At 68.2% G+C, this 53,861-nt stretch carries 58 protein-coding genes (1 of these 58 only partly in view); 21 read left to right on the forward strand and 37 right to left on the reverse strand.

Translation table 11 applies throughout. The annotated features are described in order from the left end of the window. Nucleotides 1-108: 108 nt before the first annotated feature. The 8 genes from ACXIZN_RS34205 to ACXIZN_RS34240 all read right to left on the reverse strand — a co-directional run bounded on the left by ACXIZN_RS34205 (nt 109) and on the right by ACXIZN_RS34240 (nt 6,011). Complete coding sequence (locus ACXIZN_RS34205) at nt 109-1,326, reverse strand: RNA polymerase sigma factor (RefSeq protein WP_457959084.1); 1,218 nt, start codon at nt 1,324-1,326, stop codon at nt 109-111. Then, a complete protein-coding gene (locus tag ACXIZN_RS34210; RefSeq protein WP_457959085.1) occupies nt 1,323-1,673 on the reverse strand; it encodes a YciI family protein in 351 nt (116 codons plus the stop codon). The genes ACXIZN_RS34205 and ACXIZN_RS34210 overlap by 4 nt, the downstream gene beginning before the upstream one ends. Nucleotides 1,674-1,693: 20 nt before the next feature. Continuing rightward, nucleotides 1,694-2,050, reverse strand: coding sequence for a YciI family protein (locus ACXIZN_RS34215; RefSeq protein ID WP_457959086.1), 357 nt, complete (start codon nt 2,048-2,050; stop codon nt 1,694-1,696). Between the two features lie 57 nt (nt 2,051-2,107). Beyond that, entirely contained in the window at nt 2,108-2,383 is a 276-nt protein-coding gene (locus ACXIZN_RS34220; protein ID WP_257483464.1) for a hypothetical protein, read from the reverse strand. Between the two features lies 1 nt (nt 2,384). After that, on the reverse strand, nt 2,385-3,308 hold the full coding sequence (locus tag ACXIZN_RS34225; protein WP_457959087.1) for a bifunctional helix-turn-helix transcriptional regulator/GNAT family N-acetyltransferase: 924 nt from the start codon (nt 3,306-3,308) through the stop codon (nt 2,385-2,387). Nucleotides 3,309-3,543: 235 nt separating this feature from the next. Next, complete coding sequence (locus ACXIZN_RS34230) at nt 3,544-3,693, reverse strand: hypothetical protein (protein ID WP_007032374.1); 150 nt, start codon at nt 3,691-3,693, stop codon at nt 3,544-3,546. Between the two features lie 254 nt (nt 3,694-3,947). Beyond that, nucleotides 3,948-5,138, reverse strand: coding sequence for an ATP-binding protein (locus ACXIZN_RS34235; RefSeq protein WP_007032375.1), 1,191 nt, complete (start codon nt 5,136-5,138; stop codon nt 3,948-3,950). Between the two features lie 111 nt (nt 5,139-5,249). After that, on the reverse strand, nt 5,250-6,011 hold the full coding sequence (locus ACXIZN_RS34240) for a MerR family transcriptional regulator (protein WP_192747209.1): 762 nt from the start codon (nt 6,009-6,011) through the stop codon (nt 5,250-5,252). 71 nt (nt 6,012-6,082) lie between these two features. On the opposite strand from ACXIZN_RS34240, the gene ACXIZN_RS34245 reads away from it, so the two are divergent. Both ACXIZN_RS34245 and ACXIZN_RS34250 read left to right on the forward strand, forming a co-directional pair. Continuing rightward, nucleotides 6,083-7,114 (forward strand): glycerophosphodiester phosphodiesterase family protein, encoded by a 1,032-nt coding sequence (locus ACXIZN_RS34245; protein ID WP_457959088.1) that lies wholly within the window; start codon nt 6,083-6,085, stop codon nt 7,112-7,114. A gap of 129 nt (nt 7,115-7,243) precedes the next feature. Beyond that, a complete protein-coding gene (locus ACXIZN_RS34250; protein WP_457959089.1) occupies nt 7,244-7,750 on the forward strand; it encodes a DoxX family membrane protein in 507 nt (168 codons plus the stop codon). Between the two features lie 57 nt (nt 7,751-7,807). Here ACXIZN_RS34250 and ACXIZN_RS34255 read toward each other — a convergent pair whose 3' ends face one another. The 4 genes from ACXIZN_RS34255 to ACXIZN_RS34270 all read right to left on the reverse strand — a co-directional run bounded on the left by ACXIZN_RS34255 (nt 7,808) and on the right by ACXIZN_RS34270 (nt 11,389). After that, nucleotides 7,808-8,179, reverse strand: coding sequence for a YciI family protein (locus ACXIZN_RS34255; RefSeq protein WP_457959091.1), 372 nt, complete (start codon nt 8,177-8,179; stop codon nt 7,808-7,810). Nucleotides 8,180-8,275: 96 nt separating this feature from the next. Continuing rightward, nucleotides 8,276-9,079, reverse strand: coding sequence for an ABC transporter permease (locus ACXIZN_RS34260; RefSeq protein ID WP_125779924.1), 804 nt, complete (start codon nt 9,077-9,079; stop codon nt 8,276-8,278). After that, nucleotides 9,076-10,029: an ATP-binding cassette domain-containing protein gene (locus ACXIZN_RS34265; RefSeq protein ID WP_457959092.1), complete on the reverse strand. Its 954-nt coding sequence runs from the start codon at nt 10,027-10,029 to the stop codon at nt 9,076-9,078. Before ACXIZN_RS34265 ends, ACXIZN_RS34260 begins: the two co-directional genes overlap by 4 nt. Nucleotides 10,030-10,099: 70 nt before the next feature. After that, nucleotides 10,100-11,389: an acetyl-CoA C-acetyltransferase gene (locus ACXIZN_RS34270; RefSeq protein WP_192747204.1), complete on the reverse strand. Its 1,290-nt coding sequence runs from the start codon at nt 11,387-11,389 to the stop codon at nt 10,100-10,102. A gap of 92 nt (nt 11,390-11,481) precedes the next feature. Here ACXIZN_RS34270 and ACXIZN_RS34275 point away from each other — a divergent pair, with 92 nt between their 5' ends. Together ACXIZN_RS34275 and ACXIZN_RS34280 are read left to right on the forward strand one after the other, a co-directional pair. Further along, on the forward strand, nt 11,482-12,816 hold the full coding sequence (locus ACXIZN_RS34275) for a 3-oxoacyl-ACP reductase (RefSeq protein WP_457959093.1): 1,335 nt from the start codon (nt 11,482-11,484) through the stop codon (nt 12,814-12,816). Between the two features lie 2 nt (nt 12,817-12,818). Next, complete coding sequence (locus ACXIZN_RS34280) at nt 12,819-13,664, forward strand: MaoC family dehydratase (RefSeq protein WP_457959094.1); 846 nt, start codon at nt 12,819-12,821, stop codon at nt 13,662-13,664. On the opposite strand, the gene ACXIZN_RS34285 is transcribed toward ACXIZN_RS34280, so the two are convergent. Then, entirely contained in the window at nt 13,647-14,312 is a 666-nt protein-coding gene (locus ACXIZN_RS34285; RefSeq protein WP_007032385.1) for a TetR/AcrR family transcriptional regulator, read from the reverse strand. The genes ACXIZN_RS34280 and ACXIZN_RS34285 overlap by 18 nt on opposite strands. Nucleotides 14,313-14,439: 127 nt before the next feature. On the opposite strand from ACXIZN_RS34285, the gene ACXIZN_RS34290 reads away from it, so the two are divergent. Together ACXIZN_RS34290 and ACXIZN_RS34295 are read left to right on the forward strand one after the other, a co-directional pair. Continuing rightward, on the forward strand, nt 14,440-15,075 hold the full coding sequence (locus ACXIZN_RS34290) for an SCP2 sterol-binding domain-containing protein (RefSeq protein WP_457959095.1): 636 nt from the start codon (nt 14,440-14,442) through the stop codon (nt 15,073-15,075). A 29-nt stretch (nt 15,076-15,104) separates the two neighbouring features. Beyond that, complete coding sequence (locus tag ACXIZN_RS34295) at nt 15,105-15,752, forward strand: SCP2 sterol-binding domain-containing protein (RefSeq protein WP_457959096.1); 648 nt, start codon at nt 15,105-15,107, stop codon at nt 15,750-15,752. Nucleotides 15,753-15,761: 9 nt separating this feature from the next. Here ACXIZN_RS34295 and ACXIZN_RS34300 read toward each other — a convergent pair whose 3' ends face one another. From ACXIZN_RS34300 to pdhA, 7 genes are all read right to left on the reverse strand, one after another. Beyond that, entirely contained in the window at nt 15,762-16,244 is a 483-nt protein-coding gene (locus ACXIZN_RS34300) for an FxsA family protein (protein WP_340687195.1), read from the reverse strand. A 44-nt stretch (nt 16,245-16,288) separates the two neighbouring features. Next, nucleotides 16,289-16,789 (reverse strand): DNA topology modulation protein FlaR, encoded by a 501-nt coding sequence (locus ACXIZN_RS34305; protein ID WP_457959097.1) that lies wholly within the window; start codon nt 16,787-16,789, stop codon nt 16,289-16,291. 2 nt (nt 16,790-16,791) lie between these two features. Next, nucleotides 16,792-18,735, reverse strand: coding sequence for an ABC transporter ATP-binding protein (locus ACXIZN_RS34310; protein WP_457960674.1), 1,944 nt, complete (start codon nt 18,733-18,735; stop codon nt 16,792-16,794). A 26-nt stretch (nt 18,736-18,761) separates the two neighbouring features. Next, nucleotides 18,762-19,319 carry a TetR/AcrR family transcriptional regulator gene (locus ACXIZN_RS34315; protein ID WP_457960675.1) on the reverse strand — a complete coding sequence of 186 codons (558 nt, stop codon included), beginning with the start codon at nt 19,317-19,319 and terminating at the stop codon, nt 18,762-18,764. 149 nt (nt 19,320-19,468) lie between these two features. Then, nucleotides 19,469-20,791 carry a dihydrolipoamide acetyltransferase family protein gene (locus ACXIZN_RS34320; protein ID WP_457959098.1) on the reverse strand — a complete coding sequence of 441 codons (1,323 nt, stop codon included), beginning with the start codon at nt 20,789-20,791 and terminating at the stop codon, nt 19,469-19,471. Nucleotides 20,792-20,807: 16 nt separating this feature from the next. Beyond that, the gene (locus ACXIZN_RS34325) at nt 20,808-21,800 is read right to left on the reverse strand and encodes an alpha-ketoacid dehydrogenase subunit beta (protein ID WP_457959099.1); all 993 of its coding nucleotides are present in this window, start codon (nt 21,798-21,800) and stop codon (nt 20,808-20,810) included. A 1-nt stretch (nt 21,801) separates the two neighbouring features. Continuing rightward, entirely contained in the window at nt 21,802-23,007 is a 1,206-nt protein-coding gene (gene pdhA, locus ACXIZN_RS34330; protein ID WP_457959100.1) for a pyruvate dehydrogenase (acetyl-transferring) E1 component subunit alpha, read from the reverse strand. Nucleotides 23,008-23,380: 373 nt separating this feature from the next. On the opposite strand from pdhA, the gene ACXIZN_RS34335 reads away from it, so the two are divergent. After that, complete coding sequence (locus ACXIZN_RS34335) at nt 23,381-24,793, forward strand: M20/M25/M40 family metallo-hydrolase (protein WP_457959101.1); 1,413 nt, start codon at nt 23,381-23,383, stop codon at nt 24,791-24,793. 83 nt (nt 24,794-24,876) lie between these two features. Further along, a complete protein-coding gene (locus ACXIZN_RS34340) occupies nt 24,877-25,734 on the forward strand; it encodes an alpha/beta fold hydrolase (RefSeq protein ID WP_457959102.1) in 858 nt (285 codons plus the stop codon). Here ACXIZN_RS34340 and ACXIZN_RS34345 read toward each other — a convergent pair. Beyond that, nucleotides 25,731-26,729 carry an ABC transporter substrate-binding protein gene (locus ACXIZN_RS34345; RefSeq protein WP_457959103.1) on the reverse strand — a complete coding sequence of 333 codons (999 nt, stop codon included), beginning with the start codon at nt 26,727-26,729 and terminating at the stop codon, nt 25,731-25,733. The two genes, ACXIZN_RS34340 and ACXIZN_RS34345, sit on opposite strands and share 4 nt — an antisense overlap. A 113-nt stretch (nt 26,730-26,842) precedes the next feature. Here ACXIZN_RS34345 and ACXIZN_RS34350 point away from each other — a divergent pair, with 113 nt between their 5' ends. Both ACXIZN_RS34350 and ACXIZN_RS34355 read left to right on the forward strand, forming a co-directional pair. Then, on the forward strand, nt 26,843-27,826 hold the full coding sequence (locus tag ACXIZN_RS34350; protein WP_457960676.1) for a FecCD family ABC transporter permease: 984 nt from the start codon (nt 26,843-26,845) through the stop codon (nt 27,824-27,826). Next, the gene (locus ACXIZN_RS34355) at nt 27,823-28,827 is read left to right on the forward strand and encodes a FecCD family ABC transporter permease (protein WP_457959104.1); all 1,005 of its coding nucleotides are present in this window, start codon (nt 27,823-27,825) and stop codon (nt 28,825-28,827) included. The genes ACXIZN_RS34350 and ACXIZN_RS34355 overlap by 4 nt, the downstream gene beginning before the upstream one ends. On the opposite strand, the gene ACXIZN_RS34360 is transcribed toward ACXIZN_RS34355, so the two are convergent. From ACXIZN_RS34360 to ACXIZN_RS34370, 3 genes are read right to left on the reverse strand one after another with little or no spacing between them, the layout of a single operon-like run. Continuing rightward, the gene (locus tag ACXIZN_RS34360) at nt 28,824-29,666 is read right to left on the reverse strand and encodes a transglutaminase family protein (RefSeq protein ID WP_257483451.1); all 843 of its coding nucleotides are present in this window, start codon (nt 29,664-29,666) and stop codon (nt 28,824-28,826) included. The genes ACXIZN_RS34355 and ACXIZN_RS34360 overlap by 4 nt on opposite strands. After that, entirely contained in the window at nt 29,663-30,610 is a 948-nt protein-coding gene (locus tag ACXIZN_RS34365; RefSeq protein ID WP_034314142.1) for an alpha-E domain-containing protein, read from the reverse strand. Before ACXIZN_RS34365 ends, ACXIZN_RS34360 begins: the two co-directional genes overlap by 4 nt. 11 nt (nt 30,611-30,621) lie before the next feature. After that, nucleotides 30,622-32,283 (reverse strand): circularly permuted type 2 ATP-grasp protein, encoded by a 1,662-nt coding sequence (locus ACXIZN_RS34370; protein WP_457959105.1) that lies wholly within the window; start codon nt 32,281-32,283, stop codon nt 30,622-30,624. 208 nt (nt 32,284-32,491) lie between these two features. Between ACXIZN_RS34370 and ACXIZN_RS34375 the strand changes: the two genes are divergently transcribed. The 4 genes from ACXIZN_RS34375 (at nt 32,492) to ACXIZN_RS34390 (ending at nt 35,435) form a co-directional block, all read left to right on the forward strand. Beyond that, nucleotides 32,492-32,779, forward strand: a complete 288-nt coding sequence (locus tag ACXIZN_RS34375; protein ID WP_457959106.1) for a hypothetical protein — start codon at nt 32,492-32,494, stop codon at nt 32,777-32,779. A gap of 216 nt (nt 32,780-32,995) precedes the next feature. Continuing rightward, entirely contained in the window at nt 32,996-33,808 is an 813-nt protein-coding gene (locus ACXIZN_RS34380) for a basic amino acid ABC transporter substrate-binding protein (protein WP_457959107.1), read from the forward strand. Between the two features lie 71 nt (nt 33,809-33,879). Beyond that, nucleotides 33,880-34,683: an amino acid ABC transporter permease gene (locus ACXIZN_RS34385; protein ID WP_063275315.1), complete on the forward strand. Its 804-nt coding sequence runs from the start codon at nt 33,880-33,882 to the stop codon at nt 34,681-34,683. Further along, nucleotides 34,680-35,435 carry an amino acid ABC transporter ATP-binding protein gene (locus tag ACXIZN_RS34390; RefSeq protein ID WP_457959108.1) on the forward strand — a complete coding sequence of 252 codons (756 nt, stop codon included), beginning with the start codon at nt 34,680-34,682 and terminating at the stop codon, nt 35,433-35,435. The genes ACXIZN_RS34385 and ACXIZN_RS34390 overlap by 4 nt, the downstream gene beginning before the upstream one ends. Here ACXIZN_RS34390 and ACXIZN_RS34395 read toward each other — a convergent pair. The 5 genes from ACXIZN_RS34395 to ACXIZN_RS34415 all read right to left on the reverse strand — a co-directional run bounded on the left by ACXIZN_RS34395 (nt 35,432) and on the right by ACXIZN_RS34415 (nt 39,288). After that, nucleotides 35,432-36,175, reverse strand: coding sequence for an ESX secretion-associated protein EspG (locus ACXIZN_RS34395; protein WP_457959109.1), 744 nt, complete (start codon nt 36,173-36,175; stop codon nt 35,432-35,434). The two genes, ACXIZN_RS34390 and ACXIZN_RS34395, sit on opposite strands and share 4 nt — an antisense overlap. A gap of 2 nt (nt 36,176-36,177) precedes the next feature. Further along, nucleotides 36,178-37,389: a hypothetical protein gene (locus tag ACXIZN_RS34400; protein WP_457959110.1), complete on the reverse strand. Its 1,212-nt coding sequence runs from the start codon at nt 37,387-37,389 to the stop codon at nt 36,178-36,180. A 3-nt stretch (nt 37,390-37,392) separates the two neighbouring features. After that, entirely contained in the window at nt 37,393-37,998 is a 606-nt protein-coding gene (locus tag ACXIZN_RS34405) for a DUF3558 domain-containing protein (protein WP_457959111.1), read from the reverse strand. Beyond that, nucleotides 37,998-38,504, reverse strand: coding sequence for a hypothetical protein (locus ACXIZN_RS34410; protein ID WP_126736165.1), 507 nt, complete (start codon nt 38,502-38,504; stop codon nt 37,998-38,000). The genes ACXIZN_RS34405 and ACXIZN_RS34410 overlap by 1 nt, the downstream gene beginning before the upstream one ends. 244 nt (nt 38,505-38,748) lie before the next feature. Further along, on the reverse strand, nt 38,749-39,288 hold the full coding sequence (locus ACXIZN_RS34415; protein WP_457959112.1) for a DUF3558 domain-containing protein: 540 nt from the start codon (nt 39,286-39,288) through the stop codon (nt 38,749-38,751). A gap of 326 nt (nt 39,289-39,614) precedes the next feature. Between ACXIZN_RS34415 and ACXIZN_RS34420 the strand changes: the two genes are divergently transcribed. Continuing rightward, the gene (locus tag ACXIZN_RS34420; RefSeq protein ID WP_457959113.1) at nt 39,615-41,960 is read left to right on the forward strand and encodes an oxidoreductase; all 2,346 of its coding nucleotides are present in this window, start codon (nt 39,615-39,617) and stop codon (nt 41,958-41,960) included. Between the two features lie 35 nt (nt 41,961-41,995). Then, the gene (locus tag ACXIZN_RS34425) at nt 41,996-42,493 is read left to right on the forward strand and encodes an SRPBCC family protein (protein ID WP_457959114.1); all 498 of its coding nucleotides are present in this window, start codon (nt 41,996-41,998) and stop codon (nt 42,491-42,493) included. Here the strand turns inward: ACXIZN_RS34425 and ACXIZN_RS34430 are convergent. After that, nucleotides 42,460-43,029, reverse strand: coding sequence for a hypothetical protein (locus tag ACXIZN_RS34430; protein ID WP_457959115.1), 570 nt, complete (start codon nt 43,027-43,029; stop codon nt 42,460-42,462). The genes ACXIZN_RS34425 and ACXIZN_RS34430 overlap by 34 nt on opposite strands. A gap of 179 nt (nt 43,030-43,208) precedes the next feature. Here ACXIZN_RS34430 and ACXIZN_RS34435 point away from each other — a divergent pair, with 179 nt between their 5' ends. The 3 genes from ACXIZN_RS34435 to ACXIZN_RS34445 are packed head-to-tail and all read left to right on the forward strand — an operon-like array spanning nt 43,209 to nt 47,207. Continuing rightward, entirely contained in the window at nt 43,209-45,017 is a 1,809-nt protein-coding gene (locus tag ACXIZN_RS34435) for an NHL domain-containing thioredoxin family protein (RefSeq protein WP_457960677.1), read from the forward strand. Between the two features lie 40 nt (nt 45,018-45,057). Continuing rightward, a complete protein-coding gene (locus ACXIZN_RS34440; protein ID WP_007032412.1) occupies nt 45,058-45,351 on the forward strand; it encodes a GroES family chaperonin in 294 nt (97 codons plus the stop codon). 26 nt (nt 45,352-45,377) lie between these two features. Continuing rightward, nucleotides 45,378-47,207 (forward strand): VanW family protein, encoded by a 1,830-nt coding sequence (locus tag ACXIZN_RS34445; RefSeq protein ID WP_457959116.1) that lies wholly within the window; start codon nt 45,378-45,380, stop codon nt 47,205-47,207. Nucleotides 47,208-47,210: 3 nt separating this feature from the next. Here the strand turns inward: ACXIZN_RS34445 and ACXIZN_RS34450 are convergent, their stop codons facing one another. The 6 genes from ACXIZN_RS34450 to mug form a co-directional block, all read right to left on the reverse strand. After that, nucleotides 47,211-47,927, reverse strand: a complete 717-nt coding sequence (locus tag ACXIZN_RS34450) for a leucine-rich repeat domain-containing protein (protein WP_457959117.1) — start codon at nt 47,925-47,927, stop codon at nt 47,211-47,213. Between the two features lie 33 nt (nt 47,928-47,960). Next, nucleotides 47,961-48,257 (reverse strand): GlsB/YeaQ/YmgE family stress response membrane protein, encoded by a 297-nt coding sequence (locus ACXIZN_RS34455; protein ID WP_034314108.1) that lies wholly within the window; start codon nt 48,255-48,257, stop codon nt 47,961-47,963. 71 nt (nt 48,258-48,328) lie between these two features. Then, a complete protein-coding gene (locus ACXIZN_RS34460) occupies nt 48,329-48,604 on the reverse strand; it encodes a GlsB/YeaQ/YmgE family stress response membrane protein (protein WP_457959118.1) in 276 nt (91 codons plus the stop codon). Nucleotides 48,605-48,728: 124 nt separating this feature from the next. Continuing rightward, nucleotides 48,729-50,573, reverse strand: a complete 1,845-nt coding sequence (locus ACXIZN_RS34465; protein WP_360957068.1) for an acyl-CoA dehydrogenase — start codon at nt 50,571-50,573, stop codon at nt 48,729-48,731. 139 nt (nt 50,574-50,712) lie between these two features. After that, nucleotides 50,713-51,513 carry a response regulator transcription factor gene (locus ACXIZN_RS34470; RefSeq protein WP_457959119.1) on the reverse strand — a complete coding sequence of 267 codons (801 nt, stop codon included), beginning with the start codon at nt 51,511-51,513 and terminating at the stop codon, nt 50,713-50,715. 281 nt (nt 51,514-51,794) lie between these two features. Continuing rightward, the gene (gene mug / locus ACXIZN_RS34475; RefSeq protein WP_457959120.1) at nt 51,795-52,346 is read right to left on the reverse strand and encodes a G/U mismatch-specific DNA glycosylase; all 552 of its coding nucleotides are present in this window, start codon (nt 52,344-52,346) and stop codon (nt 51,795-51,797) included. A gap of 28 nt (nt 52,347-52,374) precedes the next feature. Between mug and ACXIZN_RS34480 the strand changes: the two genes are divergently transcribed. Then, complete coding sequence (locus ACXIZN_RS34480) at nt 52,375-53,028, forward strand: class I SAM-dependent methyltransferase (protein WP_457959121.1); 654 nt, start codon at nt 52,375-52,377, stop codon at nt 53,026-53,028. A gap of 96 nt (nt 53,029-53,124) precedes the next feature. After that, nucleotides 53,125-53,301: a hypothetical protein gene (locus ACXIZN_RS34485; protein WP_185927304.1), complete on the forward strand. Its 177-nt coding sequence runs from the start codon at nt 53,125-53,127 to the stop codon at nt 53,299-53,301. Here ACXIZN_RS34485 and ACXIZN_RS34490 read toward each other — a convergent pair. Beyond that, nucleotides 53,242-53,861 carry the 3' portion of a VanZ family protein gene (locus tag ACXIZN_RS34490; protein ID WP_457959122.1) on the reverse strand. It continues 28 nt past the right edge of the window, so 620 of the gene's 648 nt are visible here — the last part of the coding sequence; its start codon lies off the right edge, out of view; its stop codon occupies nt 53,242-53,244. The two genes, ACXIZN_RS34485 and ACXIZN_RS34490, sit on opposite strands and share 60 nt — an antisense overlap.

A 53,861-nucleotide genomic window follows, 5' to 3' on the forward strand; every position in this document is an offset into this window, starting at 1 on the left:
CTCGGATCCGCCTCCCGCGACACCCCCTCCCGATACGCTGGTGCGGGGCGCGCCCCCCTGGGAGTGGTGGGGGGTGGGGTAACGCGCGAGGCAAAACAAAAGCGCTGGTCAGGGAGTCGCGGAGCAGCCCGTCAGGCGTCGGGTGAGGAAGCGGCGTTGCGGTTCCGAGCAGGGCAGCGCGAGCGCTCGCCGGTAGTGTTCCGCGGCTCGCGCCGGGTCGCCGGCCCGCAGCCACAGGGCGCCGAGCACGGCGGGCAGCAGGGTGTAGTCCGGCAGGTCGGCCTCGATGGCTTCGAGTTCCGCGATCCCGGCAGCGGCGCCGTCCACCATCGAAAGCGCGATCGCCCGGTTCAGCCGCGCCACCGGCGACGGCCGCAGCGCCAGCAGATCGTCGTACAGGCCGACGATCCGCCGCCAGTCCGGCGGCGAAGCGGTGCCGTGGCACAGCGCGATCGCCGCCTCGACGTGGTACGCCGACATCTCCGGCCCGGTGCACGCCCGCTCGAACAGCCGCGTCCCCTCGGCGATCATCGCGTGATCCCAGCGGTCCCGGTCCTGCTCGTCGAGCAGCAGCAGGTCCCCCTCCCGGTCGACCCGCGCGGGCAGCCTGCTCCCCTGCAACAGCATCAGCGCGACCAGCGCCCGCACCCTCGGCAGATCCGTCTTCGGCTCGGCCAGCAGCAGCCGACCGAGCCGGATCGCCTCCCCGCACAGTTCGCCGCGCACCGCGACCTCGCCGGTCGTCGCGTCATAACCTTCGTTGAAGAGCAGGTAGAGCACGGCCAGCACACTGTCCACTCTGGACTCAAGTGCGTCCGGACCCGGCAGTGACAGCGGCTTTCCCGACTCCCGCAACCACTTCTTCGCCCGCACGAGCCGCTGCGCCACCGTCGCCGGTTTCGTCAGCAAGGCCGCCGCGATTTCGTTCACCCCGAGCCCGCCGACCGTCTTCAACGTCAGTGCCACCTGCGAGACCGTCGGCAGCGCGGGATGGCAACACAGCAACATCAGCACGAGCTCATCGTCCGCACCTCGGCCGTCCTCGTGACCGTCGAGCTCCACGAGCCGCGGCAGCAGCGTGCGCAAGGTCCGCTCGCGCCGGACGACGTCCATCGCCCGGTTCCGTGCGGCGCGGAACAACCAGCCCCGCGGGTTGTCCGGCACCCCGCACTGCGGCCAGGTGCGCAGTGCCTGTTCCAGCGCGTCGGCGACGGCCTCTTCGGCAAGGTCCAGCCGTTCGGGGCCGAGCGCCCTGGCCAGCGTGGCGACGATCCGCCCGGCACTGTGCCGGAACAGATGCTCCACCACGCCGGCCGGGCGGGTCATGACAGCCCGGAACGGCTCAGGTGTTCCTCCCGTGGCGTGTCGAGGTCGAGTGCGATCTCACTGACCACGAACATCCCGGCGCCGTCCACCGCGATCGGATGCGTTTCGAACAGCTTCGCCGCTTCGCCGAGATCGGCGGCCTCGACCACGAGATACCCGGCGACGATCTCGCTGGCCTCGGTGAACGGGCCATCGGTGATCGTCCCGGCACGCACCACCCGCGATTCCGGGGCCAGCCCGGCGGCCGCGACCAGTTTGCCGGACGAACGCAGCTCCTCCTGCCAGGCGAAGTATCGGTCGATGCCGTTTTCGGCCGGTCCGCCACCGGCGTCCTGGGTGAAGGTCATCAGACCGACGAACCTCGGCATCAGTCCTCGCAACCGCGTTCGCCGACCTTGCGCACCTCGATCGGCCCGAACGCCAGATGCGGATGCGTCGCGAAGATCTTCTCCGCCTGATCGAGGTCCGCGGCCTCGATCACCTGGTAGCCGCCGACGATCTCGGTGGCCTCGGTGTGCGGGCCGTCGGTCGCGCCGACCGCACCGCCGGAACCGCGCAGCACCCGGCCGCCCTTCGACAGCCCGCCACCGCCGACGAAGCGGCCTTCCTTGGTGCGTTCGTCCGCCCAGGCGATGTAGTTCTCGAGCACGCGCTGTGCTTCACCGGGGCCGAGGTGATCATGCGAATCCGACTGGGACCGCAGGAAACCGACGTAATGGGGCATGGTGTCCTCCTTGGGAATCGATGGCCCCTAGACGAACGAGCCCCCGGCGAATCGACATCAGTAGCGGAAGAGCCGGTCGTGCAGTTCACGCTGCCGCGCGAACCAGGCACTCAGCCTGGTCCGGCGGCGCCGCCGTTTCAACACCTGCCGGACTTCGCGCACACACGGTTCGTGGGGCGCGAAGGCCTTCCCGGTCAGGAGGACGGCGTAGTGGCCATCCGGGCAGCGACCGGAAACGGAGATCATGCCCGGGGTCAGGTCGTCGACGAAATCGATCGAGCCGACCCCGACCACGGACCGGCGGTCGCAGGTGGGGCAGTAGACGACGAACACCTCACAGCTCCAGCCGCCAGGTCTGCCCGGTCAGCTCGTAACCGAAGCCCGTGATCGTCTCCTCGCTCACCAGCTGGAAGCCGGCCTTCCGGTAGATCGCCCGCGCCGCCTCCAGCAACGAGACCGTCCAGAGTTCCATGGCCTGGTAGCCGGAGGCCCTCGCGAACTCGACGCATTCGGCGACCAGGCGTTTCCCGACGCCACGTCCCCGCGCGGCCGGTTCCAGGAGCAGCATCCGCAGCTTCGCGGTGGTGCCGTCTTCGGCGGGCATGCAGAAGACGCTGCCGACCCGTTCGCCGTCGAGTTCGGCGATCCAGCCCGCTTGGCGCGGGTCTCCGCGCCGGTCGACGTACTCCGCGACGACACGGGCGACGAGCGCTTCGAAGCGTTCGTCCCAGCCGTACTCGCGCGAGTAGAGGGCGCCGTGGCGGTGGACCACCCAGCCGAAGTCACCCGGCCGGGGCGGGCGCAGGACCAGCGCGGGATCCGAGGCGCGCTCGCCGACCAAAGAGGTGATCGTGTCCATGGCGCCGAGCAGCCGCTCCTGCTCGTCGTCGCCGAACCGCCCGAGCAGCGAGCCGATCCGGCCCACCGACCGTTCGTCGAGGACGGCGAACGCCTTACGGCCGTTCTCGGTCAGCCGGACGATCTGACGGCGCGCGTCCTCGTCGCTGCGTTCGCGGGTGAGAAGACCTCGCCCTTCGAGCCTCGCGAGCAGCCTGCTCGCGTAACCGGCGTCGAGATCGAGACGTTTGCGCAGGTCGGTGACCTGGGTCGAATCCTGCTGCGCGAGTTCGAAGATGACCCTGGCTTCGCTCAGTGAGTACTCGGCGTCGGCCGGTCCTTCGTCGAGGACGCCGATCACGCCGGTGTACAGGCGGTTGAAGGCCCGGACGGTCGCCACCCGGTCCGCGGATCGATTCATTTGACCACCTCAACAGATTCGTTGACTGGGTCAAGTGTTACCTCACGAAGCGGTGAAGGCAAGAAATCTTTCCGGGGGTGGACATATGGAAACCCCGTGATGCTGCCAGGTCGGGGGTCCGCCAGCATCACGGGGTCGTAGTGGGTATCGACGCCGCGATCCGCGGCGTTACACCTCGCGCACTATGTGTCGTAGGTCACTCGAACGGGCGACACCTACAACGGTTGTTGTCGGGTCAGCGCATGTGCGTGTGACGCGCCTGGGAGATAGCGATGAGCTCCTGACGAACGGTCGCGGTGGCCGCGGTGTCGATCGCCCGGTTCAGGGCCCGGCGAGTACGAGCCTCGGCGCGACGGGCACGGAGCTTGGCGGCGATGTTGTTCATCGGTTTTGTCATCCCCTTGGGAGTAGATCTTGCGTCTTCGTGGCTGTGCTTCTAGTATGCACCCTTTTTCGCAAGGAAGCCAACGATTATCCGGTGACTTGGCACACCTGCCGATGAATCATCGGCAACAGGAGTATAAAACCGGAGAGATTTGGTGGCGCCGGTCACTTCTTGGTAACGCCGAGGACAGGGCAAAGCCTCGGTAGAGGTCTCTACCGCTTTCTAGGATTTACGCGATAAAGCCTGAGAGAGGCTTAGTCCCGACCGAGCAGGTAGTGGCCGAAGTGCGGGACGGTGAAGGCGATGTGCCCGCGTTCGGCGGAGTACACCAGGCCCTTCTTCATCAGGCTGTCCCGCGCCGGAGACAGCGAGGAAGGCTTCCGTCCCAGGTAGACGGCCACATCGGCGGTACCGGCGGACTCGTCCCGGCCCTGGGTCAGCTCGGCCATCGCGAGCAGGTACTCGCGTTCGGCCGGCGTCGCGCGCTCGTAGCGGGAGCCGAAGAACCCGACCGCGAGCTCCGATTCGGCCTCCGGCGCCGCGACCTGGACGTCCTTCACGGTGATCGGATCCGCCGGCGCGGCATCCCAGGCGGCCTTGCCGTAGGCCTGGATGAAGTACGGATATCCGCCCGACGCGTCGAACAGGGCGTCCAGCGCCTCCGGTTCGATGCCCGCGTCCTCGCGTTCGATGGGCGCCATCACCGCGAGGTCGGCGTCCTCGCGCTCCAGCCGGTCGATACGCGCGTAGCGGAAGAGGCGTTCCGAGTACGACTTCGACGCCGAAAGGACAGCGGGCACGTGCGGCAGCCCCGCGCCGACCACGACCAGCGGGGCCCCGGACTGCGAGAGTTCGTGGCAGGCGGCGCAGAGCGCGGAAACGTCCTCCGGCAGCAGATCCTGGATCTCGTCGATGAGCAGCGCGACCCCGGTGCCGACGTCGGCCGCCAGCTCCGCGACCTCGGTGAACAGCTCGACCAGGTCGATCTCGATGTCGCCCGAATCGGCGCGGCCCTGAGCGGCGGGCACGTCGATGCCCGGTTGCCAGCGGTCGCGGAGTTTCGCGTCCGGTTTGTTGGCGCGCAGCGCGAACGCCTTGAGGACGCCGAGCACCTGCTCGACCCGGTCCGGCGCGCGATGGCGCACGGCGAGGTCGCGGATCGCGCGATGTAGCGCGGCCGACAGCGGCCGCCTGAGTTCGGTGTCCGGGCGGGCTTCGATCTTGCCCGCGCCCCAACCGTGCTTGATGGCCCGCGAGCGCAGCTCGCCCAGCAGCACGGTCTTCCCCACGCCACGCAGGCCGGTCAGCATCAGGCTGCGTTCGGGTCTCCCGCGGGCGACCCGTTCGAGCACGACCTCGAAGGCCTGGAGCTCGCGCACGCGGCCTGCCAGCTCGGGCGGCCGTTGACCGGCGCCCGGGGCGAAGGGGTTGCGGATGGGATCCACTCTCACACGCTATCGGCGTTTCTAGCTCTCGGCCGATATTCCGCCATAGAGGGATAGGCGTGTCGCGACGGGTTACTCCGAGTGGACGGGTCTGCAGCCCCGTCCCTCGTTTTAGTCGCGCAAGTTGCGCTCGGCGTAGACCGCCATCGCGTCACGGATGTACTCCGCGGTCCCCTCGCCATGCTTCTCGTCGTACTGCCCGTAGCGCGGGTCGTCGACGTACAGCTGCCCGAGACCGGCGAAGTAGCCCTTCGAGACGGCACGCACGGCCGGCCGAAGCCACTCGTACAGCCGCTGCGTGATCGCCTGGGCCTCGTCGCCGTCGGCGGGCAGACCCTTGGCGCGGGCCTCGCCGAAAGCGGCGGCGATGTCCTTCTGCTCCTGCTGGTGCGCCTTCTTGTCCTCGGCGCTCAGCGACTTCCACCACCGGTCACCCTGCTTGTAGGCGTCGGCGCCCCAGCGTTCGGTGACCTCCTTCTCGTACTTCGTGTGGTCGAAGCCGTCGAACACTTCCGTTGCCATCAGCTGTTCACCTCTTTCTGTCTTCTTCAAGGTCGTCCTGACCGATTCGATCTGCCGTCCGAGCCGCTGTCGCTCCTGCTCCAGCCACTTCAGGTGCGTGCGCAGCGCCGCTGTCGTGTCCTGCTCCCCTTCGAGGACTTCGCCGATCGCGGGCAGGCTCAGCCCGAGTTCGCGAAGCAGCAGGATCCGTTGCAGCCGCACCAGCGCGTCCTGGTCGTAGTAGCGGTATCCGTTGCTCCCCACCCGGCTTGGTTCGAGCAGCCCGATGTCGCCGTAGTGGCGCAGCGTGCGGCTCGTGGTCCCGGCCGAGCGGGCGATGTCCTGGATCGACCACTCCTTCTCGTTCGGCATGTCCACGAAGGTAGAGGTTGACGTTGCGTCAAAGTCAATCGAAGTTCACCCGTCCGTGGCATGGTTCACGAATGAAGACATTCGCGCTGGTCATCGCCGCTGCGCTGACCTTGACGACGGCCGGGGTCGCCGACGCGCATCCGCGTCGCGCCTTCGACATCCAGGCTCACCGCGGCGGGCTCGGCCTCACGGTCGAGAGCACGCTCGCGTCCTTCGGCAAGGCGATGGAGCTGGGGGTGACCACGCTCGAACTCGACATCCAGATCACCAAGGACGGTCGCGAGGTGATCACCCACGACCGCAAGACCACCCCCGCGAAGTGCCGCGACACCGCGCCCGCGACGCCCGGCGACCCGGCGTACCCGTACGTCGGCAAGTACGTGAAAGATCTGACGTTCGCGCAGGTCCGCACGCTGGACTGCGGTTCGATCCGGCAGCCCGCGCATCCCGGCCAGACGCTCTCCCCCGGCGCCAAGATGCCGACGCTCGCCGAGCTCTTCCAGCTCGCCCGCGACCACCGCGCCTGGGGCATCAAGTTCAACATCGAGACGAAGGTCGAGGCCGCCGCGCCGCACGAGACGGCGCCGCGTGAGCAGTTCGTCCAGCGGGCGGTGCGCGAGATCGTGCGCGGCGGGTTCGCGCACAACGTCTCGATCCAGAGCTTCGACTGGGGCGCGCTGATGCGCTTCCGCGAGGTCGCCCCGTGGCTCCCGACGGTCGCGCTGACCCAGCCCGAGTTCCTGCAGGTCGGGCAGCCGGGCAAATCGCCGTGGCTGGGCGGACTCGACATCGACGACTTCGGCGGCAGCCCCGTCCGCGCGGTGAAGTCGTTCGGCGCGAAGGCGCTCTCGCCGGTGCACGGCAACCCGCAGGGTGGCAAGGTCGGCGACCCCGACTACCGGCCGTTCACGACGAAGGCCCTGGTCACCGAGGCGCACCGGGCCGGGATCAAGGTCGTGCCCTGGACGATCAACGACCCGGCCACGATGCACAAGCTCATCGACGACGGCGTCGACGGCATCATCACCGACTACCCGGACCGGCTGCGGGAAGTCGCGGCGGACCGCGGGTTCAAGCTGCCCAAGGCGTATCGCGCCCGCTAGCGGAATCTAGCTCTATCTAGCGTCAGAGAAATATTCCGGGATACACCGTTAGCGCGGTTCGGCGACGTGGCGGGCGGGAAGACTGGGGTTAGGTTTGTTTCCCGGGTCCGGATCAGAAAGGTTACGACCGTGATTCTCCGTCGCGTCGCACGTCCGCTTCTCGCCGCGATCTTCATCTCCGGTGGGATCGGCGCGCTGAGGGACACCCAGGGGCACGCCAAAGCCGCGGAGCCGTTCCTCACCCAGTCCTTCGACAAGCTGGAGGGCGTGGTGCCGGAGTCGGTGCCGCGCGACCCCGCCACCCTCGTCCGGATCGACGCCGCGGTGAAGGTCGGCGCCGGGGTCGCGCTCGCCGCGGGCAAGGCGCCGCGTCTGGCCTCGCTGCTGCTGCTCGGCAGCCTCGTCCCGACGACGCTGGCCACGCACCGGTTCTGGGAGATCAACGAACCGGCCGAACGTCAGCAGCAGCAGATCCAGTTCATCAAGAACGCCGGCCTGGCCGGTGGCCTGCTGCTCGCCGCCGCCGACACCGCCGGCAAGCCGTCGCTCGGCTGGCGCGCGAAGCGGGCCGCCTCCAAGACGGAGAAGCGCGCCGAGAAGCTGGCGAAGAAGGCCGAGAAGGCCATCACGAAGTAAACGCCCGCATTCAGTCCTCTGGATGCGTCTCGCATCCAGAGGACTGAATGCGCGGGGTCACGAGGTGAAGGCCTCGATGTCCTCCGCCTCGACGACGGTGCGCACCTCGACCTCGATCTCGTCGAACAGCGCGGCGTAGGACTCGGCGAACGAGACGGCCTCGGCCAGGTCCTTGGCGTTGATCAGCGCGAACCCGCCGATGACCTCTTTGGCCTCGGTGAACGGGCCGTCGGTCGCGGTGATCTTGCCGCCGCGGCCCTTGCGGACCTTCGCGCCCTTCTCCGACGGGTGCACGCCCTCCGCCGTGATCAAGATGCCCTTCTCGAACGAGTCCTCGATGAAGGCGCCCATCTTCTCGATGAACTCCTTGCTCGGGTTCCAGGCTTCCGGGGCGCTCTCGTCGAGCCGGTGCATCATCAGAAACCGCATCGCTGCTCCTCAGTGTCTTGGCGGGGCTGGTTCTACCCCGCCTTCACCGACGCGTCGAGCGGCTCGACGGCGGTTCGACATTTCGTTCAGAAATTCTCAGCGGCTCGCGACCTTCTTGTACTGAGCCGTCGCCAGCGGCGCGAAGATCGCGATGATGGCGACGCAGCACAGGATCGCGTACAGCGAAGCGTTCTCGGCGGGCCAGCCCGTCGGTGCCGCGCCGAAGCGGTTCCCGAACAGGTCACGGGCCGAGTTGATCACCGCGGTGAACGGATTCCAGTCCGCGATCGCCTTCAGCACGCCCGGCAGCTTGTCCGCCGGGACGAACGCCGTCGAGATGAAGCTCAGCGGGAACATCCACATCAGCCCGGCACTCTGCGCCACCTCGACGCTGCGCGCGACGAGCCCGATCCACGCGCCGACCCAGGACAGCGCCCACGCGAACATCAGCATCACCAGGTAGCCGAGTACCGCGTCGAGGAAACTGCCGCGGATCCGCCAGCCGACGAGCAGCCCGCACAGCGACATGACGACCAGCGCGACCACGCTGATCACCAGGTCGGACGTCGTCCGGCCGAAGATCACCGCGAGGCGGGAGATCGGCAGCGAACGGAACCTGTCGATGATGCCCTTCTGCAGGTCGTTCGCGAAGCCGATCACGGTGAACGCCGAGTTGAACGCGACCGTCTGCGCGAAGATGCCCGCGATCAGGAACTCGCGATACGCGAGGCCGCCCGCTTCGCCGCCGATCGCGTCGCCGAAGACGTACGCGAACAGCAGCACGAACATGATCGGCTGCAGGGTCGCCGCCATCAGCCAGTCCGGGTTGCGCTGGACGTTCTTCAGGTTCCGCCAGGTGATCACGCCACCGTCGGAAAAGGCCTTCGCGACCGCGCTCACTTTTTCTCCCCCTCGTCCGTGGCGTGTCCTGTCAGCGAAAGGAAGACGTCGTCGAGCGTCGGCCGGTGCAGCGCGACGTCCTGGACGGCGACGCCGTGGCCGTCCAGCCGGCGCAGCGCCTCGATCAACGCCTTCGGCCCGCCCTCGACCAGGACGTCGACCTTGCGGGTGTGCTCGTCGACCGACGGCGTGCCCGAGCCGACCTCGGTCAGCACCTGGGTGGTCATGGCGAGGTCGCTCGCGTTCGCCACGACGAGCTCCAGCCGCTCGCCCCCGATCTCCTGCTTGAGCTCGTCGGCGGTGCCGCGCGCGATGACCTTCCCCTTGTCGATCACGACGATCGAGTCGGCGAGCTGATCGGCCTCCTCCAGGTACTGCGTGGTCAGCAGCACGGTGGTGCCGTCGGCGACGAGCTCCTTGATGACCTCCCAGGTGTCGATCCGGCCGCGCGGATCGAGCCCGGTGGTCGGCTCGTCGAGGATCACCACGGTCGGCTCGGCGACCAGCGCGCCCGCGAGGTCGAGCCGCCGCCGCATACCGCCGGAGTACGTCTTGGCGGGACGATCCGCCGCGTCCTCCAGCCGGAACCGGGCGAGCAGCTCACGTGCCCGCGACTTCGCCGCGGCCTTCTTGCTTCCGTACAGCCTGCCGACCATGTACAGGTTCTCGAACCCGGTGAGGTTCTCGTCCACGGCGGCGTACTGCCCGGAGAGCCCGATCGACCGCCGGACGGCGTCGGGATGGGCCAGCACGTCGTGCCCGGCCACCTCCGCCTCGCCCGAATCCGGGCGGAGCAGCGTGGTCAGGATGCGGACCGTCGTCGTCTTCCCGGCACCGTTCGGCCCCAGCAGGCCGAGCACCTTGCCTTCGGGGATCGACAGATCGACCCCGTCGAGCGCGCGTGTGGACCCGTAGGTTTTGACCAGCGCTTTCGCCTGAACTGCGAACATGCGGCCAACCTAGACCCCGGCACCGACAAAGGCACCGGGGTTTTTCCCCGATCCGCTCCAGGCGAACGGCTTACTTCTCGAGGATCGCCGTGACGCCCTGGCCGCCCGCGGCGCAGATCGAGATGAGCCCACGGCCGGAACCCTTCTCGTTCAACAGCTTCGCGAGGGTGGCGACGATACGGCCACCGGTCGCGGCGAACGGGTGCCCGGCCGCCAGCGAGGAGCCGTTGACGTTCAGCTTCGCCCGATCGATGGAGCCGAGGGGTTCGTCGAGGCCCAGCTTCGACTTCGCGAACTGCGGGTCCTCCCACGCCTTGAGGGTGGCGAGCACCTGCGACGCGAAGGCCTCGTGGATCTCGTAGAAGTCGAAGTCCTGCAAGGTGAGCCCGGCCCGCGTGAGCATCTGCGGGACGGCGTACGCGGGCGCCATCAGCAGGCCCTCGTCGCCGTGGACGTAGTCGACGGCCGCGGTCTGCGAGAACGTCAGGTACGCCAGCACCGGCAGCTTCCGCGCCTTGGCCCACTGCTCGGTCGCGAGCAGCACGGTCGACGCGCCGTCGGACAGCGGCGTCGAGTTGCCCGCGGTCATCGTGCCCTCGGGGCCACCGAAGGCGGGCTTCAGCTTCGCGAGCTTCTCGACGCTGGAGTCCGGCCGCAGGTTCTGGTCACGCGCCAGCTTCAGGTACGGCGTGACGAGGTCGTCGAAGAAACCCTTGTCGTACGCCGCGCCGAGCCGCTGGTGGCTGGTCGCGGCGAGTTCGTCCTGCGCCTCTCGGGTGATCTCCCAGACCTTCGCGGTCAGCGCCGCGTGCTCGCCCATGGAGAGGCCGGTGCGCGGCTCGGAGTTACGCGGGATCTCGGGGACGATGTGCCCGGGGCGCAGCTTCGCGGCGAGCTTCAACCGTTCGGGCAGCGTCTTCGCGGCGTTGAGCTGCACCAGGATCTGGCGCAGATCGTCGTTGACCGCCAGCGGCGCGTCGGACGTGGTGTCGACGCCGCCCGCGATGGCCGAGTCGATCTGGCCGAGGGCGATCTTGTTGGCGACGTTGATGATCGCCTGGAGGCCGGTGCCGCAGGCCATCTGCACGTCGGAGGCCGGGGTGGCGGGGTTCAGCCTGCTGCCGAGGACGCTTTCGCGGGCGAGGTTGAAGTCGCGGGCGTGCTTGAGCACGGCGCCGGCGGCGACCTCGCCGATCACCTCGTCCTGCAGGGAGAAGCGGCTGACCAGGCCGTCGAGGGCGGCCGTGAACATGTCCTGGTTCGACGCTTTCGCGTACGGGCCGTTCGAGCGGGCGAAGGGGATCCGGTTACCGCCGATGATCGCGACCTTGCGCACGGGTGCCGTCCTTTTCGTGGCCATTTTTTCCACTCCTCCGTAGGCTCTCTCACACTGTAACCTACTAGCGAGTAGGTTAGACTGCGACGTGACGCAAACTGCACGGGAGGCACGTAATGGCTGACAGGTACCAGCAGTTCACGAAATCCCCGGTGGGGAAGTTCGTGGTGCCGAAGCTCGGCCTGCCGAACCCCGCGACGCTCCGCCGGTACAAGCCCGGCCAGCCCGCTCTCGAGGGTCCCGCACTTCTGGGCGCCGCGCCGGGCGGCCGTCTCGAAAAGGTGATCGAGGCCCAGCTGCACCGCGCGGGTGTCGAGGTCCTCTCGACGGAGGCCGACAAGCACGCCGCGCTCGTCTTCGACGCGACAGGCGTGAAGGACCCGAAGCAGCTTCGCGAGGTCTACAACTTCTTCCACCCGGTGATCCGGAGCGTCGGGCCTTCGGGCCGCGTCGTCGTCCTCGGGACGCCGCCGGAGCTGGCCGAAGGACACGAGCGGATCGCCCAGCGCGCTCTGGAAGGCTTCATCCGTTCCGTCGGTAAGGAGCTGAAGCGCGGCGCGACCGCCCAGCTCGTGTACGTCGCCGAAGGAGCCGAAGAGGCCACTGAGTCCACGCTCCGGTTCCTGCTTTCGGCGAAGTCCGCCTTCGTGGACGCCCAGGTCATCCGCGTGGGCACCGAGACCAAGACCGCCTCCGCCCCGGCCGACTGGACGAAGCCCCTCGACGGCAAGGTCGCCCTGGTCACCGGCGCCTCTCGCGGTATCGGCGCCGCCATCGCCGAGGTGCTGGGCCGGGACGGCGCCCACGTCGTCGCGCTCGACATCCCCGCGCAGGGCGCGGACCTGTCCAAGGTGGCCAACAAGGTCGGCGGCTCGTCGCTGCAGCTGGACATCACCGCCGCCGACGCGCCGGAGAAGCTCGCCGAGTACCTGACCACGCGCCACGGCGGCGTCGACATCGTCGTGCACAACGCGGGCATCACGCGGGACAAGACGCTCGGTAACATGACCGAAGGCGGCTGGGACTCGGTCATCGCGGTCAACCTCGCCTCGCAGCTCGCGGTGAACGAGAAGCTCGTGGCCGACAAGGTGCTGCACGAGAACGGCCGCATCATCGGCGTCTCCTCGATCGCCGGTATCGCGGGCAACGTCGGCCAGACCAACTACGCCACCAGCAAGGCGGGCGTCATCGGCATGGTGAACGACGGCGCGCCGAAGCTCGCCGAGTACGGCGCCACGATCAACGCCGTCGCGCCCGGCTTCATCGAGACGAAGATGACCGCCGCCGTCCCGCTGTTCATCCGCGAGGCCGGGCGCAGGTTGTCCAGCCTCGGCCAGGGCGGGCTCCCGGTCGACGTCGCCGAGACGATCGCCTGGTACGCGAACCCGGCGTCGGCCGCGGTCAACGGCAACGTGGTCCGCGTCTGCGGCCAGGCACTGCTGGGGGCGTGAGCATGGCCGTCAAGGAACTCCACGAGTCGCCGAGCCTGTCTTCGCTGTACCCCAAGGCGTTGCTCGGCTCGCTGCGCAAGAGCGGCGGGGACACGCTGCCGGGCACCGAGTTCGTCCGGGAGGGCGTCGTCGTCGATCCGGCACACCTCGCCGCGTACAACCAGGTGTGCGGATTCCGGCTGGACGACGTGCTCCCGGCGACGTACCCGCATATCCTCGCGTTCCCCTTGCAGATGGCGCTGATGACCGAGGCGGACTTCCCGTTCCCGTTGCTGGGCATGGTGCACGTCGCGAACCGGATCACCCAGCACCGGCAGCTGCGGCTCGACGAGTCGTTCACCCTGCGCGTGCGCGCCGAGGACCTGCGCCCGCACGAGAAGGGCAAGCAGTTCGACGTCGTCAGCGAGCTGCTGGTCAACGACAGTCCTGTGTGGACGGACGTCAGCACTTACCTGCGCCGCGGTGGCGGCAGCGGCGAGAAGACCGCGCGCGGTCAGCTCTCCCAGCCGACGGCCAACGCGATCTGGCACGTGCCCGGCGACATCGGCCGCCGCTACGCCGAGGTCTCCGGCGACCGCAACCCGATCCATCTGCACCCGATCACCGCGAAGGCGTTCGGCTTCCCGGCGGCGATCGCGCACGGCATGTGGACGAAGGCGCACGCGCTCGCGGCGTTCGAGGGCAGGCTCCCGGAGGCGTTCACCGTCGACGTCAAGTTCAAGCAGCCGGTCCTGCTGCCCGCCAAGGCGGCCTTCACCACTTGGAGTGAAGGCGACGGCTGGGCGTTCGAACTGTGGAACGCGCGCAAGCCGAAGCCGCACCTGGAAGGCTCAGTCGTCGCTCTCTGACGGTTTCCAGATCTCGCCTTCGACCAGGTCGTTGAACCCGAGCCAGACCAGGTTCATCAGCCACGAGGCGAGCACGCCGTCGGAGACGTCGGGGTGGTCGAGCGCCCAGTCGGCCAGCGACTCGGCCGCCCCGACCAGCGCGGCGGACAGCCCGGCGCCGGAGAACTCGGCCTGTTCGCCGAGGCCCTTGCGGGTGCCGGCGGAGACGACCAGCGCTGCGACCAGCTCGATCGCGCGGGTGCGCATGTCGGTGATCTCCGCGGCGAAGGCGCCGCCGACGGTCATGGCCTGGCGGTGCAGCACCGTCCAGGACTCGCGGTAGTCGGCGACGAACCGGTAGAACGCGCGCAGGCCGTGCCAAAGCTGCATGTCGGGCGGCAGGTCGGGTTTGATCCCGTCCTGCACCGCCTCCAGCAGGCGGGTGGCTTCGCGGCGGATGCACGCGCCGAAAAGATCTTCCTTCGACCCGAGGTAGGTGTAGATCATCGGCTTGGACACGCCGGCGACCTCGGAGATCTCGTCCATCGACGCGGAGTGGTAGCCGTAGCGCGAGAACACCGAGACCGCAGCGTCCAGGATCTGGCGTTCCCGCACCGCTCTCGGCAGCCTTTTGGCGCGTTCGGCGGGACGCGGCACTTCCTCGGACACTCAGGACCTCCCATTAGTTCGCGTGAGACGCTACCGGGCCACCACCGGCAAGGGTGATTTCGGCACGCTTGCCCGCCTACCTACTCGCGGGTAGCCTTACGCTCGGGTAGGCGGGACTGGAGGGAAGATGACCGAGATCGTGGGGCTGACCGGCCGCGCGCTGGTCGACGTGCTGGAACGGATCGAGCCGGATTCCGCCGAAGCGCACTCTCTCGACGTCAACGAGGTCGCGGGCGCCATCGACCCGAAGGATCTCGGCAAGGACGACGTCCGGCGGCTGCTGGCCGCACTGGGACGGCTGGCCGAATCCGCGCCGGCGTTCGACCTCCGCAAGGTGGACCCGGCCCGCTTCGCGAACCTCGTCGCGCGCGCCTCGCGTGCCCAACTCGAGAGCGTCGTCGCCGAACGGCCGCTCCGGGAACGCGTGCTGTGCGAGATCTTCGACCGCATGGGCGCCCACATCCGGCAGGACCGCGCGAAGAGCCTGCACGCCGTGGTGCACTGGCGGCTGTCCGGCGGCACCGGCGACGGCGGGTACGACCGCTACGAGACGGTGATCTCGCACGGCGAGTGCACGGTCGACCGGGACATGCGGGAGAAGCCGAGGGTGACGATCACGATCGCGCCCGTCGATTTCTTCCGGCTCATCACCCACCAGGCGACGCCGGCTGTGCTATTCGTCACCGGAAAGATCAAAGTAAAAGGTGACCTGGCGTTCGCGGCAGGCCTGATCGGTTTCTTCGACCTTCCGAAACCATCCTGAACCCGGCCGAGCAGATACACTTCCGTGCCGTGCCCCGAAATTCTCCGAACCGGCGCTGGCGGGACAAGGTACGCCTTTCCCGTCCGTCGAGGCCGCACAAAACGCGCACCGGCGGCGAACACGTCGTCAACGCCTTCGCGGAGAAGCTCGAGCTCGCCAAACTGAGCCCCGAGCAGTTCATCCAGGTGCTGGAAACCCTGCACATGCTCGGCGAAACCGGTGCGGGCATCGAGCTGAGCTCACTGGAGACGGAGGTGCTCGTCGACGTCGTGCAACGCGCGTCGCGGGAGCAGCTCAAGGCCATCGCCGATCACCCGGAACTGCGTGCCGCGTTCCTCGACGAGATTTTCCGCAGAATGTCGGACCATTTCGTTCCGGAACGCGCACGGCACGTCGACTTCGTCGTCGCGTGGCGTTTCACCGACGGTGACGGAGAAGACGGTTTCGATCGATTTCAAACGGTCATCGAAGACGGCGTCTGCGTTTCCAGCACCGATCTCGCGCGCACTCCGGACACCACCATCACGCTGTCCGTCGACGACTTCATCCGGATGGCCACCGGCAACGCGGCGGTGGCGGCGATGTTCGTGACGGGCAAGGTGAAGGTCAAGGGCGAGTACGCGCCGGCCGTGCGGTTCAGCGGGTATTTCGACATCCCGAAGCCGAGCGTGGGCTGAAAGTGTCCTTCAGCCCTCGACGATCCGGCCCTCGATCACCGGCGGCTGCTTCTTGGCGGCCTCCGCGGGCGGCGTGTCCACGACGACCTCGCTGTCCACGACCATCACCGGCCCGCGCGTGCGGTTGGCGAACTTGACCGCCCGGCGCGCCATGCGCTTCTGCCAGACCTTCCGCGCCACACTCCGCGTCGGCGGCAGGATGAACAGCAGGCCGATGACGTCGCTGACGAAACCGGGCAGCAGGATCAGCAGGCCGCCGAGCCCGATCAGCATCCCATCGGTGAGTTCCTTCTCCGCGTCGGCGGGGCGGCCGAGCCGCGCGGACTCGGCGAAAGCGCGGAAGGCGCGGCCGCCTTCACGGCGTGCGAGCCAGGAGCCGACGAACGCGCCGGCGAAGAGCAGCGCGATCGTGCCGAGGACGCCAACGGCCGAGCCCACCGCCCACACGGCGGCGATCTCGGCGACGACATAGAGCAGGAACGCGACAGCCATACTTGGACAACGTACGGCTTGCCCGTTTTGCTCCCGACCCCCGGTCAGCCGATCCGGCTAAGGAAATCCTCCGTCTCGCGTGGCCTGGTCAGCACGACCCGTCGCGCGTGCGCCCCCTGCTCCGCCAGCCGCCGCACCGTCCGCTCCCGGTGGTGCTTCGGCCAGCGCCAGACGTAGGAGTAGAACTCCAGATCCAGTCTTTCAGGGCAGCCGGGCGCCTGCTTGTCCTGCCCGTATTCGCGCAGGCATCGCGTCAGCACCCGCCGGAGGCAGACGCGGCGCGGGTAGTCGAGGAAGACGATCGTGTCCGCTCGCGGGAGCCGGAGATGCATCGACGCCCCGTAGTTGCCGTCGATCACCCAGGCGTCGGACGCGATGACCTCCTGTTGCGCGGCGTGGAACTCGGCGTCCGGCGCCGGTGTCCAGCCCGGCCGCCAGTAGAGCCGGTCGAGGTGGGTGACCGGCAGGCCGAGTGCGGCGCCGAGCCGTCGCGCGAACGTCGACTTCCCGGCGCCACTGCAGCCGACGACCATGATCCGCCGCATGGTCAGTCTTCGTCGAGGTACGCGGCGGCCTGCAACGTGAACAGTTCGGCGTAGCCCGCCTTCGCGGCCATCAGTTCGTCGTGTGATCCGTACTCGGCGACCTTTCCGTGCTCCAGCAACAGAATCCGCTCCGCCTGCCGCACGGTGGAGAACCGGTGCGAGATGTACAGCGTCGTGCGTCCCTCCGAAAGTTCGCGCAGCCGCGAGAAGAGGTCGTGCTCGGCCTGCGCGTCCAGGGCGGAGGTGGGCTCGTCGAGGATCAGGATCGGCGCCTCCCGCAGGAACGCCCTGGCCAGCGCGATCTTCTGCCATTCGCCACCGGAAAGGCTGACGCCCTGGTCGAACCAGCGGCCGAGCGGCGTGTCGTAGCCGCTGGGCAGGCGCTCGATCCGCTCGTCGGCACCGGCCCGTTTCGCCGACGTCTCGATCCGTTCCCGGTCGACGAGGTGCGTCAGGTCGCCGAGCCCGATGTTCTCGGACGCGGTGCCCTGATATGTCACGTAGTCCTGGAACATCGCGCTGATCTGCCGCCGCAGCTCCACCGGGTCGTACTCGCGGATGTCGACGCCGTCGAGCAGGATCCGCCCGCCGGTCGGGTCGTACAGCCGGCACAGCAGTTTGAACAGGGTCGACTTCCCCGCGCCGTTGCGGCCGACGACGGCGACCGTTTCCCCCGGCCGGATTTCGAAGCTCACGCCGTCGAGGGCGGGTTCCGGCGCACCGGGATAGGTGAAGGACACCTCCTCGAACCGGATGTGACCCTCCACTGTGGACGGAAGAGGACGGGGTTCCGGCGGCGCGACGATGTCCGGCTTCGTTCCGAGGAAGCGGTACAGCGTGTCGAGGTAGAGATTGTTCTCGTACATCCCGGAAAACGCGGTGAACAGACCTTGGACCGACGTCTGCACCGACGCCGCGGCGGCCGTGTACAGCGCGAGATCGCCGAGGGTGAGCCTGCCGCCGACGGCCTCCAGTGCGATGTACAGCGCGATCGCGGAGCCGGCGGCGGTGCTGAGCAGGCCCCACGACGTCGAACTGACGCTGCGCTTGCGGGTCAGTGTCCGTTGCCGGTCGTAGAAGACCTGGCCGAGCCGCTGGAACCGGTCGACGAAGTACGGGCCGAGCCCGAACAGCTTGGTCTCCTTGGCATACGTGTCCGTGGTGACCAAGGAGTTCAGGTAGTCCATCCGCCGTTTCAGCGGCGACATCATCAACGTCAGCCAGAACGCGCGGGCGCCGTACTTCGACTGCGAGATGAACGCGGGGATCGGCGCCACGAGCGCGACGAGCGCCAGCAGCGGGCTGATCGAGACGAGCAGCGCGATCATGCTGCCGAAGGTGATCACCGTCCGGATCAAGCCGAGCGCCGAGTTCATCATCGACAGCGGCCGCGTCGGCGCCTCCTGCGAGGCTTGGCGCAGCATGTCGTAGGACGCGGAACCCTCGAAGTACGAAAGGTGCAGTTTGCTCGCGTGGTCCATCACCTGGTGGCGGATGGTCAGAGTCATCCGTTCCTGCAGCAGTGACTGGCCGTAGGTGGTCAGCGCCTGGGAAACCGCGGTGAGGACGAGGACGCCGAACTGGAAAAGGGCGACCCCGACGATCGCGCTCTTCGTCCCGTGCCCCTGGATCGCCGCGACCACGGAATCGATCAGCAGCTTCGCGATGTACGCGGTCGCCGTCGGGAGGAGGCCGGAAAGCAGGGTCACCAACGTGATCACGATGGTCAGCACCGGGCTTGCCTGCCACGTCAGCTTCGCGACCTTCGGCAGGCCGCGGACCGTGCCCACGACGTTGACCCACATGCGGTCGAGCCGGGACTTCAGGTCTTTCGGGACGGCCTCGGGCTCGGGCTCCGGGATGTCGACCGGGCCGGTCAGCCCGCTGTCGGGCACCGTCGACGGCGGACGGCGCCGCCTGCCGCCGCGCGCCATGAACAGTTCCAGGCCGCCTCCCCCACCGGGCGGGCCGATCACGCGGCCGCCAAGGCGCCGTTGAGGAACACGTCGACGAGCTCCATCGTGGTGGGCTCGTCACCGGTCTCACTGAACCGGATCCGGCCGCTGAACAGCAACGACAGGAAGAGCGCGGCGGACTGCGCCGGCGGCAGGCGGAGCCGGTCCTTCTCCGGTTCGAACAGCTCGGCCATGGCGTCACGCATGGCGCTCATCGACTCCTTGCGCCTGTCCCTGCGATGCTCGGGCCGTTTGCCGGAGCCGTGCATGATCGCCATCAGCGCGCCCATGCGCTGGAGGTGTGCGCTGAGCGCGTCGGCGGCTTCGATGAGCCTGTCGTCGAGGGGCTGGTCGAGGTCGATGACCGCGATCGCGTCGAGCACCTGGTCGGGTTTCAACGCTTCGGCGAAGCAGGTGGCGAAAAGTTCGTCCTTGTCCTTGAACACGCGGAAGACCGTGCCCTCGCCGATCCCCGCGGCGCGCGCGATCTGGCTCGACGTGACACCGGCGCCGTGCTCCACCAGCAGGGGCAGCACGGACTGGACGATCATCCGGCGCCGCTCGTCGGCACTCATCCCCGGCGCTCTCCGCCGGGCGGTGGTCTCTGTCATGCCTCCAGCCTAACGGAGTGAGCACTCACTCCGTCAAGCGGTTAAGACAGAGATCCGTGAAGGCCTCCTTCCCTACCCTGAGAGTAGGGAAGGAGGCCTTCACGGACTTTGGGTCAGTAGGTGATCGCGACCGCGGGGTCGGCCAGCAGCGCGCCGACGTCGGCCAGGAACTCCGAACCCTGCTGCCCGTCGACCACGCGGTGGTCGAAGCTCAGCGAAAGCTGGAGCACCTTGCGCACCTTGATCTCGCCGTCGACCACCCACGGGGTGTCCTTGATCGCGCCGAGGCACAGGATCGCGGACTCGCCGGGGTTGATGATCGGCGTCCCGGTGTCGACGCCGAAGACGCCGACGTTGGTGATGGTGATCGTGCCGCCGAGCATGGCCGCCGGGGTGGTCTTGCCCTCGCGGGCGACGTCGGTCAGCTCGGTGAGCGCGATCGCGAGTTCCTTCAGCGACATCGAATCCGCGTCGCGGACCTTGGGCACGACGAGCCCGCGCGGGGTGGCCGCGGCGATCCCGAGGTGCACGTAGTCCTTGTAGACGATCTCCTGCGCCGCCTCGTCCCACACCGCGTTGACGTCCGGAGTGCGCTTCGCCGCCAGGCAGACGGCCTTCGCCGCGAAGGTCAGCGGGGTGACCTTGACCCCGGCGAACTCGCGCGACTTCTTGAGCTTCTCCCGGAATTCCATCATCGGCGTGACGTCGATGGTCAGGAACTCCGTGACGTGCGGGGCGGTGTACGCGCTCTGCACCATCGCGGCGGCGGTTGCCTTGCGGACGCCCTTGATCGGGACACGGCGTTCCCGGGTCGCGGGGTCGTAACCGTTGTCCACAGTGGACGCAGCGGCGGCGGAACCGTTGGCGGCAGCCCGCACGTCGTCACGGGTGATGACGCCGCCGTCGGCGGAGCCGGTGAGCGCGTGCAGGTCGACGCCGAGGTCCTTGGCGAGTTTGCGCACCGGAGGCTTCGCCAGCGGCACGTACCCGCCCTTCGGCGTCGGAGCCGCCACAGGCTGGGGTGCCACAGCCACCGGCGCGGCGGCAGGAGCGGCCGGAGCCGCGCCCTTACGCGCACGCCGCTGCGTGACGACGGCCTTGGAGCCGTAGCCGACCAGCGGCTTCATCTCCTCTTCCGCCGGCTCCTCCGCCACGGGCGCGGCGGCGGGTGCCGGCGCCGCCTTGCCGTCCGGGTCGACGTCGATGGTGAGGATCGGCGCGCCGACCTCCACCGTCTGGCCCGGTTCGACGAGCAGTTCGGTGACCACACCCGCCCACGGGATGGGCAGTTCGACGGCGGCCTTCGCGGTCTCGACCTCGACGACGATCTGGTTCACCGTGACCTTGTCACCCGGCTTGACCTGCCAGGCGATGATGTCGGCCTCGGTCAGCCCCTCGGCCGTGTCGGCGAGGGGGAATTGTTTGTACTCGGGCATTTCAGGAACTTCCCCCTTACCAGGCGAGTGAACGGTCGACGGTGTGCAGCACCCGGTCCAGGTCGGGGAGGTAGTGCTCCTCGAGCTTGGCGGGCGGGTACGGCGTGTCGAATCCGGTCACCCGGAGCACGGGGGCTTCCAGCGAGTAGAAGCATTCCTGCTGCACGCGCGCGGCGATCTCCGAGGTCAGCGACGATTCCGACGGCGCCTCGCTCAGCGCGATGAGCCGACCGGTCTTGCGCACCGACTCGAACACCGGCTCCAGGTCGAGCGGGGACAGCGTCCGCAGGTCGATGACCTCCAGGGACTTGCCCTCGTCCTCGGCGGCGGCCGCCGCGTCGAGCGCGACCTTCACCGACGGGCCGTACGCGACGACCGTGGCCGTCGTGCCTTCGCGGACAATGCGGGACTTGAACAGCTCGTCCGGCGTGGCCTCCGTGTCGACCTCGGACTTCATCGCGCCCGAGTGGTACAGCTTCTTCGGCTCGAAGAACAGGATCGGGTCGTCGGACTTGATCGCCTGCTGGATGCCCCAGTAGGCGTCGACGGCGTTCGAAACCGACACGACCTTCAGGCCGGGGATGTGCGCGAACAGCGATTCCGGCGACTCCGAGTGGTGCTCGACCGCGCCGATGCCACCACCGAACGGCACCCGGATCACGATGGGCATCTTGATCTTGCCCTGCGTCCGGTAGTGCAGCTTCGCGACCTGGCTGGAGATCTGGTCGAAGCCCGGGAAGATGAAGCCCTCGAACTGGATTTCGCACACCGGGCGGAAACCGCGGACGGCGAGGCCGACCGCGGTGCCGATAATTCCGGACTCCGCCAGGGGCGTGTCCAGGACGCGCTGCTCGCCGAAGTCCTTCTGCAGGCCGTCGGTGATGCGGAAGACGCCGCCGAGCTTGCCGACGTCCTCACCCATGATCAGGACCTTCGGGTCCTCTTCCATGGCGCGCCGGAGGCCGAGGTTGATCGCCTTGCCGATGGTGAGTTTCTGGAGGTCACTCATTTCAGTGTCCCTCCGCCCCGACAAAACCGTCCAAGTAGGACAGGAACTCTTCGCGCTGCGCGTCCAGCAGCGGCGTGGATTCCGCGTACACGTTGGAGAAGATCCGCTCGGGTGGCGGCTCGGGCATGTTGAAGCAGTACTCGCGCAGCTCGGCCGCGAACGCGTCCGAATCGGCCTGCACCTGGTCGAAGAACGCCTGGTCGGCGCCGCCACCGCGGGCGAGGTACGCCCGGACGCGCTCGATCGGGTCTTTCAGCTTCCACTCCTCCAGCTCGTCGGAGAGCCGGTAGCGGGTGGGGTCGTCGGTGGTGGTGTGCGCGTCCATCCGGTAGGTGAACGCCTCGATCAGCACCGGGCCGTTGCCGTGACGGCACTCCTCCAGCGCCCAGCGGGAGACCGCGAGGCAGGCGAGGACGTCGTTGCCGTCCACGCGGATGCCGGGGAAGCCGTAGCCGCGGGCGCGCTGGTACAGCGGCAGGCGCGACTGGCGTTCGGTGGGCTCCGAGATCGCCCACTGGTTGTTCTGGCAGAAGAACACGAGCGGCGCGTCGTAGACGGCGGCCCAGACGAAGCCTTCGTGCACGTCGCCCTGCGAAGTCGCTCCGTCACCGAAGTAACAGATGGTCGCTTCGCTGTCGTCGTCGCCGACCTTGCCTTCGAACTTCTGGCCCATCGCGTAACCGGCGGCGTTGAGTACCTGGTTGCCGATCACGATGGTGTACGGGTGGAAGCCGTGGGCCTTGTAGTCCCAGCCGCTGTGGTCGGTGCAGCGGAAAATGCCGAGCACCTCTTTGAGGTCGACGCCGCGGGTGTACGCGACACCGTGCTCGCGGTAGCTGGGGAACGCCATGTCCCCCTTCCGCAGCGCGCGGCCGGAGCCGATCTGCGCGGCCTCCTGCCCGAGCAGCGGCACCCAGATGCCGAGCTGGCCCTGGCGCTGCATCGCGTTGGCCTCGCGGTCCGCGCGGCGGACCAGGACCATGTCGCGGTACAGACCCTTGAGGGCTTCGGCGTCGATGTCGTCGACGTAGCGGTCGAATTGCGGCGAGGCGACTCGTTCGCCTTCGGGGGTGAGCAGCTGAGTCAGCTCAGCGCCACCTTCGCTCGTTGCTCGCAAACCGGCGATCACCTGTTCGGGGGAAGGCTGCGCCGCTACGGCGGCGGGACCATCTCCAGGCTCCGGGTGCGTCCAGTGTTCGGACGGCATGCGCTGCTCTCCTTGATGTCGGCGCCTCTGGCGGCCACTTGTGGCGGCCACAGTGACTGCGCCGGCGGGGACCAGCGCGTCGGATCTGAAGCGCTGGGTCACCGTCGGCGTTGACGGTTCGTGCGCACATCCTGGCATGCCGGACGCCGTTTTGGTCAGTGGCGGATGCTGATTTGTTGCTGAGAAAGGGTGTCTGATCAGGGAAAATGCTAGGAAGCCCGAGTGTGGGGCCGCCGAAAGTAGGGAATTCACCCGCGGGCCGACCAGCGGACGACGGACCCGGACGGGTGTCCTGTCCGGCTGGATCGATGACGATCCGTGCCCGCCGCTGTGATCCATCCCACTCGCCGGCACCCGTGGCAGGATGGCGGACGTGGAGCAGAAATCCGTACGCGAAACCGTGGTTTCGAACTGGACGAACGACGTCCTTCCCAGCCTGTCCGGCCTGGTGGCGATCCCCGCCTTGTCGCCGGCGTTCGACCCCGAGTGGGCGAAGACCGGGCATCTGGCCGCCGCCGTCGAGCACGTCCGCTCCTGGATCGCCGCCCGGGAGATCCCCGGCGCGACGCTCGAGGTCGTGGAGCTCGAAGGCCGCAGCCCGCTGCTGGTCGTCGACATCCCGGCGACGTCCGAAGCCGCCGAAAAGGGCACCGTGCTCATGTACGGGCACCTCGACAAGCAGCCGCCGGTCGGTGGCTGGTCCGAGGGGCTCGACCCGTGGACGCCGGTGATCCGCGACGGCAGGCTGTACGGCCGCGGCGCGGTCGACGACGGCTACTCCGGCTACGCGGCGACGACGGCGATCGAGGCCGTGCGCGCCGCCGGTGGCGAGCACTCCCGCGCGGTCGTGCTGCTGGAGACCGGTGAGGAATCCGGCAGCCCGGACCTGCCCGCCTACGTCGAGCACCTGAAGGAGAAGCTCGGCGAGGTCTCGCTGGTCGTCTGCCTCGACGCCGGCGGCACCGACTACAAGCGGCTGTGGCTGACCACCAGCCTGCGCGGAATGCTGCACGTCAACGTCACCGTGAAGGTGCTGGAGTCCGCGCAGCACTCCGGCATGGCCAGCGGCATCGTGGCGAGCTCGTTCCGCGTCCTGCGTGTCCTGCTCGACCGCATCGAGAACGCCGAGACCGGCGAGATCAAGCTCGCCGAGCTGAGCGTCGACATCCCGGAGAACCGAGTCGAGGACGCTCGCGGTGTCGTCGAGATCGCGCCCGGCGCGGCGAAGACGCTCTTCCCGGTGGTCGGCCGGACGGTCTCCGACGACGACCTGGAACTGCTGCTCAACAACTCGTGGCGGCCGACGCTCTCGGTGATCGGCGCGGAGGGCTTCCCGCTCCCGGCCGACGCGGGCAACGTGCTGCGCTCCAGCACCACGCTCACCCTGAGCTTCCGCCTCCCGCCAACTGCCGACGCGAAGGCCGCGATGGAGGCGGTCCGCCGTGTCCTCACCACCGACGTGCCGTACGACGCTTCGGTCGAACTCGGCGACTTCCAGGCCGAGAACGGCTGGAACGCGCCCGACACCGCGCCGTGGCTCGACGACGCCCTGCACCACGTGAGCGGCGAGGTCTTCGGTGCGCCGCACAAGAGCTTCGGCATGGGCGGATCGATCCCGTTCATGGGGCTGCTCGGCGAGAAGTACCCGGACGCGCAGTTCGTGGTCACCGGCGCCTGCGGGCCGGACTCGAACATCCACGTGCCGGACGAGTGGCTGAACATCGACTTCGCGCAGCGGGTCACCGAGGCGGTCGCGCACATCCTGGACGCGCACGCCCGGAGCTGATTCTCCGTTCACGCTGCGATGAAGGGTCCTTTCCCAGCAGAATTCGCCAGGGAAGGACCCTTCATCGCACGCGCGGGAGGATCATGTTCGAAGGCTTCGAGCTCGAAAACGTCGACACCGGCGAAGTGACCTTCAGGGTCCGCCACGGCGGATCGGGGCCGCCGCTTGTCCTTCTGCATGGACATCCCCGCACGCACACCACCTGGTACGACGTCGCGCCCCGGCTCGCGGACGCGTTCACCGTCGTCTGCCCGGACCTCCCCGGCTACGGCCAGTCCTCGAAACCCGAGACCACCGAAGACCACTCGGCGCACTCGAAACGCGTCATGGCCAGGCACATCGTCGCGCTCATGCGGCATCTCGGCCACGAACGGTTCGCCGTCGCCGGCCACGATCGCGGCAGCGCCGTCGCCTATCGCCTCGCGCTCGATCACCCCGAGGTCGTCACGAAACTCGCCATCCTCGACGGCATCCCGATCGGTGAGCACCTTTCGCGCGCCGACGCGAAGTTCGCGCAGGCTTGGTGGCACTGGTTCTTCTTCGGCCAGCTCGCGAAACCCGCCGAGCGGGTGATCAACGCAGATCCGGACGCCTGGTACGGCGGAGATCCCGAAGTGATGGGCGCGGAAAACCACGCCGACTTCCTCCGCGCGATCCATGATCCCGAGACGGTCCATGCGATGCTCGAGGACTACCGCGCGGGCCTCGGGCCCGACCGTGAAGCCGACGACGCCGACAAAGCGGCCGGGAGAAAGATCGAGTGCCCGCTCCTCGTCCTGTGGTCCAGCCTGGACGACCTCGAAGACCTTTACGGCGATCCGGTCGTCATTTGGCGCGAATGGGCCGAGGACGTCCGCGGTTTCGCGATCGAGTCCGGGCACCACGTGGCCGAGGAGAACCCGGCCGACCTCGCGGCGGCGTTGCGGGAGTTCCTGGCCTAGGCGAACTTGTTCAGCGCCGCGGTCAGTTCCGTCAGCTGCGGCGTGAAGCGCTGGTACGAGAACGGCGTCTCGTTGTTCCACGGGATCAGCTTCCCGGCCTTCACCGCGGGCAGCTGGGTCCAGGTCGGCACGCCGCCGAGCCCGTCCGGGCCGAGCGAGAGTGATCCGCCGCGGTTGTCGTACATGATCACGTCGGCGGGGTACTTGCCGATGTTCTCCCAGCTGATCTGCTGGTAGTAGCCGCCTTGGCTCGCGTCGGGAGCCTCCGGCGTGACGAAGTCCAGCCCCTTGCTCTGGTAGTGCTTCGAGGTCGCGAACTTCGGCGCGTTCGAGACGTATACGGAGTCCTTCTGCGCGGACACGAGAAGGATCTTCAGCCCTGCGGCCTTCTTCGCCGCTTCGGCTAGCGCGGCGTCGGCCTTCTCGTACTCTTCCTTCGCGGCTCGGATCGCCGGAGTCTCGGTGTCGGCGCCGAGCGCCTTCGCGAGCGCGATGAACTTCGCGATCCCCTCGGGCATCGAGATGTCCTGCAGCCGGACCCCGACACTCGGCGCGGCCTTGTCGATCTTCTCCGTCTGCGTGTCCGGGACGTACCACATCTGGTCTTTCAAGTACATCACGCTGACCAGGAGCTGCGGGTTCAGTGCGACGAACTTGTCGAAGTTGAACTCGTTCCAGACGTTCCCGAGCGAGGTCACGGCGTTCAGGTCGACGCCGCCCGCCTGCGGGTCCGGCTTGCCGTCGGCGAACTTCGACGGGCCGAAGATCCCGACCGATTTCACGCCGAGGTCCCACAACGCCGCCGCGGCGGTCACCTGCGCGACGATCCGGGTCGGCCGCTCGCCTTCGAGCTTCCGGCCGCGGTCGTCGGTGAACGACCAGGTCGCGCCCGTTCCCTGGGCGGGGGTCTCCTCCTGGTAGCCGCAGGCGGTCAGGAGGCCGGTGGCGCCGAGCGCCGCGGTACCGGCGAGAAAGCCGCGTCGGGAGAGGTGCATCGAGATCTTCTTTCGCCGTCGAACCGGTTTCGTCGTTAGGCTAGCCTTCCCTTATCGTGAGGGCCATGGTCCAGGTCCCGGAGCGCGTCAGATCACCCGGAACCGGCGTCTCCGTGAGAACGCTGGTCCTCGTGGGGTCCTTGGCAGCGCTCGCCGTGGTCGTCCTGCTGTCGATCGGCTTCGGCTCGAACCGTCTGTCCCTCGGCGAGGTCCTGCACGCGCTCTTCGCTTACGACGGGAGCTACACCGACGTCGTCGTCCGCGACGATCGCCTGCCCCGCACGGTGCTCGGCGTCCTGGTCGGGATGGCGCTCGCGCTGGCGGGCTCGCTCATGCAGGCGATCACCCGCAACCCGGTCGCGGAACCCGGGCTGCTCGGCATCAACCACGGCGCCGCCGTCGCGATCGTGCTCGGCTCCGCGGTGTTCTCGGTGACGTCGCCCGGCGAGTACGTCTGGTTCGCCTTCGCCGGTGCGCTCGCGGGAACCGCGCTGGTCTCGGTGATCGGCGGGACGCGCGGCGCCACGAGCCCGCTGCGGCTGGTGCTGGCCGGGGTCGCCGTCCAGGCGGTGTTCGTCGGCATCAACCAGGGCATGCAGATGGTCAACACGCACAACCTGCAGGCCATGCGGTTCTGGCTGGTCGGCTCGCTGGTCAACCGGAACGCCGACCAGTTGTCGGTCCTGTTGCCGTTCTTCGTCGCGGGCGTGGTGATCGCGATCGTCCTGGCCCGCGCGCTGAACGCGCTGGCGCTGGGCGAGGACACGGCTCGCGGGCTCGGCGCGAATCCAGTGCTCGTCCGCGTCGCGGGGATGGTCGCCGTCGGGCTGCTTTCGGCGTCGGCGACCGCGGCTTGTGGACCGATCGCCTTCGTCGGCCTGATGATCCCGCACGTCGTCCGGACGCTGATCGGGCAGGACGAACGCTGGGTGATGCTGGTTTCGGCGCTGCTCGGCCCGGTACTGCTGCTCGGCTGCGACGTCCTGGGCCGTCTCCTCGGTTCTCCGGGCGAGATCCAGGTCGGCGTGATGACCGACGTCGTCGGCGGCATCGCGTTCGTGATCGTGGCCCGCAGGCTGAAGGCGGTGCGCCGATGACCGCGCTCGTCCGCCGTGAGTCCGGTTTGGACAGACGATCCCTGGTCGTCGTCGCCGCGCTGGCCCTGGTGGTCCTGGCGCTCGTGGTGCTCTCGGTCGGCACCGGCGACTACGAGATGAGCCCCGGCGAAGTGCTCGCGACCCTGGCAGGTCAAGGGACGAAGGCGCAGTACCTGGTGGTCATGGGACGGCTTCCGCGGGTGCTGGTCGCGATCCTCGTCGGTGCCGCGCTGGCGCTGGCCGGGGCGGTGTTCCAGACGATCACGCGTAACCCGCTCGGCAGTCCGGACATCATCGGCTTCACGACCGGTTCGGCGACCGGCGGAATCGCGACCCTGCTGCTCATCGGCTCCGGCCCTGGCCTCGTCTCACTCGGCGCGCTGGCAGGCGGACTGCTGACCGCGCTGGTCGTGATGGCGCTGTGCGCGCCGCACGGCCTGCTGAGTTCGCGGCTGGTGCTGCTCGGGATCGCCGTCAGCGCGGTGCTGGTCGGCGTGAACTCGTACCTGCTGGTGAAGGCGAACCTCGAAGCCGCTTCGCAGGCCGTCGGCTGGCTGGTCGGTGATCTCTCCGGCCGTGACTGGAGCTACTTCGTGCCGCTGGCGATCGGGATGGCGGTGTTCGCCCCGATCGTCTTCGCGAACGGCCGCGCGCTGCGCATGCTGGAGATGGGCGACGACACCGCCACCGGTATCGGCGTCGACGTCCGCCGGGTGCGGCGGACCCTGGTGCTGGTCGCGGTCGCGCTGGTCGCCGCCGCCACCGCGGCGACCGGGCCGCTGCCGTTCATCGCGCTCGCCGCGCCCCAGCTGGCGCGCCGGATGACGCGCCTGCCGGGGCCCAACCTGCTCGCGTCGGCCTTCGTCGGCGCGACGCTGGTCGTCGCGGCGGACTACCTCGGCCAGCGGTTGCTGGAGTCCTCGCTGCTGCCCGCGGGAGTCGTCGCGGCCGCCCTCGGCGGCGCGTACCTGCTCTGGCTGTTGTTGCGGCGCCGGGCCTAGGTCAGCCGGGTCAGCTGCACCGAGACGTCCAAAGTGGACTGACCGCCGCCGGTGAAGATGCCCTTGAGCGGCGGCACGTCGGCGTAGTCGCGGCCGTACGCGACCCAGACGTGCCGCGGCCCGACCGGGATCGCGTTCGTCGGGTCGTACGCCCACCAGCCGCCGGTCCAGACGTCGACCCAGGCGTGGCTTTCGCCTTCGACCGTCTCGCCGAGCTTCGCCTCCGGTTTCGTGTGCAGGTACCCGGAGACGTACCGCGCCGGGACGCCGATCGCGCGCAGCATCACCAGCGTGACATGCGCGAAGTCCTGGCAGACCCCTTCGCGCGCACGCCACGCGTCGGTCGCCGTGCTGTGCACGCCGGTCGTCCCAGGCTGGTACTTGAGCTGCTTGTTGACCCATTCGCAGACCGCGAGCACGGCCTCCGCCGGGTCGAGCCCCTTCCGCAGTTCGCGCGCGACCTTCGTCAGCTCCGGATCGCGGGGTGTGTACGGCGTCGGCGTCAGGTACTCGGTGCGGTGGTCGACGACGGTGTCGCTGCGCAGGTCCTTCCACGTCGCCGAGCGGACCGGCTCGCCTTCGTCGGCCGTTTCGACCACCGACGTCGCGAGCACGGTGAACTCCGTGTGCGGCGCGTGAAGGTCGAACGACGTCACGATGGTCCCCCAGTAGTCCGTGTACCGATAGGCACGGGTCGCGGGCGTCGTCTCGACGCGGTTGACGACCGTGGTCTGCCGCCGGTCGGAGCGCGGGGTCAGCCGCGCCTCGTTGTACGACTGCGTGGCCGGCGTCGCGTACCGGTATCCGGTCCGGTGGGCCACCCGAAGCTGCCAGGTCACAGCGAAACCTCCGCACCGCTCCAGGCCACCCAAGGCGACGAATGGAAGTACTGCACCGAAACCGCGTCGCCGATGTCCTTGATCGAGGTCTGCAGGGCGCCGAGCCGTTTCGGCAGGTCCTCCAGCAGATCCGACGGCCGCAGGAACTCCAGCTCGCTGCGCGCGCGGCCGAGCTGCCGCAGCGCCTCGGACTTCTCGTTGGCGCGCGAGTTGACGCCGGGGTCCAGCCGCTCCAGGCATTCCTCGGCCTGCCGCAGCGCGTGGAACACCGAACGCGGGAAAAGCGTGTCCCGCAACAGGAACTGCACGACGCGGCCGGCGTCGAGCGCGCCGCGATAGGTCCGCAGGTAGGTGTCCTGCGCCCCCGCCGAGCGGAGCACGGTGATCCAGCCGGGTGACGACGCGCTGTCCTGGACCCGTGAGAGCAGCAGCCGCACCACCATGTCCGCGCGTTCGACCGACCGGCCGAGCACCATGAACAGCCAGCCGTCGTCGCGGCTCATCGTCGAATCGGCGAGCCCGGCGAACATCGCCGCGCGTTCCTCCACGAAGGACAGGAACGCGTGCGGCCCGGCGCGGCGCGCGTACCGCTGCCTGTCCGGCACGGCGTTCCACGTCGCGTTCAGGCATTCCCACAGCTCGGTCGAAACGACCTCGCGGGCGCCGCGCGTGTTCTCGCGGGCGGAGTTGATCGAACCGACGATCGACGCGGGATTGTCCTTGGCGTAGGCGACCAGCTCGGTCAGCTTCCACACGTCGAGCGAGTCCATGCCCTCCGGCGAGATGCCGAGGACGGCGAGCAGCTGGCGGCTCGCGTGGTCAGGGTCGACGCTCGCGTCTTCGAGCAACTGGTGCACGGAGACGTTCAGGATCCGGGAGGTGTCATCGGCGCGTTCGACGTACCGGCCGATCCAGTACAGCGATTCCGCGTTGCGGGCGAGCACATCAACCTCCCTTATGCCTGTTGCTGCTGCTGTTGCTGGGTGGTGGTCAGCTCGGGACCCTGTTCGGCGACGAGACCGTCCACTTGGGACAGAGCGCCGAGCGCGGGGCGTTCCAGCTCCCGCTCCGCCGTCGAAGACCGCGGCGCCAGCACCCAGGTGTCCTTGGAACCGCCGCCCTGCGACGAGTTGACGACCAGGCTGCCCTCCGGGAGCGCGACCCTGGTCAGTCCGCCCGGCAGCACGAAGATGTCCTTGCCGTCGTTGACCGCGAACGGGCGGAGGTCGACGTGCCGCGGTGCCAGCCTATCGTCCACTTTGGACGGAACGGTGGACAGCTGCACCACCGGCTGCGCGATCCAGCCGCGTTTGTTCGCCCGGACCTTGCGTTTGAGCGCGGTCAGCTCCGCCTGTGTCGCGTCCGGGCCGAACACGATGCCGTAGCCGCCGGAGCCTTCGACCGGTTTGATCACCAGCTCGTCCATATGCCGCATGACGTGGTCGAACTCGTCCGGCAGCCAGCACCGGAAGGTGTCGACGTTGGGCAGCAACGGCTTCTCGTCGAGGTAGTACTTCACCATCTCGGGCACGTAGGTGTAGACGAGCTTGTCGTCGCCGACGCCGTTGCCCACCGCGTTCGCGATCACGACGTTGCCCGCGCGTGCCGCGTTCAGGATCCCGGCCACGCCGAGCACGGAATCCGGCCGGTAGTGCACCGGATCGAGGAACTCGTCGTCGATCCGCCGGTAGATGACGTCGACCTGCCGCTCGCCCTCGGTGGTGCGCAGGTAGACGACGTTGTCACGGCAGAACATGTCGCGGCCTTCGACCAGCTCGACGCCCATCAGCCGGGCCAGCAGCGAATGCTCGAAATACGCGGAGTTGTGCACGCCGGGCGTGAGCACGACGACCATCGGGTCGGCGACGTTCGCAGCGGCCGCCGCCCGCAGCGCGCGCAGCAGATGCGAGGCGTAATCACCGACCGGGCGCACCCGGTGCTGGGCGAACAGGTCCGGGAACACGCGCGCCATCGTGCGGCGGTTCTCCATCACGTACGACACACCGGACGGGTTGCGGAGATTGTCCTCCAGCACCCGGAAGGTGCCCTCCTCGTCCCGCACCAGGTCCACACCGGACACGTGGATGCGGACGCCGTTGGGCGGGTTGATCCCGAACGCTTCGCGCTGGAAATGCTCACACGAGGTGATCAGCCGTCGCGGGAGAACGCCGTCGCGCAGGATCTGCCGGTCGCCGTACACGTCGGCGAGAAAGGCTTCGAGCGCGCGGACCCGTTGCGCCACACCACGTTCGAGTTTGCTCCATTCGGCGGTGGTGATCACGCGCGGTACCAGGTCGAGCGGGAACGGGCGTTCCTGGCCGGACAGCGAGAACGTGATGCCCTGGTCGACCATGGCCCGGTCGATCGCCGCCGACCGGGACGTCAGGTCCGTCGACGTCAGCGCGGAGATCGATTCGTACAGCGCCCGGTACGGCTGGCGGACAGTGCCGTCGGCGGTGAACATCTCGTCGTACGCGCCCGCGTGCGGCCGGGACGGCGAGAGATAGCCGTCGAACTGCGCCCCGGGTTTCGCCGCGCGCCGGGCCGACGTCGTCGTCCGAGGGCGGCGGCCCGCAGGTGGGAGCCGGGGCGCCGAGTTGTTGTTCATGGGGGTCATCGTGACCCATGTACCCCGTTCGGCGCGAGATGCCGGGTTGGGTTGTTGGAATGATCAGCCTGATGCTAGCCTCGCCGGACGTATTCAAACCTGACTGGGGAAGGTTGGATTCTGTTCGGCGTTTCGCCGTGTGTAGAAGTCGATAAATCGCACATTACCCGCTGGATAAGCGGGCTCTGAATTTTACATGCAATTTTCAAGGGGAATTGTGAAGAATCTTGTGAAGACGTTCGTCGTGGCCGGTGCCGCAGTGGCGGCGTTGGCTGTTCCGGGTGTCGCGATGGCAGCTCAGGACGTTGCCGCGGCGCCGTCGTCCAGCGTCGGCGTAGCGGATGTGAAGAGTCGTTGGTGCGGTCACAACTACGATAGCTGTGTCCGTGAGCGGAGCGAATTCGCCCGGTATTACAACGTTGGGCCGCTCCAGTACTATCCTGTCGACCCGAGTTGTGCGGGTATCTGCTACAACGGCTACGTGTTCGATTATTGGCCCAAGTAATAAGGCGGCGGTGGGGCGCTTCGGCGCCCCACCGTGTTTCACGTGCCGGGCCAGTCGAACCCCTGTCGGGACCCACCGGGACCGAGGTCGGCTCCCTCCCGTCGTCGGGACGATCTTCGCTGGAAACAGCGCTGTAACGTCTCGGTGCTGTGCTTGCCGCCGGATGAGTGGCACTATGCATGCTCTCGACACATGGGAACTACGAGGAGTGACGACGTGGCTCGATTCAAAGCGCTCGCCCTGATCCCGGCGCTCGCCCTGACCGCGGGTGCGCTGTCCGCGTGCGGCGAGGAAGGCGGAACCGCGGCCGGCGGCGTCCAGCTCGTCGCGTCCGGCAAGGTCACCACCTGCACGCACCTGCCCTACCAGCCCTTCCAGGTCAAGCAGGGCGACAAGATCGTCGGTTTCGACGTCGACCTGGTCGACCTGGTCGGCAAGAAGCTGGGTGTCGAGCAGAGCATCGTCGACATCGCCTTCGAGAACATCGAGTCCGGTGAAGCGATGAACAGCGGACAGTGCGACCTCGCCGCCGCGGGCATGACTATCACCGACAAGCGCAAGGAGAAGTTCGACTTCTCCGACCCGTACTTCGAGGCGACCCAGGCGCTGCTGGTCAAGACCGGTTCGCCGATCAAGGACCTCTCGAACGTGGCGGGCAAGAAGATCGGTGTCCAGTCGGCCACCACCGGCGCCGACTACGCCAAGAAGGAGGCGAAGGGCGCCGAGATCGTCACCTTCGACGACCTCGCGCTGCTGGAGCAGGCCGTCAAGAACGGCACGGTCGACGCGGGCGTCAACGACAACGGCGTGCTCTACGACTTCGCGAAGTCGAACCCGGACACGACGGTCGTCACCGAGTTCAAGACGAACGAGTTCTACGGCATCGGCGTGAAGAAGGGCAACAGCGCTCTCCTCAGCAAGATCAACGAGGTGCTCAAGGCGTCCGCGGCGGACGGCTCGTACACGCAGATCTACCAGAAGTGGTTCGGCAAGGCGCCGACCTGGCAGCCTGGATCGGCGTCGAATTAGTTTAAAGCCGCCCTGTGGCCGGTGCCCAGCGCACCGGCCACAGGCTTGTCACCACTTGTTTGAGGAGAGAAATGGCTTTGAGCCGCCGCCAGCGACGTTCGGCGTTCCGGACCGGGCAATACGTCCTGCTGCTGGTGATCGTCATCGTGCTCGCGCTGCTGGCCGACTGGAGCAAGATCGGCAAGGCGTTCTTCGATCTCGAAGTCGCCGCCAAGCAGTTCCCGGACGTCATCACGGTCGCGCTGAAGAACACCGTCATCTTCACCGCGCTGGGCTTCGCGCTCGGCCTCGGGCTGGGCCTGTTGCTCGCCCTCATGAGACTTTCGTCGGTCGGCCCGTACCGCTGGTTCGCGCGCGGGTACATCGAATTCTTCCGCGGCCTGCCCGCGTTGCTGATCTTCCTCGCGGTCGGCATCGGCGTGCCGACGGCGTTCAACACGAACCTGCCGCGCAATATCGCGATCATGCTGGCGCTGGGCATCGTGTCGTCCGCGTACATGGCTGAGACCATCCGAGCCGGTATCCAGGCGGTGCCGCGTGGGCAGGTCGAGGCGGCGCGTTCGCTCGGCATGTCGCCCGCCCGCACGATGATCACCGTCGTGATCCCGCAGGCCTTCCGGATCATCCTGCCGCCGCTGGCCAACGAGCTGATCATGCTGACGAAGGACTCGTCGCTGGCGTTCCTGCTCGGCACCACCCCGGCACAGCAGGAACTCGCGCAGTTCAGCCGTCAGGCGCTGCTGGAGGCCAAGGGCCTGACCCCGATCGTCGTCGCCGGTCTGTGCTACCTGGTCATCACCATCCCGCTGTCGATCCTGCAGCAGCGGCTAGAGAAGAAATACGGAGCCGGAGTGCCCGGCGGAGGAACGGTATGAGCGGCCAGACGATCGTCGAAGTTTCGGGACTGCACAAGGCGTTCGGCGAGCTCGAGGTGCTCAAGGGCATCGACCTGCGGGTCGAGCGCGGCCAGGTCGTCTGCATCATCGGCCCGTCGGGTTCCGGCAAGTCGACGTTGTTGCGCTGCGTCAACCTCCTCGAAGAGCCGCAGCAGGGCAAGATCGTGGTCAACGGCAGCGAGATCACCGATCCGGACGTCGACATCGACGGCGCCCGCACGAAGATCGGCATGGTCTTCCAGTCGTTCAACCTCTTCTCGCATCTGAGCGTGCTCGAAAACCTCACCGTCGCGCAGCGCAAGGTGTTGAAGCGCGGCAAGGACGAGGCGGAGCGCGTCGCGCGGGAGAACCTCGCGAAGGTCGGGCTGGCGGAGAAGGAGTCCTCGCTGCCGACTCAGCTTTCCGGCGGGCAGCAGCAGCGCGTCGCGATCGCGAGGGCACTGTCGATGAACCCGGACGTCATGCTGTTCGACGAACCGACATCGGCGCTGGACCCCGAACTGGTCGGCGATGTCCTCGCGGTCATGCGGCAGCTCGCGCAAGAGGGCATGACGATGCTCGTCGTCACGCACGAAATGCAGTTCGCCCGCGAGGTGGCCGACATCGTGCTTTTCATGGACGGCGGCGTCGTCGTCGAGCAGGGCTCGCCCGACCAGGTGATCGGGGACCCGCAGGAGGAGCGCACTAAGACGTTCCTCTCGCGGGTCCTGAACCCGAACCACCAGGGCTAACGCCCGCGGAGCTGCGACTCCAGCTGGACGACCTTCGAGACGATTTCGTGCGGCCCGGCGCCCATGAGGCTCACCCAGCCCTTGGCGTCCGGGCCGAACACGACGCGGCCGTGTTCGGTGTCCATCCAGCCCGGTGGTCTCTCGACGCGTTTCCGGTTGCCGGCACCGTCACGGATGGCGACGTAAAGCCTGCCGAAGAAGGTGTGCGGCGACCGGATCCACTGGAGGATCTTCTTGGCGTCGCGGATGCTCGGGCTGGTGCCGGTCAGCATCTCGCCCTTCATCAGGACCTGCAGATCGGCTTCCGAACAGTTCAAGGACGGTGTGCGCGCCGGAACGGCCTCGGGGAGGAGACCGGTGAAATCCTGCGCCAGCGTGTCCGGCCGCGTCGGTGTCAGGTAGACGACCTGGTCGACCAGAACGACGTTGACCGCTTCCCGGCCACTACCCGCGGCGCGAACGGTCCGTTCACGCCCCTCGGACTTCACCCACGAGTAGTACTCCACCGCCGGCCGCTGCAGGAAGCGCAGTGTGTCGAGGAATTCGTCGTCGATCCGGCCACGGGTGAGCAGCCCTTGTCCGTCCAATTCGGACTGTGCGGTGGCCGCGAGCTCGCGACGTTCCTCGGGCAGGTACCACTGCGCGCCGCGAACGAGCGTCGGATGGATGTCGCCGAGATTGTGTTGGTCCAGCAGGGTTTCGTAGGTCTGGAGCGTCAGCTCGACGGGTTTCCGCAGCACGATTACGCGCCGATCACCGGCGGAACCGGCTTGTCCCCGTCGTAACCGCCGAAGAGGGAGTCGCCGTCCTCTTCCTGCAGCGTGATCTTGCGCTGGTGCTCTTCGTCCTCGGCGCCCTTGCCCTTACCGGCACCGGCACCCATGCCGCCGCCACCCATGCCGGGCGCGCCGGGCCTTCCCGCCGCCGGACCACCCGCCGGCGTGCCCGCCGGTCCGCGCATCGCGCCTTCGCCGGGCATGGCGGCGCCGACGCCACGACCGGGCCCCATGCTCCCCGGCCCGCCGGTCGACCCACCGGGCCCGAACCCGCCGCCGGGCCCGAAACCGCCGCTGAACCCGCCCGTTCCCGGGCCGAATCCGCTGCCGCCACCAGGTCCAGGGCCGCCGGGGCCGGGCCCGAAGCCGGGCGGGCGGTGATCGCCCGGCCGCCCCTGGGTCCCGCGGTCCCACTGGGACAGCTTGGTCCGATCGTTCGGCTCCGACGACGGCAGCGGTCGGGGGACCTGCGGAACCCTCGGCGGCTGCGGAACCTGCGGCGGCCTCGGCGCCTGATACCCCTCCGCTCCCGGAGGCGCGCTGTAGGAACTCGGCCCGCCGGTGTACCCACCGGGACCGCCGTGCCGCCCGGAGTCGCCGGGCCCGCCACTGAACCCGCTGACCTTGGTCTGACCGGGATCGATCGGATCCGGCGTGATCGGCCCCGATGAAACGTTCGGATCGTGCGCGGCCGGATAGGCCGGCGCGAGCGACTGCTGCCGCGGCTGAGTGCTCTGGTAATACGGCTCGTAGATCTCGACGTTGTGCTTCGTGTCCGCGTCGAACTTCGCCGCCGCGATCTCGTCGTCACTCGCGCCGATGGACAAGACGTCCTCGGGCCCGCTGTCCCCCGCGCGCTCCTTCTCGACCGGACGCACATTGCCGCGCGTGTAATGGAAAGAGGCGTTCTGGTCGAACATCGACTGGCGGGCGCGATCCATGTTCTCGCCCGCGATCTTGGAGGTCGCGATGAGCGGGGCCAAGCCTGCTGTTCCGGAGTCGGCTGCTTTGCCTTTCCAGAAGGAACTGAGCGCGGTTTGGCTGTTTTCTAGAGTGACGCTCATCCTGTGATGGACGTCCATCAAAGTGTGAGAGGCCTGCTGCGCCCTGTCCAGAGTGCCCGTGGTGTCGGGGTTGGCGTTGAGCTTGGTGTAGATCTCCCAACCGCTGTAGGTCATGGCCTACGCCCCTTTGAGGTTCTTGATCGCCGCCGCCGCTACCTTGGTCGCCATTCCACAGGGATCGGAATACGAAGGATGGTCGCTGCCGAGCCGCGGAATGACGGTGTAAACGAGGTCGTCCCGAATGCCGACAGCGAGGGTGCAGGTCCCCGGGCCTTCACCGCCATTCGCGTAGACAACAGCTGGGTACCCGTCAACTTGTTCGACCGGCTTGAAGGTCGTCAAACCTCCGGTTGCGTTCTGTGCGTAGAGAGAGCTGAGGCCGTCCTTGTTGCCGGCGACAAGTCCGGCACTGACGGTGTTCGCCCCTTTGGTGAAGATCCAAGCGCATGCTTTGCCCATGGTCAGGTTCTCTTGTTCGGAGCGTTCGACCTTGCCGCCGAGTGATTCGACCTCAGCCGTGGGGATAGCCGCACACGGGTCGGATTCGAACTGGGCGGTGTTCGCGATCGGATTCGCGACGGCCGGGGCGCCGTTCGACGGAAGACCCGTCGAGGAAGGAGCGCTGGTCGGCGTGGGCGTGCCGGACTTCTGGTCGCTGCAGCCACTGAGAAAAGCAATCGAGCTCAACGCCGCTATGGTCAGGAGTGTGGCCTTGGGTCGCATCAGTCGATCTTTCCAATCTGGCGGAGCGCGTCGATCGCGGCTTGGTCTTGCTCTTGATAAGCGGTCCGTATTTGGATCAAGGTCTCGACGTAGGCGCGGGTGTACTGCTCCGCACCCTGGAGGAAGCTCTTGTATTCGGTGCCGGACTTATTCGCTGCGGCCGTGTAGCCCTGGCTGCCGACCTCGTCCCCCGGTGGCTTTATCTGGTCCAGCCATACGGCTTCGTTCTGGGCAAGCCTGAAATCGTCCTTCAGGCAGTCCTCAAGGGACTTGATCACGCTGTCCATGGCCTCCGGGTCGAACTCCCAGCCGCCGTTCGCCGAGGCGGCCGCGAAGTCGGCCTTTGCCTGGCCGGCGCCGAGATTGCGGTAGTCCGGCGGCGGACCAGGCGGTGGCGGTGCCGCCGCGGCGCCCTGGATCAACCCCGAGCCCTGTGGCGGTGCCTGCGGCGGCGTGGTGTTCAGCTGGTCGTAGACCCCTCGAGGGCCGCTTCCCGGTCTGGTCATGTCGTGCCTCCCCGCACGGGCCGCGATGGGGCGCGACCTACCCGTAGTTCCCTACCGACTCCAACCGGTGACGATAGCAGCAGGTAAACCGTTGATCAGCACCTTCGTGAAGATCGCCATCGAAAGATGGTTCGCTCGGTCCGATCTGGCGCACTTCGTCCTGGATGGCCCTTTTTCGGATGTCTCGCCGGGCTTAGAAGGAGGCAGACGCGGTATCCCCTCCGAATGAAGCGAGTCGGCGAGCTTAAGCGCCGACGAAGTTCCTGATCGCCGCTGCCGCGACCTTGGTCGCCATCCCGCATGGGTCCGAGTAGGAAGGGTGGTGGTCGGTCAGGCGTGGGATGACGGTGTAGACGAGGTCATCTCGAACACCGACGGCGAGGGTGCAGTTCCCTTTGCCTTCGCCGCCATTGGCGTAGATGACTGCTGGGTACCCATCGACCGGATCGACCGGTTTGAAGGTGGTGAGGCCACCAGTTGCGTTCTGTGCGTAGAGCGCGCTTAGACCGTCCTTGTTCCCAGTGACGAGACCAGCGCTAAGGGTATTCGGCGCTTCTTGGAAGACCCAGGCGCTGGCGTTCCCCATGGTCAGGTCGTCAACTCGCGTCCTCTTGACCTTGCCGCCGATCGCCTCGATCTCGGCGGCGGGAATGGCGCTGCCGGGTCCGCCTCGACAGCTGGCGTGGCGGTGATCGGTTTCGCCACCGCCGGAGCTCCATCGGACGGAAGCCGTGGCGCAGACGGCGAACTCGTCGTCGCCGTGCCGGTCACCTGTGTGCCGCAACCATCGCTCAAGAGCGATGCTGCCGCGGCCAAGACCAAGAAACGCTTCATGTCGTGCCTCCCCGCACGGGCCGCGAAGGGCGCGACCTACCCGTAGTCCGTCACCGACTGCGCTGAGTGACCCCATCAGTGAACCAAGGAACCCGCGGCCGATCCGTCCAAGATCACCGCCCCGAACCCGAACGGCCTGGTCCGGCGCCCGGGGCGGCCGTTCTGCCGTCGTAGGCACGTGGCAGGTTCCGGTCTGATGTCCTGGGCCACTTGCGAATCCCGTGCGTGATCGGCTTCGCTGGTGGCCGAGGAACGACGGGGGAGGGAAGCGAGACGATGCCGGGTTTTCGGCGCAACAACGGGCCGCGCGATCCGGGCGAAGGCGACCAGAACGGTGACACGTCGCTGCCGCCGCTCGACCCGTTCGATCCGAACCCCGACAAGCGGTACGAGGTCCCGGCGTCCGAGCTGATGAAGCCGGGCACGACGGGGCTGCTCCGCTGGCGTCGCCAGGCGACCAACGCGCCGATCGTGCAGGTCGAGGACGCGTACATCACCGGGACGCTCGATCTGCGCGCGGCCGACATCAAGTATCTGTTCCGCTTCGAGCGGTGCCGGTTCGAGCATCCGCCGGACGTCCGTGAGGCTCATCTGCTCGGGCTCGTGTTCCGCAAATGCTGGCTGCCCGGGCTCAAGGCGCGCAATCTCCGCACCCGCAACGACGTCCGCCTCATCCGCAGTGTCGTGCACGTCGACGCCGAGCACGAGCTCGAGGAGACCACGGTCCAGCGCGGCGACGATCGCGAGCGCGGGATGCCGAACGCGGCGGTCAACCTCACCGACGCGGTCATCGAGGGATCGGTCGTGCTGACCCGCACGGTGATCACCCATCCGCGCGGCAAGGCGATCCAGGCCGACCGGGTCAACATCGTGGGTGCGCTGCTGGCGTATCGGCTGGTGGCCAATGGGGAAGTCCGCATTCCGGGGATGCGCGCCGGCGGTAACGTCAATTTCTCCGGCGCGACGTTGAACAACCGCGACGGCTTCGCGCTCAACGGAAACGGGATCCACATCGGTGGCAGCCTGTTGTGCGAGGTGGACAACTACGGTCCCGCCGCGCAGCGGAAACGCTTCTCCGCCAGTGGGATCATGTTCCTGCCGAGCGCCACTGTGGACAGTGACATCATCTTCCGCGAGGCCAAGCTCTCGGTGAACCAGTCGGGGCCGATCGTCGTCGACGCGTGGAAGTCGAACGATCCGTACATCGATCCGCGGCCTGCGCTGGTCGCGGATCGCTCGACGGTCAAGGGGAACCTCGAGCTGAGCGACGGTATGCAGGCGACCGGGACGCTGCGGATGGTCAACGCCCGGATCGGCGGTTCGCTGCGGCTCGCGGGTGCCGAGGTCCAGGTCGTCCGCGGGCAGAGCATTCCTTACTACGACCGCGCGATCCACCTCGACGGGACGACCATCGGCGGTGATCTGGAGGCGACGAGCCTGCGGGTGCCGTCCGGGCAGTTGCGCATGGCCGACATCACCGTCGGCGGCAACGTGCTGGCGTGGAACTCGATGTTCCTGCATCCGCGCCGCGACGTCTTCTCCGCGCGGCGCGCGAAGGTCGCGGGCAACTTCCAGCTCACCGACGCGACCGTCCAGGGCACCTTGCGGTTGCAGGGCGCCGAGATCGGCGGCAGCGTGAACCTCTTCGGCACGAGCCTGACCGAGCCCGGCGCCCGCACGCGCACCAGCTATTCACTGGACGTCCGCACCGCGCGGATCGGCCGGGACCTGATCCTCACCGAGAACAAGGAGCGCCCGTTCGTCGCGCAGGGCGGGGTCAACCTCGACGGCGCACAGGTCGCGCGGCGCGTCGACTTCCGCGGCGCGCGGCTCGGTTCCCTGCCACAGCACGGGATCGCGCTCGACGGCAGCGACGTCTCGGCCGACGAATTCCTGCTCACGCCCGGCGTCCCGCCGGACGGCCGGATCGTGCTGCGGCGCGCGCATTGCGGGACGCTGGGCGACAACGAGGCGTTCTGGGCGTCGGCGAGCGGGATCGAGCTGGAGGATTTCCGTTACGACGCACTGCAAGAGGACATCGCGCTCGACGACGACCGGGCGATCGACCATCGGATCGCGTTGCTGCGCAAGGCGATGGACGGCTACCGCCCAGGACCGTACGACCAGCTGGCGGCGACGCTGCGCGCGTCCGGTAATGAAGAGCACGCCTCCACGGTGCTGCTGAAGAAACAGCAGTTCCGGTACGAGGCGCTCGCGAAGGGCTTCAAGTTCTTCGGACCCGGTGTGCACGTGTGGAGCTGGTTGCAGCGGTCGATGGTCGGCTACGGCTTCCGGCCGGTGCGGGCGCTCGGCTGGCTGCTGACGCTGCTCGTGCTGGGAAGCCTGTGGTTCGGGCTCGGGGTCGACGACTGCGTCACCAATCCCAAGCTGACGGTGAGCGGGCCGCGGTGCCTGGTCAACCAGGACGACACCGGGCTCCAGTGGAACCCGGTGCTGTACACGATCGACCTACTGGTCCCGATCGTCGACTTCGGCAATAAGTCGCGCTGGTACATGCACGGCATGGACAACTGGGTCGCGGCCGGGTTCACCGCCTCCGGCTGGGTGCTGGCGACGACGGTCGCGGCCGGTATCAGCCGGATGCTCCGCCGCGACAACTGAGGGTATTTCACATACCCTCAGTACGGAGGTATGTGATGACGCAGCGCAGCGCCACCGGCAAGATCGCGATCGCCGCCCCGCCAGAGAAGGTGTACGCCCTGGTCAGCGACCCGGGCGCGCTCGCGGACATGGCCGAGGAGTACGAAGGGTACCGATGGGTCGGTGCGGCGAAGGAACCCGCCGTCGGCGCGAGGTTCCGCGGCCGAAACCGCCGCGGGATCCGTCGCTGGAGCACCCTCTCGACCATCACCGACGCCGACGAGGGCAAGCGGTTCGCGTTCGAGGTGACCACGTTCGCCGGTCTTCCCGTTTCGCGCTGGCAGTACGACATCGAGGCGACGGATGACGGTTGCGTGGCCGTCGAAAGCACGTGGGACCGGCGGCCTGCCTGGCTGCGCGGGCCGACGTCGCTGTTCACCGGGGTCTGGAAGCGGGACGACGCCAACCGGGCGAACATCGCCGCGACGCTGGCCCGGCTGAAGGCCGCCGCCGAGTCCGCTCACTCCACGAATCGCGACCAGAACTCGATCTGACGCGGCCCGCCGGGCGGCGGGGTGCCCAGCGGCTGGCCGCAGAAGTCGTGCCGGAGGTATCCCCGCAGGTCGTAGCCGTAATAGACGATGTCGGTCTGATACACCGACAGCACCGGATATCCCTGGCTCCCGGCGATCCCCGGCAGATACCGGTGCCCGCAGACCGGCACGAGCTGAGGGGCGAGCGCCAGATGCGAGCGGGCCCGCGAAAGCGCGTCGGCGAGGTCGATCGGGCGCATGCCCCAGTCCGGCAGCCAGAAGCCGTTGTGTTCGACGTCGTACAGCACCCCGTCGACCGGCCAGTCGAGGCGTTTTCGCAGCTGGTCGGGGTTGCCGCAGCGCCAGTCCGGCCAGCGGTCGCCGATCGGCACCCCGGCGGACAGGAAGGTGCGGTGGTCGGCGGCGAACCGGAAGCCGAAGCGGGCTTCGACGTCGTCGAGCTCGGCCTCGCTCAACCCGGGACGCACGGGTTCGGCCAAGCTCGCCTGGAGGTCGTGTGCCTCCTCGATGGTGAAGGCGTGCTCAACAGTGGACATGTGTTCGAGCCTAAGTCGCGTGACTCGAACACGCCTTCTCTTTTAACACCACTCCCTCATCACCCACATGAGGCTCCTCCCCTGGGGTGAGCTCGCCCTCTCAACGCCTGGACGTCGGAACAGCACGGCCGGGCGTGTAGTTCACTCATGTCGTGACTTCCCCACGAACGCAGTCCCGCGTGCGGGCGCCCGAGCTCGACGGCGACGTGTGGCTCAACACCGGCGGCGAGCGGATCACGCTCGCCGGGCTGCGCGGCCGCGTCGTCCTGCTGGACTTCTGGACCAGTGGCTGCATCAACTGCCTGCACGTGCTGGACGAGCTGCGCCCGCTGGAGGCCGAGTTCGCCGACGTCATGGTGACCATCGGCGTGCATTCGCCCAAGTTCCTGCACGAGGGCGAGGCTGCCGCGATCGAGGCCGCCGTGCGGCGCTACGAGGTGCACCACCCGGTGCTCAACGACCCGAAGATGGCCACCTGGTCGCAGTACGCGGTCAAGGCGTGGCCGACGCTGGTCGTCGTCGACCCCGAGGGTTACGTCGTGCACGTCGCCGCCGGTGAGGGGCACGCCGAGGCGCTGCGCCGGGTGATCGCCGACCTCGTCGCGACCCACGAGGCCAAGGGCACGCTGCGCCGCGGCGGCAGCCCGTACGTCCCGGTCGAGGAGCAGCGCACCGAGCTGCGCTTCCCGAGCAAGGCCGTCACCACCGCCGAAGGCCGCATCCTGGTCGCCGACACCGGCAACCATTCCATCGTCGAGTTCGCGTCCGACGGCGAGACGATCATCCGCCGCTTCGGCAGCGGCCGGCGCGGCGCGCAGGACGGGCCGTTCGACCTGGCGAGCTTCACGGAGCCGTCCGGGATCACCCTGTTGCCGTACGAGGTCGCCGAGCGCGCGGGCTACCACGCCGTCGTCGCCGACACGGCCGGTCACCGCCTGCGCGGTATCGACCTGATCACCGGCGAGGTCTCCACGGTCGCCGGCACCGGCCGCCAGTGGCGCGACGGCGTCGACACCGGCAAGGCGCTCGACATCGACCTCACCAGCCCCTGGGACGTCGCCTGGTGGGGCCCCGCGGGCGGCGTCGTGGTCGCCATGGCGGGCAACCACACCCTGAGCGTGTTCGAGCCGGTCTCGGGCAGCATTCGCCGCTTCGCCGGCACGACCGTCGAAGGCCTGCGAGACGGCGACGTCCACGAAGCGTTCTTCGCCCAGACGTCCGGCCTCACGCCCGACGGGCGGAAGCTGTGGCTCGCGGACGCGGAGACGTCGGCGCTGCGCTGGATCCAGCCCGAGGGCGAGACGTTCACCGTGCACACCGCGGTCGGCGTCGACCTGTTCTCCTTCGGTCACGTCGACGGCCCCGCCGACAAGGCGCTCCTGCAACATCCGCTCGGCCTCGCCGTGCTGCCCGGAGACACCATCGCGATCGCCGACACCTACAACGGCGCGGTCCGCCGCTACGACCCGCTCACCCGCCAGGTGACCACGCTCGCGACCGGTCTCGCGGAGCCGTCCGGTCTGCTCGTGCACGACGGCGAACTGCTGGTCGTCGAGTCCGCGGCCAACCGCATCGGGCCGGTGCAGCTCGATGAGCAGGCGGTGGCGGGCGACGCGCACGCGGTCCGCCGTCCGCCGACCGTGCTGGCGCCGGGTGAACTGGAGTTCTCCGTCGTCTTCACCCCGCCTCCGGGGGAGAAGCTCGACGACCGGTTCGGCCCGTCGACGCGGCTGGAGATCAGCGCGTCGCCACCGGAACTGCTCGCCGACGGCGCCGGGGTGGGCACGGACCTGTTCCGCAAGCTCCGCTTCGCCGAGGGCGTCTCCGGCGGTGTCCTGCAGGTCGTCGCGCAGGCCGCCAGCTGTGATGACGGCGGCGAGCACCCCGCTTGCCGCATCACCCGCCAGGACTGGGGCGTGCCGGTGCGGTTCGAAAAGGGCGGAGAAACCGCGCTGAGCCTGGTCATGGCCGGGGATCCGGGTAAGTAGAGTCGTACCTGTGTCAGATCGGCCGAAACTCGAGATTCAGATGCTGCAGGACAGGGTGCTCGTGAAGCTGTCCCCCGAGGACGGAGAGCGCCGGAGTTCGGGCGGCATCGTCATCCCCGCCACCGCGCAGGTCGCGCGGCGCCTCGCGTGGGGTGATGTACTGGGCGTGGGCAACAGTGTGCGGAACGTCAAGACCGGTGACCGTGTGCTGTTCAACCCGGACGACCAGCACGAGGTCGAGATCCAGGGCGAGGGGCACCTGGTGATGCGGGAGCGCGACATCCACGCCGTGGCGACCGAACGGACCGAACACGGCACGGGTTTGTACTTGTAGCTCGGCTGCGGGAGGGGTGGGGAGAGTTGGCACGCGATGGGCAAGACGACCTGTTCACCGACGACCTCCTCCCGGACTCCGACCAGGGCCTGGTGGACGAGCTCTTCGAGGGCGACCGGGTGGTCCAGCCGCCGCCCACGCCCGCGTCGAAGCTCCGCAGGGGGCTCGGCAAGGCCCTCATGGTCACCGGGGTGCTCATGGGCCTCTTCGTGGTCGCGTACGCGGTCGATCTGATCGTCAGCGCCGGGGACGTCCCGCGCGGGGTCACGGTCGCGGGGATCGACGTCGGCGGCCTCACGCACAAGGAGGCCGAGTCGAAGCTCCGCCGTGAGCTGGAGCCCAGGCTGATCGAGCCGGTGCGCGTGCGGGCGGGTGACGTCCGGACGGTGCTGTACCCGACGTCGTCCGGTCTCGGCCTGGACTGGCCGCAGACGCTGGGGCGCGCCGGTCACCAGCCGCTGAGCCCGTACACACGGCTGATGTCGTTCTTCAGCAGCCGTGAGGTCGGCGTCGTCACCTGGACCGACGCGCCGAAGCTCGAAAAGGCCGTCTCGGACCTCGCCGCCGCACAGCTGAACCGCCCGCCGGTCGAAGGGAACATCACGTTCCAGCCCGTCGCGGGCACCGACGGCGGTGTCGTCCCGGCCGCGGTCGAACCGCGGCACGGGCAGGCGCTCGCCGACGTCAAGGAGGCGGTCGCCGCGGTCACCGACCGCTGGCTGAGCGACGGAGGTGTCGAGCTGAAGGTGAACGTCGCGCCTGTGAAGGCGACTTCGCCCGGCGTGCACGCCGCGCTCGTCAAGATCGTCGTGCCCGCGGTCGCGAAGCCGCTCGTCATCCGCGGCGAAGGCAAGGACGCGACGCTGAAGCCGAACACGATCGCGGCGTCGTTCCAGTTCGCCGCACGCGACGACGGCAACCTCGAAGTCCGCATCGACCAGGGCAAACTGCGCGCAGCCGCGCAGCCTCAGCTCAAGGAGACCGAGACCGACGGGGCGGACGCGCAGATCGTCTTCGTCGGAGACCGGCCGGCCGTGCAGCCGTCGAAGGACGCGCGGAAGGTCAACTGGGACCTCACGTTCTCGTCGCTGACCTCGGTGCTCGCGAAAAGCGAAGAGCGGGAGCTCAGGGCGGTCTACGACGCCAGCAGCCCGGCCGTGAGCACGGACGCGGCGAACGTCCTCGGCATCAACGAGATCATCGGCGAATTCACCACCTCGGGCCTGAACGGACCGGCGATGACGAACGTGCAGGCGTTGGCGAGCCGGGTCTCCGGCGCCATCGTGAAGCCGAACGAGACGTTCAGCCTCGGCGCGCGGTCCGGGGCGAGGACGGCGGACGCGGGCTACGTCCCCGCTCCGGTGAACGAAGACGGCACCGGGCCGGTCGTGGTCGGCGGCGGCGTCTCCCAGCTCGCGACGACGCTCTACAACGCCGCGTACCTGGCGGGGCTGGCCGACGGCGGGCATCTGGAACACGACCACTACCTCGACCGCTATCCGGTCGCGCGTGACGCCAAAGCGATCAACAACGACGGCTCGCCGGTCGAGCTGCAGATCGTCAACGACGCCCCGACCGGGATCGCGATCCAGGTGCTCCCCGCCAACGGTTCGGTGACCGTGCGGATCTGGGGTACCAAACGGTTTTCGGTGCAGAGCGCCGGCGGCGAGCGGCACTCCTACGTCCCCCAGCCGGTGCAGATGGGATCGGGGCCCGGCTGCGTGCCGGACCCCGGGGCGGCCGGGTTCAGCACCTCGGATACCCGCGTGCTGATCGACGTCGTCACCGGGACGGAGGTCCGGCGGGAGACCCGCAACGCGACCTACTCGCCGCGGGCCACGGTCATCTGCGCCTGAGGCTCACCGCAGCACCATGCAGCCACGCGCCTCGAAGTCCGCTAGCCACGACGGCTCCCGCAACTCCTTGTTCCAGCGCAGATCCAGTTTGTCCAATTTGGACAGCCGGGTGATGGACGACGGCAGCGAGGTCAGCTTGTTCTCGCGCAGATCCAGCTGACGCAAGTCGCTCAGCTCCCCGATCGAGGACGGCAAGGACGTCAGCAGGTTCTTCCGCAGATGCAGCTCGCGCAGCGCGGAAAGCGTCCCGATGGACTCCGGCAGTTCGGTCAGCCCGTTGCCGTACAGGCGGAATTCCCGCAACGAGGCCAGCCCGGAGAGGTCATCCGGAAGAGTGGGAATGCGGTTGTCCGTGCAGCCCAGATATTTCAGCCGCCCGAGCGAACAGAGCGCGGCGGGGAATTCGGTGAGCCGGTTGTCGCTCACGTAGAGGTATTCGGTCAGCCCGGACAGCTCACCGAGTTCGTCCGGCAGCGTCGCAAGCTCGTTGTGCCCCAGATCCAGCGTGTGCAGATTCCGCAGGGCGCCGATCGCGGGCGGGATGGCGGTCAGCCGGTTGGCGGCGAGATTCAGCACGCGGAGCCCGGACAGTGACCACAGCTCGTCGGGAACGGACGTCAGCCGGTTGTCGTACAGGTCCAGGTGCTCGAGCGAGGCAGGGAGGGAGGTGCCGGGCAGGGAGGTCAGCCCCTGGCCACTGAGATCGAGTCGAGTGGTCACAGGGGCCGACCTTAGGCGATATACCAGCCGTGATCAGGTCACGGCGCGGTGCCCGCCGCCCTTCACCTTCGCGTAGATGGCGGCCGCGGCGATGACGCCGACGACGGCCGCGCCGACCTGGAAGGCGTGCCGGATCCAGTCGATGCCCGGGGTGTCACGGACACCGAACACGCCGGCCAGCCAGTTGCCGATGAAAGCGGCGACGATACCGACCACGATCGTCAGCCACATCGGGATCTTCTGATCGCCGGACGCCAGCATCCGGCCGATGACACCGAGGATCAGCCCGACCACGATCGTGGTGATGATGCCCCAAAGGCCACCCAACATGGTTCCTCCTTCGCTGGAGATCGATGAGCCCACGGTGACACCGATTCGGGCTCATCGCGCCTCAAGACCCCTTACCGGGTGACACTTCGGCGTCCGTAGAGGTTCGCGGCCAGGGTCACTCCGATACCGGCGAGGACGATCTGGGTGATGAGTTCGAGCCAGTCGAAGCCGTTCGTGTCCGCGTAGCCGAGTCCACGGGCGATCGCCGTACCGATGAAGGCGGCGACGATACCGACGACGATGGTCAGCCAGATCGGGATGGACTGCTTGCCGGGCGCGAAGAACCTGCCGAGCACCCCGAGGATCAAACCGACCACGATCGCCGTGATGATGCCGGTGACTGTCATTGAGACTCCTTTGCCGAGGTCTCCGCCAACGGGCGGACTCAGCACGGAAATTCCCCCGGAGATCCCGCTCGAAACCACGAAGAGCCCCCTCCTGGCCGGAGAGGGCTCTTCGTCACGAAAACGTTTAGAACGCGGCCTCGGGGATGTCCATGAGGCTGTTGTCCGCGGCCTCGACGATCGCGCGGCGCGACGTCAGCTCCGGCAGCACGTTCTTCGCGAAGAACGACGCCACCGCGAGCTTGCCTTCGTAGAACGGGACGTCCTTCGCGGACGCGCCCGCGTCGAGCTTGCCGATGGCGACCTCGGCGTGCTTGATGAGCTGCCAGCCGATGAGCAGGTCGCCGACCGACATCAGCAGGCGGACCGTGTGCTGGCCGACCTTGTTGATGTTCTGCGGGTCTTCCTGCGACGAGGTCAGGTAGCCGATCAGCGAGCCGAGCATGCCCTGGGTGTCTTCCAGCGCCTGCTTGAGGAGGCCGCGCTCGTTCTTGAGCCGCCCGTTGCCGATCTCCGACTCGATGGTCTTCGTGATCTCCCCGGCGACGTAGGCCAGCGAAGCGCCCTTGTCGCGGACGATCTTGCGGAAGAAGAAGTCCAGCGACTGGATGGCCGTGGTGCCTTCGTACAGCGAGTCGATCTTCGCGTCACGGATGTACTGCTCGATCGGGTAGTCCTGCAGGAAGCCCGACCCGCCGAGGGTCTGCAGCGACTGCACGAGCTGCTCGGTCGCGCGCTCGGAGCCGACGCCCTTGACGATCGGCAGCAGCAGGTCGTTGACGCCGTGCGCGATCTTCTGCGAAGCCTCGTCGCCCTCGCCGGTCCACACCTGGTCCTGGAAGGTCGCCGTGTACAGGTACACCGCGCGCAGGCCCTCGGCGTACGCCTTCTGCAGCATCAGCGAGCGGCGGACGTCCGGGTGGTGGGTGATGGTGACGCGCGGCGCCGCCTTGTTCAGCATGTTCGGCAGGTCGGCGCCCTGGACGCGCTCCTTGGCGTACTCGAGCGCGTTGAGGTAACCGGTCGACAGCGTCGCGATGGCCTTCGTGCCGACCATCATGCGGGCGTACTCGATGACCTGGAACATCTGCGCGATGCCGTCGTGCACCTCGCCGAGCAGCCAGCCCTTGGCGGGCGTGCCGTGCTGGCCGAAGGTCAGCTCGCAGGTGGTGGAGGCCTTGATGCCCATCTTGTGCTCGACGTTGGTGACGAAGGCGCCGTTGCGCTCGCCCAGCTCACCGGTCTCGCCGTCGAAGTGGAACTTCGGCACCAGGAAGAGCGAAAGGCCCTTGGTACCGGGCTTGGTCTCGATGCCGGGGCCCTCGGGACGGGCCAGCACCAGGTGCATGATGTTCTCGACCATGTCGTTCTCGGCCGAGGTGATGAACCGCTTCACGCCGTCGATGTGCCAGGAGCCGTCCTCCTGCTTGACGGCCTTGGCGCGGCCGGCGCCGACGTCGGAACCGGCGTCGGGCTCGGTGAGCACCATGGTGGCGCCCCAGCCGCGGTCGATCATGATCTGCGCCCAGCGCTTCTGCTCGTCGGTGCCGTTCTTGTCGACGATGCCGGCGAAGTTCGGGCCAGCCATGTACATGAACAGCGGCGCGTTGGCACCGAGGATCAGCTCTGCCGCGGCCCACTGCACGGTCGGGGGCAGGCCGAAGCCGCCCAGCTCGTTCGGCAGGCCCAGCCGCCACCATTCGCCGTCCATCAGCGCCTGGTAGCTCTTCTTGAACGACTCGGGGATCTTCACCGAGAAGGTCTTCGGGTCGTACACCGGCGGGTTGCGGTCCGCGTCGGCGTACGAGTCGGCGAGGGGACCGGAAGCGAGCTTGTTCAGCTCGGTCAGCACGCCGCGGGCGGTCTCCTCGTCGGATTCCGCGAGGACGCCCTTGCCGAGGCGGTCCTGCACGCCGAGTACCTCGAAGAGGTTGAACTCCAGGTCTCGGACGTTGCTCTTGTAGTGGCCCATTTCGTCACTCCAATGTGTTCGGCTCCCCGGCCGGGCACACGTCCCCTACTCGCCGGTAACTTCAGGATATTACCTGTGGGTAACCGGCGGCAAGTGAATGGCCACTGTTGTGATGTGTAAATCAGCAATACGGGGGGGCTCAGCGGGATGACGGCGCGATCGAAGAGGCGGCGGGCGTTTCGGCCGGGGTGTGCCCGTCGTCCGGGTTCGCCACCAGGATGCCGGAGCGGAACGCGATCGTCACCGCGTGTGTCCGGTCACGGGCGGAAAGCTTGCGCAAGATGCTCTTGACGTGCGTCCGCACCGTTTCCACGGACAGGAACAGGATCTTCGCGATCCCGGAGTTCTCCAGTCCCTCCGCCACCAGCTGCAGGACTTGGTACTCGCGGCGGGACAGCGGCATCAGGCCGCGCGCGATCGCCGGTTTGGGGGCGTCACCCGGCTTGGGGAGCACGGGCTGGCGTTTCGGCCGCGCGGTCAGCGCCGCCAGCGTCGGGTCGATGTAGCGGCGGTCGCTGTGCGCGCGCCGGATCGCCTCGGCCAGATGCCGCCCGTCGGTCGCCCGCGGCACGATCGCGTGCACGCCCGCCGCGATCGCCGCGGCGAGGTACTGCTGGGTGCGGTTGGTGTCCCGGATCATCGTGATGATGACCAGCGCCGGGTCGCCGCCGCTGAGCAGGCGGGACAGATGGCAGTTCGGGTCGAGCGCCGAATCCAGCACGATGACGTCCGGTTTGAGCTGTTCGCACAGCTGGAGCGCCGCGTGATGGCTCGCCGCGTGCCCGAGCCACTGCAGGCCCGGCGTGCGGTGGACCAGTGAGCTCAGGCCCTCGCAGAAGATCGGGATCGGATCGACGGCGGCCACGCCGAGTCCGCGGCCGCCTGGCGACAGTCCACCAGGCCTGCCGGCCTGCGTTCGGTTCGGCTCGATGCTTCGCATCACGGACCCCTCCGTTTTCCTGCCCGCCATCTCCGGACGAGAGGACTCGCGAGTCCATTCGGTGACCACCGCCCCCCGGCGTGGTCACCCTCGTCAACCGGTCCCCCTGCGGGACCGGACAGAGATGACACCTCGTAACTATTACGAGTCAGTAGGCCGGAGCACGTGACGCGATATCCCCCTCATAGATGTATCGCCCCGTCGCGGCAAACTCTGCGTATCGGCTGGTTGTGGATCTCTGGCTCGAATGAGCGTGCCGAGGGTGGAAGTTGACACGTTCACTACTCAGAGTGGACTTCGGCGCGAAGGCGGCCGAATTCGTCTCCGAGCGCCGCGGGGGTCCAATGTGCGTTCAGCCCGCTGGGATTGGGCAGGACCCAGACCCGTGCCCCGCCGATCTCGCCATCCTGCGGGCCGACCTTCGCCTTCGGCAGGCCGAACGCCGTCCGGAAGGCCGTGATCCCGACCACGGCGAGCCAGCGTGGCCGGTATTCGGCGACCCTCGCCGTGAGGAGGCGCCCGCCTTCGCGGAATTCGTCCGGGGTCAGCTCGTCGGCCCGTGCCGTCGTCCGCGCGACGACGTTTGTGATGCCGAGGCCCAGACCGAGCAGTTCGTGCTGTTCGCTGGGATCGAGCAGGCGCGGGGTGAAGCCGCCGCGGTGCAGCGCGGGCCAGAACCGGTTCCCCGGCCTGGCGAAGTGCAGGCCGAGCGCGCCCGAGTAGAGACCGGGGTTGATCCCGCAGAACAGCACGTCCAGATCGGGCGCGATGACGTCGTCGATGGTCTTGCCGTAGGCGGCGGCCAGCTCTTCCTTGCTCGGTTTCGTCCTCACCCCGCCAGTTTCCGGCACGCTGGCGGGTATGGATGAGGGGGCGTTCACGGCCGACGGCTGCCCGGTCGAGGTGTACCGGCTGCTGCCGCCCGGCGACGAGCCCGGGATCGTGCACGCGGCGATCCCGGAAGGCGCCTCGATCCTGGAGCTCGGCAGCGGCGTCGGGCGGATCACGCACGCGCTGCTGGACCTGGGGCATCCGGTGGTCGCGGTGGACGACTCGCCGGAGATGCTCGCCCACGTCCGCGCGGACAAGGTGTGTTCGAAGATCGAGGAACTGCGGCTCGACCGGGACTTCGATGCCGTGCTGCTCGGCAGTCACCTGGTCAACTCCGCCTCCGCGGTCGATCGCGAGGCTTTCCTGTCCACCGCTCGAGCCCATGTCACACCCGGCGGCCGGGTGCTCGTCGAATGGCATCCGCCGGAGTGGTTCGAGTCGGTGCGCGATGGCCAGGGCGGCACGCTCGGCCGGGTCGGCGTCCGGCTCGACCGGGTTGTCCGCGACGGCGACCTGCTGTCGGCCGTCGTGCGGTACTCGGCGGCGGGCCGGTCCTGGAGTCAGCCCTTCACCTGCCGCCGGCTGGACGCCGAGGCGCTGAACGGCGCCCTGACCAGGGCGGGCCTGGTCTTCGAGCGCTGGTGTGCCGACGACCGCACCTGGTTCTCGGCGACCCCCGCGTGACCTGGGACACCCACTTTCGTCTCAAGGGGTGGTCAACTCACCACGATGTGCGTACTGTTTGTGATCTCGCACACAAGGTCGTATCGAGGAGGCGTTTTGCAGCTCTCGCTCATCCTCGGCCTGGTCGCGTTGATCTTCGTGGTGGCCACCGTGCTGGTGATCGCGGAAGACCGGCGGGCCGCGCGGCGCGCGGCCCAGCGACGGCAGGCGAGGCTAGCGGACCTTGGCGAGGTCGATCCGCTCGCCACGCGGCGGCTGCATCTCGACCGTTGAGGGAACAGGCTTCCGCACGAGGCTGAGCAGCAGCGCCCCGGCGATCCAGCCGAGCATCGCGCCGCCGGTGTTGTTGAGCAGGTCGTCGACGTCGAAGATCCGGTAGACGTAGGGCGCGGTGCCGAAGTTCGCGGTCAGCTGCGTGATCTCGATCAGCAGCGACGCGGCGAGCCCGATCAGCGTCGTGCCGATGAGGCCGCGCTTCCACAGTGTCCTGGCGAAGAAGCCGAGCGGGACGAACAGCAGCACGTTCATGGTGGCCTGCTGGAAGGTCTGGGTGGTGAACCAGTCGGCCATCGGCAGCCCGTGCTTGAGCAGTTCGGTGTGGATGTCGGCGACCCACTGGAACGGGTTCAGCTGCACGGTCTGGCTCAGCCGTTTGAAGCCGGGGCCGGGCAGCGGCAGGAAGGTCACCGCCAGGGTCATGGTGGCGTAGAGCAGCACGGCGGCCGTGGTCAGGACGGGACGAAGCCGCACCCGGCCGTGCCGCGCGTGCAGGACGATCAGCTGCGGGATCAGCACCGTCGCCCAGAGGGCGAAGAAGCCGATCAAGCCGTACT

This window comes from Amycolatopsis sp. TRM77291 (assembly GCF_054166285.1).

What these genes read in the sequence shown, in the direction of transcription:
- ACXIZN_RS34205 (WP_457959084.1), bottom strand. Translation starts at nt 1,326, where the DNA reads ATGACCCGCCCGGCCGGCGTGGTGGAGCATCTGTTCCGGCACAGTGCC.
- ACXIZN_RS34210 (WP_457959085.1), bottom strand. Translation starts at nt 1,673, where the DNA reads ATGACCTTCACCCAGGACGCCGGTGGCGGACCGGCCGAAAACGGCATC.
- ACXIZN_RS34215 (WP_457959086.1), bottom strand. Translation starts at nt 2,050, where the DNA reads ATGCCCCATTACGTCGGTTTCCTGCGGTCCCAGTCGGATTCGCATGAT.
- ACXIZN_RS34225 (WP_457959087.1), bottom strand. Translation starts at nt 3,308, where the DNA reads ATGAATCGATCCGCGGACCGGGTGGCGACCGTCCGGGCCTTCAACCGC.
- ACXIZN_RS34230 (WP_007032374.1), bottom strand. Translation starts at nt 3,693, where the DNA reads ATGAACAACATCGCCGCCAAGCTCCGTGCCCGTCGCGCCGAGGCTCGT.
- ACXIZN_RS34240 (WP_192747209.1), bottom strand. Translation starts at nt 6,011, where the DNA reads ATGCCGAACGAGAAGGAGTGGTCGATCCAGGACATCGCCCGCTCGGCC.
- ACXIZN_RS34245 (WP_457959088.1), top strand. Translation starts at nt 6,083, where the DNA reads ATGAAGACATTCGCGCTGGTCATCGCCGCTGCGCTGACCTTGACGACG.
- ACXIZN_RS34255 (WP_457959091.1), bottom strand. Translation starts at nt 8,179, where the DNA reads ATGCGGTTTCTGATGATGCACCGGCTCGACGAGAGCGCCCCGGAAGCC.
- ACXIZN_RS34265 (WP_457959092.1), bottom strand. Translation starts at nt 10,029, where the DNA reads ATGTTCGCAGTTCAGGCGAAAGCGCTGGTCAAAACCTACGGGTCCACA.
- ACXIZN_RS34270 (WP_192747204.1), bottom strand. Translation starts at nt 11,389, where the DNA reads ATGGCCACGAAAAGGACGGCACCCGTGCGCAAGGTCGCGATCATCGGC.
- ACXIZN_RS34275 (WP_457959093.1), top strand. Translation starts at nt 11,482, where the DNA reads ATGGCTGACAGGTACCAGCAGTTCACGAAATCCCCGGTGGGGAAGTTC.
- ACXIZN_RS34280 (WP_457959094.1), top strand. Translation starts at nt 12,819, where the DNA reads ATGGCCGTCAAGGAACTCCACGAGTCGCCGAGCCTGTCTTCGCTGTAC.
- ACXIZN_RS34290 (WP_457959095.1), top strand. Translation starts at nt 14,440, where the DNA reads ATGACCGAGATCGTGGGGCTGACCGGCCGCGCGCTGGTCGACGTGCTG.
- ACXIZN_RS34300 (WP_340687195.1), bottom strand. Translation starts at nt 16,244, where the DNA reads ATGGCTGTCGCGTTCCTGCTCTATGTCGTCGCCGAGATCGCCGCCGTG.
- ACXIZN_RS34305 (WP_457959097.1), bottom strand. Translation starts at nt 16,789, where the DNA reads ATGCGGCGGATCATGGTCGTCGGCTGCAGTGGCGCCGGGAAGTCGACG.
- ACXIZN_RS34315 (WP_457960675.1), bottom strand. Translation starts at nt 19,319, where the DNA reads ATGAGTGCCGACGAGCGGCGCCGGATGATCGTCCAGTCCGTGCTGCCC.
- ACXIZN_RS34320 (WP_457959098.1), bottom strand. Translation starts at nt 20,791, where the DNA reads ATGCCCGAGTACAAACAATTCCCCCTCGCCGACACGGCCGAGGGGCTG.
- ACXIZN_RS34325 (WP_457959099.1), bottom strand. Translation starts at nt 21,800, where the DNA reads ATGAGTGACCTCCAGAAACTCACCATCGGCAAGGCGATCAACCTCGGC.
- pdhA (WP_457959100.1), bottom strand. Translation starts at nt 23,007, where the DNA reads ATGCCGTCCGAACACTGGACGCACCCGGAGCCTGGAGATGGTCCCGCC.
- ACXIZN_RS34340 (WP_457959102.1), top strand. Translation starts at nt 24,877, where the DNA reads ATGTTCGAAGGCTTCGAGCTCGAAAACGTCGACACCGGCGAAGTGACC.
- ACXIZN_RS34345 (WP_457959103.1), bottom strand. Translation starts at nt 26,729, where the DNA reads ATGCACCTCTCCCGACGCGGCTTTCTCGCCGGTACCGCGGCGCTCGGC.
- ACXIZN_RS34355 (WP_457959104.1), top strand. Translation starts at nt 27,823, where the DNA reads ATGACCGCGCTCGTCCGCCGTGAGTCCGGTTTGGACAGACGATCCCTG.
- ACXIZN_RS34370 (WP_457959105.1), bottom strand. Translation starts at nt 32,283, where the DNA reads ATGACCCCCATGAACAACAACTCGGCGCCCCGGCTCCCACCTGCGGGC.
- ACXIZN_RS34385 (WP_063275315.1), top strand. Translation starts at nt 33,880, where the DNA reads ATGGCTTTGAGCCGCCGCCAGCGACGTTCGGCGTTCCGGACCGGGCAA.
- ACXIZN_RS34390 (WP_457959108.1), top strand. Translation starts at nt 34,680, where the DNA reads ATGAGCGGCCAGACGATCGTCGAAGTTTCGGGACTGCACAAGGCGTTC.
- ACXIZN_RS34400 (WP_457959110.1), bottom strand. Translation starts at nt 37,389, where the DNA reads ATGACCTACAGCGGTTGGGAGATCTACACCAAGCTCAACGCCAACCCC.
- ACXIZN_RS34405 (WP_457959111.1), bottom strand. Translation starts at nt 37,998, where the DNA reads ATGCGACCCAAGGCCACACTCCTGACCATAGCGGCGTTGAGCTCGATT.
- ACXIZN_RS34410 (WP_126736165.1), bottom strand. Translation starts at nt 38,504, where the DNA reads ATGACCAGACCGGGAAGCGGCCCTCGAGGGGTCTACGACCAGCTGAAC.
- ACXIZN_RS34420 (WP_457959113.1), top strand. Translation starts at nt 39,615, where the DNA reads ATGCCGGGTTTTCGGCGCAACAACGGGCCGCGCGATCCGGGCGAAGGC.
- ACXIZN_RS34425 (WP_457959114.1), top strand. Translation starts at nt 41,996, where the DNA reads ATGACGCAGCGCAGCGCCACCGGCAAGATCGCGATCGCCGCCCCGCCA.
- ACXIZN_RS34430 (WP_457959115.1), bottom strand. Translation starts at nt 43,029, where the DNA reads ATGTCCACTGTTGAGCACGCCTTCACCATCGAGGAGGCACACGACCTC.
- ACXIZN_RS34440 (WP_007032412.1), top strand. Translation starts at nt 45,058, where the DNA reads ATGCTGCAGGACAGGGTGCTCGTGAAGCTGTCCCCCGAGGACGGAGAG.
- ACXIZN_RS34455 (WP_034314108.1), bottom strand. Translation starts at nt 48,257, where the DNA reads ATGTTGGGTGGCCTTTGGGGCATCATCACCACGATCGTGGTCGGGCTG.
- ACXIZN_RS34460 (WP_457959118.1), bottom strand. Translation starts at nt 48,604, where the DNA reads ATGACAGTCACCGGCATCATCACGGCGATCGTGGTCGGTTTGATCCTC.
- ACXIZN_RS34465 (WP_360957068.1), bottom strand. Translation starts at nt 50,573, where the DNA reads ATGGGCCACTACAAGAGCAACGTCCGAGACCTGGAGTTCAACCTCTTC.
- ACXIZN_RS34470 (WP_457959119.1), bottom strand. Translation starts at nt 51,513, where the DNA reads ATGCGAAGCATCGAGCCGAACCGAACGCAGGCCGGCAGGCCTGGTGGA.
- ACXIZN_RS34480 (WP_457959121.1), top strand. Translation starts at nt 52,375, where the DNA reads ATGGATGAGGGGGCGTTCACGGCCGACGGCTGCCCGGTCGAGGTGTAC.